At 52.2% G+C, this 54,234-nt stretch carries 66 protein-coding genes, 2 tRNA genes and 1 pseudogene (1 of these 69 cut by a window edge); 20 read left to right on the plus strand and 49 right to left on the minus strand.

Annotated elements, in window-relative coordinates:
- Positions 1-48: the 5' end (the start) of a terminase small subunit gene (locus PGS25_RS00625; RefSeq protein WP_270417335.1), read on the minus strand. It extends 357 nt beyond the left edge of the window; the window shows 48 of its 405 coding nt (coding positions 1-48); its start codon is at positions 46-48; its stop codon lies beyond the left edge, outside the window.
- A gap of 266 nt (positions 49-314) precedes the next feature.
- Between PGS25_RS00625 and PGS25_RS00630 the strand changes: the two genes are divergently transcribed.
- Positions 315-740, plus strand: a complete 426-nt coding sequence (locus PGS25_RS00630) for a TIR domain-containing protein (RefSeq protein WP_118648002.1) — start codon at positions 315-317, stop codon at positions 738-740.
- Between the two features lie 50 nt (positions 741-790).
- Entirely contained in the window at positions 791-1,357 is a 567-nt protein-coding gene (locus PGS25_RS00635; protein ID WP_147358771.1) for a hypothetical protein, read from the plus strand.
- A 175-nt stretch (positions 1,358-1,532) separates the two neighbouring features.
- Here the strand turns inward: PGS25_RS00635 and PGS25_RS00640 are convergent, their stop codons facing one another.
- The 21 genes from PGS25_RS00640 to PGS25_RS00740 form a co-directional block, all read right to left on the minus strand.
- Positions 1,533-1,931 (minus strand): hypothetical protein, encoded by a 399-nt coding sequence (locus tag PGS25_RS00640; RefSeq protein WP_118648006.1) that lies wholly within the window; start codon positions 1,929-1,931, stop codon positions 1,533-1,535.
- 66 nt (positions 1,932-1,997) lie between these two features.
- A complete protein-coding gene (locus PGS25_RS00645) occupies positions 1,998-2,387 on the minus strand; it encodes a beta-sandwich lipoprotein (protein ID WP_270417339.1) in 390 nt (129 codons plus the stop codon).
- Complete coding sequence (locus PGS25_RS00650; RefSeq protein ID WP_158580943.1) at positions 2,384-2,557, minus strand: hypothetical protein; 174 nt, start codon at positions 2,555-2,557, stop codon at positions 2,384-2,386. The genes PGS25_RS00645 and PGS25_RS00650 overlap by 4 nt, the downstream gene beginning before the upstream one ends.
- On the minus strand, positions 2,547-2,852 hold the full coding sequence (locus PGS25_RS00655) for a DUF3846 domain-containing protein (protein WP_118648010.1): 306 nt from the start codon (positions 2,850-2,852) through the stop codon (positions 2,547-2,549). Before PGS25_RS00655 ends, PGS25_RS00650 begins: the two co-directional genes overlap by 11 nt.
- On the minus strand, positions 2,836-3,072 hold the full coding sequence (locus PGS25_RS00660; protein WP_270417340.1) for a hypothetical protein: 237 nt from the start codon (positions 3,070-3,072) through the stop codon (positions 2,836-2,838). Before PGS25_RS00660 ends, PGS25_RS00655 begins: the two co-directional genes overlap by 17 nt.
- Positions 3,059-3,385 carry a hypothetical protein gene (locus tag PGS25_RS00665; protein WP_270417341.1) on the minus strand — a complete coding sequence of 109 codons (327 nt, stop codon included), beginning with the start codon at positions 3,383-3,385 and terminating at the stop codon, positions 3,059-3,061. The genes PGS25_RS00660 and PGS25_RS00665 overlap by 14 nt, the downstream gene beginning before the upstream one ends.
- Positions 3,382-3,555, minus strand: a complete 174-nt coding sequence (locus tag PGS25_RS00670) for a hypothetical protein (RefSeq protein WP_158580944.1) — start codon at positions 3,553-3,555, stop codon at positions 3,382-3,384. Before PGS25_RS00670 ends, PGS25_RS00665 begins: the two co-directional genes overlap by 4 nt.
- Positions 3,548-3,883, minus strand: coding sequence for a hypothetical protein (locus PGS25_RS00675; RefSeq protein WP_270417342.1), 336 nt, complete (start codon positions 3,881-3,883; stop codon positions 3,548-3,550). The genes PGS25_RS00670 and PGS25_RS00675 overlap by 8 nt, the downstream gene beginning before the upstream one ends.
- On the minus strand, positions 3,880-4,095 hold the full coding sequence (locus PGS25_RS00680) for a hypothetical protein (RefSeq protein ID WP_270417343.1): 216 nt from the start codon (positions 4,093-4,095) through the stop codon (positions 3,880-3,882). The genes PGS25_RS00675 and PGS25_RS00680 overlap by 4 nt, the downstream gene beginning before the upstream one ends.
- On the minus strand, positions 4,082-4,300 hold the full coding sequence (locus tag PGS25_RS00685; RefSeq protein WP_118648020.1) for a helix-turn-helix domain-containing protein: 219 nt from the start codon (positions 4,298-4,300) through the stop codon (positions 4,082-4,084). The genes PGS25_RS00680 and PGS25_RS00685 overlap by 14 nt, the downstream gene beginning before the upstream one ends.
- Positions 4,293-5,342 carry a DUF4373 domain-containing protein gene (locus PGS25_RS00690; protein ID WP_330671833.1) on the minus strand — a complete coding sequence of 350 codons (1,050 nt, stop codon included), beginning with the start codon at positions 5,340-5,342 and terminating at the stop codon, positions 4,293-4,295. The genes PGS25_RS00685 and PGS25_RS00690 overlap by 8 nt, the downstream gene beginning before the upstream one ends.
- Positions 5,343-5,381: 39 nt before the next feature.
- The gene (locus tag PGS25_RS00695; RefSeq protein ID WP_270417345.1) at positions 5,382-6,122 is read right to left on the minus strand and encodes a hypothetical protein; all 741 of its coding nucleotides are present in this window, start codon (positions 6,120-6,122) and stop codon (positions 5,382-5,384) included.
- A gap of 21 nt (positions 6,123-6,143) precedes the next feature.
- A complete protein-coding gene (locus PGS25_RS00700; protein ID WP_270417346.1) occupies positions 6,144-6,521 on the minus strand; it encodes a hypothetical protein in 378 nt (125 codons plus the stop codon).
- The gene (locus PGS25_RS00705; RefSeq protein ID WP_270417347.1) at positions 6,514-6,882 is read right to left on the minus strand and encodes a hypothetical protein; all 369 of its coding nucleotides are present in this window, start codon (positions 6,880-6,882) and stop codon (positions 6,514-6,516) included. The genes PGS25_RS00700 and PGS25_RS00705 overlap by 8 nt, the downstream gene beginning before the upstream one ends.
- Positions 6,883-6,958: 76 nt before the next feature.
- Positions 6,959-7,660, minus strand: a complete 702-nt coding sequence (locus tag PGS25_RS00710) for an MBL fold metallo-hydrolase (RefSeq protein WP_270417348.1) — start codon at positions 7,658-7,660, stop codon at positions 6,959-6,961.
- Complete coding sequence (locus PGS25_RS00715) at positions 7,657-8,307, minus strand: phage replication initiation protein, NGO0469 family (protein ID WP_270417349.1); 651 nt, start codon at positions 8,305-8,307, stop codon at positions 7,657-7,659. The genes PGS25_RS00710 and PGS25_RS00715 overlap by 4 nt, the downstream gene beginning before the upstream one ends.
- A complete protein-coding gene (locus PGS25_RS00720; RefSeq protein ID WP_270417350.1) occupies positions 8,304-10,217 on the minus strand; it encodes an AAA family ATPase in 1,914 nt (637 codons plus the stop codon). Before PGS25_RS00720 ends, PGS25_RS00715 begins: the two co-directional genes overlap by 4 nt.
- A gap of 72 nt (positions 10,218-10,289) precedes the next feature.
- Complete coding sequence (locus tag PGS25_RS00725) at positions 10,290-10,433, minus strand: hypothetical protein (protein WP_195386862.1); 144 nt, start codon at positions 10,431-10,433, stop codon at positions 10,290-10,292.
- Positions 10,434-10,613, minus strand: a complete 180-nt coding sequence (locus tag PGS25_RS00730) for a hypothetical protein (RefSeq protein WP_270417352.1) — start codon at positions 10,611-10,613, stop codon at positions 10,434-10,436. It abuts the gene before it with no gap.
- Positions 10,610-10,879, minus strand: a complete 270-nt coding sequence (locus PGS25_RS00735) for a hypothetical protein (protein ID WP_270417353.1) — start codon at positions 10,877-10,879, stop codon at positions 10,610-10,612. Before PGS25_RS00735 ends, PGS25_RS00730 begins: the two co-directional genes overlap by 4 nt.
- Before the next feature lie 38 nt (positions 10,880-10,917).
- Positions 10,918-11,133 carry a helix-turn-helix domain-containing protein gene (locus PGS25_RS00740; protein ID WP_270417354.1) on the minus strand — a complete coding sequence of 72 codons (216 nt, stop codon included), beginning with the start codon at positions 11,131-11,133 and terminating at the stop codon, positions 10,918-10,920.
- Positions 11,134-11,293: 160 nt separating this feature from the next.
- Here PGS25_RS00740 and PGS25_RS00745 point away from each other — a divergent pair, with 160 nt between their 5' ends.
- The 3 genes from PGS25_RS00745 to PGS25_RS00755 all read left to right on the plus strand — a co-directional run bounded on the left by PGS25_RS00745 (position 11,294) and on the right by PGS25_RS00755 (position 14,341).
- Complete coding sequence (locus PGS25_RS00745) at positions 11,294-11,995, plus strand: helix-turn-helix domain-containing protein (protein WP_270417355.1); 702 nt, start codon at positions 11,294-11,296, stop codon at positions 11,993-11,995.
- 24 nt (positions 11,996-12,019) lie between these two features.
- Positions 12,020-13,021 (plus strand): hypothetical protein, encoded by a 1,002-nt coding sequence (locus PGS25_RS00750; RefSeq protein ID WP_270417356.1) that lies wholly within the window; start codon positions 12,020-12,022, stop codon positions 13,019-13,021.
- 201 nt (positions 13,022-13,222) lie between these two features.
- Positions 13,223-14,341, plus strand: a complete 1,119-nt coding sequence (locus PGS25_RS00755) for a tyrosine-type recombinase/integrase (protein ID WP_270417357.1) — start codon at positions 13,223-13,225, stop codon at positions 14,339-14,341.
- A gap of 509 nt (positions 14,342-14,850) precedes the next feature.
- Here the strand turns inward: PGS25_RS00755 and PGS25_RS00760 are convergent.
- From PGS25_RS00760 to PGS25_RS00770, 3 genes are all read right to left on the minus strand, one after another.
- Positions 14,851-15,453: a hypothetical protein gene (locus PGS25_RS00760; RefSeq protein WP_270417358.1), complete on the minus strand. Its 603-nt coding sequence runs from the start codon at positions 15,451-15,453 to the stop codon at positions 14,851-14,853.
- A gap of 189 nt (positions 15,454-15,642) precedes the next feature.
- Positions 15,643-16,947 (minus strand): sensor histidine kinase, encoded by a 1,305-nt coding sequence (locus tag PGS25_RS00765; RefSeq protein WP_270417359.1) that lies wholly within the window; start codon positions 16,945-16,947, stop codon positions 15,643-15,645.
- Positions 16,944-17,651 carry a LytR/AlgR family response regulator transcription factor gene (locus PGS25_RS00770; protein ID WP_270417360.1) on the minus strand — a complete coding sequence of 236 codons (708 nt, stop codon included), beginning with the start codon at positions 17,649-17,651 and terminating at the stop codon, positions 16,944-16,946. Before PGS25_RS00770 ends, PGS25_RS00765 begins: the two co-directional genes overlap by 4 nt.
- 234 nt (positions 17,652-17,885) lie before the next feature.
- Here PGS25_RS00770 and PGS25_RS00775 point away from each other — a divergent pair, with 234 nt between their 5' ends.
- Positions 17,886-18,371, plus strand: a complete 486-nt coding sequence (locus tag PGS25_RS00775; RefSeq protein WP_270417362.1) for an RNA polymerase sigma factor — start codon at positions 17,886-17,888, stop codon at positions 18,369-18,371.
- 126 nt (positions 18,372-18,497) lie between these two features.
- Here PGS25_RS00775 and PGS25_RS00780 read toward each other — a convergent pair whose 3' ends face one another.
- From PGS25_RS00780 to PGS25_RS00810, 7 genes are all read right to left on the minus strand, one after another.
- Positions 18,498-20,663 (minus strand): ATP-binding response regulator, encoded by a 2,166-nt coding sequence (locus PGS25_RS00780; RefSeq protein WP_118479663.1) that lies wholly within the window; start codon positions 20,661-20,663, stop codon positions 18,498-18,500.
- Complete coding sequence (locus PGS25_RS00785; protein WP_270417363.1) at positions 20,650-21,471, minus strand: substrate-binding periplasmic protein; 822 nt, start codon at positions 21,469-21,471, stop codon at positions 20,650-20,652. The genes PGS25_RS00780 and PGS25_RS00785 overlap by 14 nt, the downstream gene beginning before the upstream one ends.
- 106 nt (positions 21,472-21,577) lie before the next feature.
- Positions 21,578-22,513 carry an XdhC family protein gene (locus PGS25_RS00790; RefSeq protein WP_270417364.1) on the minus strand — a complete coding sequence of 312 codons (936 nt, stop codon included), beginning with the start codon at positions 22,511-22,513 and terminating at the stop codon, positions 21,578-21,580.
- The gene (gene moaC, locus PGS25_RS00795; protein WP_270417365.1) at positions 22,510-22,995 is read right to left on the minus strand and encodes a cyclic pyranopterin monophosphate synthase MoaC; all 486 of its coding nucleotides are present in this window, start codon (positions 22,993-22,995) and stop codon (positions 22,510-22,512) included. The genes PGS25_RS00790 and moaC overlap by 4 nt, the downstream gene beginning before the upstream one ends.
- A gap of 79 nt (positions 22,996-23,074) precedes the next feature.
- Positions 23,075-23,150, minus strand: a tRNA-Pro gene (locus PGS25_RS00800).
- Positions 23,151-23,195: 45 nt separating this feature from the next.
- A tRNA-Leu gene (locus tag PGS25_RS00805) sits at positions 23,196-23,282 on the minus strand.
- Positions 23,283-23,653: 371 nt separating this feature from the next.
- Positions 23,654-24,145 (minus strand): COG2426 family protein, encoded by a 492-nt coding sequence (locus PGS25_RS00810; RefSeq protein ID WP_227109541.1) that lies wholly within the window; start codon positions 24,143-24,145, stop codon positions 23,654-23,656.
- Between the two features lie 178 nt (positions 24,146-24,323).
- Here PGS25_RS00810 and PGS25_RS00815 point away from each other — a divergent pair, with 178 nt between their 5' ends.
- Positions 24,324-24,659, plus strand: coding sequence for a PadR family transcriptional regulator (locus tag PGS25_RS00815; protein ID WP_110436934.1), 336 nt, complete (start codon positions 24,324-24,326; stop codon positions 24,657-24,659).
- On the plus strand, positions 24,646-24,966 hold the full coding sequence (locus tag PGS25_RS00820) for a permease prefix domain 1-containing protein (protein ID WP_270417366.1): 321 nt from the start codon (positions 24,646-24,648) through the stop codon (positions 24,964-24,966). The genes PGS25_RS00815 and PGS25_RS00820 overlap by 14 nt, the downstream gene beginning before the upstream one ends.
- 322 nt (positions 24,967-25,288) lie before the next feature.
- Here the strand turns inward: PGS25_RS00820 and PGS25_RS00825 are convergent, their stop codons facing one another.
- The 3 genes from PGS25_RS00825 to cls are packed head-to-tail and all read right to left on the minus strand — an operon-like array spanning position 25,289 to position 28,050.
- Positions 25,289-25,744, minus strand: coding sequence for a threonine/serine exporter family protein (locus PGS25_RS00825; protein WP_270417368.1), 456 nt, complete (start codon positions 25,742-25,744; stop codon positions 25,289-25,291).
- A complete protein-coding gene (locus PGS25_RS00830; RefSeq protein WP_270417369.1) occupies positions 25,741-26,505 on the minus strand; it encodes a threonine/serine exporter family protein in 765 nt (254 codons plus the stop codon). The genes PGS25_RS00825 and PGS25_RS00830 overlap by 4 nt, the downstream gene beginning before the upstream one ends.
- 18 nt (positions 26,506-26,523) lie before the next feature.
- A complete protein-coding gene (cls, locus tag PGS25_RS00835; protein WP_270417370.1) occupies positions 26,524-28,050 on the minus strand; it encodes a cardiolipin synthase in 1,527 nt (508 codons plus the stop codon).
- A gap of 164 nt (positions 28,051-28,214) precedes the next feature.
- Between cls and PGS25_RS00840 the strand changes: the two genes are divergently transcribed.
- Complete coding sequence (locus PGS25_RS00840; protein WP_270417371.1) at positions 28,215-29,414, plus strand: M24 family metallopeptidase; 1,200 nt, start codon at positions 28,215-28,217, stop codon at positions 29,412-29,414.
- A gap of 103 nt (positions 29,415-29,517) precedes the next feature.
- Positions 29,518-29,817, plus strand: a pseudogene (locus PGS25_RS15680) (dipicolinate synthase subunit A N-terminal domain-containing protein); the annotation flags it as partial.
- Between the two features lie 127 nt (positions 29,818-29,944).
- On the opposite strand, the gene PGS25_RS00850 reads toward PGS25_RS15680, so the two are convergent.
- A complete protein-coding gene (locus PGS25_RS00850) occupies positions 29,945-30,688 on the minus strand; it encodes a sporulation initiation factor Spo0A C-terminal domain-containing protein (RefSeq protein ID WP_118648078.1) in 744 nt (247 codons plus the stop codon).
- 588 nt (positions 30,689-31,276) lie between these two features.
- Between PGS25_RS00850 and PGS25_RS00855 the strand changes: the two genes are divergently transcribed.
- From PGS25_RS00855 to PGS25_RS00875, 5 genes are all read left to right on the plus strand, one after another.
- Entirely contained in the window at positions 31,277-31,777 is a 501-nt protein-coding gene (locus tag PGS25_RS00855) for a QueT transporter family protein (protein WP_199677276.1), read from the plus strand.
- A gap of 18 nt (positions 31,778-31,795) precedes the next feature.
- On the plus strand, positions 31,796-32,293 hold the full coding sequence (gene queF, locus PGS25_RS00860; RefSeq protein WP_118285179.1) for a preQ(1) synthase: 498 nt from the start codon (positions 31,796-31,798) through the stop codon (positions 32,291-32,293).
- Positions 32,290-32,976, plus strand: coding sequence for a 7-cyano-7-deazaguanine synthase QueC (gene queC / locus PGS25_RS00865; RefSeq protein ID WP_116704889.1), 687 nt, complete (start codon positions 32,290-32,292; stop codon positions 32,974-32,976). The genes queF and queC overlap by 4 nt, the downstream gene beginning before the upstream one ends.
- Positions 32,977-33,089: 113 nt before the next feature.
- Entirely contained in the window at positions 33,090-34,211 is a 1,122-nt protein-coding gene (locus PGS25_RS00870) for a cysteine desulfurase family protein (protein WP_118760581.1), read from the plus strand.
- Between the two features lie 16 nt (positions 34,212-34,227).
- Positions 34,228-35,088 (plus strand): tRNA 2-thiocytidine biosynthesis TtcA family protein, encoded by an 861-nt coding sequence (locus PGS25_RS00875; RefSeq protein ID WP_118358741.1) that lies wholly within the window; start codon positions 34,228-34,230, stop codon positions 35,086-35,088.
- Between the two features lie 3 nt (positions 35,089-35,091).
- Here the strand turns inward: PGS25_RS00875 and PGS25_RS00880 are convergent, their stop codons facing one another.
- Both PGS25_RS00880 and PGS25_RS00885 read right to left on the minus strand, forming a co-directional pair.
- A complete protein-coding gene (locus tag PGS25_RS00880; RefSeq protein WP_270417374.1) occupies positions 35,092-36,417 on the minus strand; it encodes a recombinase family protein in 1,326 nt (441 codons plus the stop codon).
- Between the two features lies 1 nt (position 36,418).
- The gene (locus PGS25_RS00885) at positions 36,419-36,556 is read right to left on the minus strand and encodes a hypothetical protein (protein WP_270417375.1); all 138 of its coding nucleotides are present in this window, start codon (positions 36,554-36,556) and stop codon (positions 36,419-36,421) included.
- A gap of 46 nt (positions 36,557-36,602) precedes the next feature.
- Here PGS25_RS00885 and PGS25_RS00890 point away from each other — a divergent pair, with 46 nt between their 5' ends.
- Positions 36,603-37,109 carry an NAD(P)-dependent oxidoreductase gene (locus PGS25_RS00890; protein WP_270417376.1) on the plus strand — a complete coding sequence of 169 codons (507 nt, stop codon included), beginning with the start codon at positions 36,603-36,605 and terminating at the stop codon, positions 37,107-37,109.
- The gene (locus tag PGS25_RS00895; RefSeq protein WP_118285185.1) at positions 37,106-37,690 is read left to right on the plus strand and encodes a dipicolinate synthase subunit B; all 585 of its coding nucleotides are present in this window, start codon (positions 37,106-37,108) and stop codon (positions 37,688-37,690) included. The genes PGS25_RS00890 and PGS25_RS00895 overlap by 4 nt, the downstream gene beginning before the upstream one ends.
- Positions 37,691-37,996: 306 nt before the next feature.
- Here PGS25_RS00895 and PGS25_RS00900 read toward each other — a convergent pair whose 3' ends face one another.
- The 4 genes from PGS25_RS00900 to PGS25_RS00915 all read right to left on the minus strand — a co-directional run bounded on the left by PGS25_RS00900 (position 37,997) and on the right by PGS25_RS00915 (position 42,765).
- On the minus strand, positions 37,997-38,905 hold the full coding sequence (locus tag PGS25_RS00900) for a diacylglycerol/lipid kinase family protein (protein ID WP_118760576.1): 909 nt from the start codon (positions 38,903-38,905) through the stop codon (positions 37,997-37,999).
- A 140-nt stretch (positions 38,906-39,045) separates the two neighbouring features.
- Entirely contained in the window at positions 39,046-40,956 is a 1,911-nt protein-coding gene (htpG, locus tag PGS25_RS00905) for a molecular chaperone HtpG (protein WP_270417379.1), read from the minus strand.
- Positions 40,957-41,305: 349 nt separating this feature from the next.
- Positions 41,306-42,490, minus strand: a complete 1,185-nt coding sequence (locus PGS25_RS00910) for a tyrosine-type recombinase/integrase (protein ID WP_117492469.1) — start codon at positions 42,488-42,490, stop codon at positions 41,306-41,308.
- 89 nt (positions 42,491-42,579) lie between these two features.
- A complete protein-coding gene (locus tag PGS25_RS00915) occupies positions 42,580-42,765 on the minus strand; it encodes a helix-turn-helix domain-containing protein (protein WP_110436195.1) in 186 nt (61 codons plus the stop codon).
- Between the two features lie 180 nt (positions 42,766-42,945).
- Between PGS25_RS00915 and PGS25_RS00920 the strand changes: the two genes are divergently transcribed.
- Positions 42,946-44,145 (plus strand): S-layer homology domain-containing protein, encoded by a 1,200-nt coding sequence (locus PGS25_RS00920; protein WP_117492470.1) that lies wholly within the window; start codon positions 42,946-42,948, stop codon positions 44,143-44,145.
- A gap of 53 nt (positions 44,146-44,198) precedes the next feature.
- On the opposite strand, the gene PGS25_RS00925 is transcribed toward PGS25_RS00920, so the two are convergent.
- The 4 genes from PGS25_RS00925 to PGS25_RS00940 form a co-directional block, all read right to left on the minus strand.
- The gene (locus tag PGS25_RS00925; RefSeq protein WP_158557315.1) at positions 44,199-48,629 is read right to left on the minus strand and encodes an S-layer homology domain-containing protein; all 4,431 of its coding nucleotides are present in this window, start codon (positions 48,627-48,629) and stop codon (positions 44,199-44,201) included.
- A gap of 147 nt (positions 48,630-48,776) precedes the next feature.
- Positions 48,777-49,658: a phosphoadenosine phosphosulfate reductase family protein gene (locus PGS25_RS00930; protein WP_118285583.1), complete on the minus strand. Its 882-nt coding sequence runs from the start codon at positions 49,656-49,658 to the stop codon at positions 48,777-48,779.
- Positions 49,642-49,995 (minus strand): type II toxin-antitoxin system PemK/MazF family toxin, encoded by a 354-nt coding sequence (locus PGS25_RS00935; protein WP_117492473.1) that lies wholly within the window; start codon positions 49,993-49,995, stop codon positions 49,642-49,644. Before PGS25_RS00935 ends, PGS25_RS00930 begins: the two co-directional genes overlap by 17 nt.
- Before the next feature lie 712 nt (positions 49,996-50,707).
- Complete coding sequence (locus PGS25_RS00940) at positions 50,708-50,947, minus strand: helix-turn-helix domain-containing protein (RefSeq protein WP_117492475.1); 240 nt, start codon at positions 50,945-50,947, stop codon at positions 50,708-50,710.
- Between the two features lie 180 nt (positions 50,948-51,127).
- Between PGS25_RS00940 and PGS25_RS00945 the strand changes: the two genes are divergently transcribed.
- A complete protein-coding gene (locus tag PGS25_RS00945; RefSeq protein WP_117492477.1) occupies positions 51,128-51,553 on the plus strand; it encodes a helix-turn-helix domain-containing protein in 426 nt (141 codons plus the stop codon).
- Between the two features lie 41 nt (positions 51,554-51,594).
- A complete protein-coding gene (locus PGS25_RS15685) occupies positions 51,595-52,029 on the plus strand; it encodes an ImmA/IrrE family metallo-endopeptidase (protein WP_110437197.1) in 435 nt (144 codons plus the stop codon).
- 30 nt (positions 52,030-52,059) lie between these two features.
- On the opposite strand, the gene PGS25_RS00950 is transcribed toward PGS25_RS15685, so the two are convergent.
- The 3 genes from PGS25_RS00950 to PGS25_RS00960 are packed head-to-tail and all read right to left on the minus strand — an operon-like array spanning position 52,060 to position 54,201.
- Positions 52,060-52,689 (minus strand): ABC transporter ATP-binding protein, encoded by a 630-nt coding sequence (locus tag PGS25_RS00950; protein ID WP_117555250.1) that lies wholly within the window; start codon positions 52,687-52,689, stop codon positions 52,060-52,062.
- A 28-nt stretch (positions 52,690-52,717) separates the two neighbouring features.
- Complete coding sequence (locus PGS25_RS00955; RefSeq protein WP_118285584.1) at positions 52,718-53,380, minus strand: hypothetical protein; 663 nt, start codon at positions 53,378-53,380, stop codon at positions 52,718-52,720.
- Positions 53,377-54,201: a hypothetical protein gene (locus tag PGS25_RS00960; protein WP_110436185.1), complete on the minus strand. Its 825-nt coding sequence runs from the start codon at positions 54,199-54,201 to the stop codon at positions 53,377-53,379. Before PGS25_RS00960 ends, PGS25_RS00955 begins: the two co-directional genes overlap by 4 nt.
- Between the last annotated feature and the right edge of the window lie 33 nt (positions 54,202-54,234).

The raw sequence follows: 54,234 nt of genomic DNA on the forward strand, positions 1-54,234 counted from the left end.
CTTGTAATAATCTACCCAAGCCTGCTGCTTGGCTGTCAGTTTGCTCACGCGCTCACCGTCCTTTCTGAAAATGGGTAAAAGAAAACCGCCTACACAGTAGGTGGCCAAACTATTTTTCTACCAGAATTTTCTCTTTTTAGTTCTTCCGCATTTGCTACAAGAAAAGTAAATTACAATCACCTTATATCCCCAATAATCGAAATAATGTGTTCGATTTATTTCTTCCCAAATATGACCACACATACGCTTCTCCTTGCCTTTGCCCTAATGTAATGTTATAATATTGTTTAATCATCATAGAAAGAGGTGTATTTATGGCAAAGAAACATGTGTTTGTGTCTTTCGACTACACTAATGACAAGTTGTACAAATTCCTCTTGAACGCTTGGGATGCAAACAAAAATATGGATTTTGTGTTTAACGATTTTTCATCTGACGAAATCCAGACAAATTCTGTATCGGTTGTAAAGACAAATCTTACAAAAAAGATTAACGCAGCCACTTATACCTTAGTTATTGTGGGAGCGGAATCTACTAAACAGCATCCTGATCACGAACTTATTGGTTTTAATAATTGGCAAAGTTTCGAAGTTCAACGAAGTGTCGACGCAGGAAACAAAATTGTTGTGGTAAAGATAGATTCGTCGTACGATGCTCCTATTGAATGCTATGACATTGGAGCACAATGGGTTAACGGTTTTACTCAGGACGGCATCATTAATGCTCTAAACAACGCTTAATGGAACACCTTGATATTCTTTACGATCATTACAAAGACACCGTTGTACTTATGAAGGACGCTCAGCGCGACCGAGATCGTTTTTTTGTGATAATGTGTATTTTGCTAGCTCTTTTGTTCGTGTTCAACCTTGATCCATTGAGCACATTATCAACCATCCAGCAGATTGCAAAGAACCAATGGGGCGTTGTATCAATTCCGGAAACAAATGTAATACGTTCTTTACTATGGGGATTACTTTTGTACTACACAATCCGGTATATTCAGCGCAATATTTATTCTGAACGATTAACCAACTATATCCATACCATAGAAGAAAACTTTCAGCTAAACGGTGACTTGCCAATTTGCAGAGAAGGTGGAAATTATCTGCAAGAATATCCACAAGTTCTTGATTTAATTCATTATATTTACACAATCATATTTCCAGTTTTATATTTATGCTTAATTATAATTGTGTTTATTAACGAATTTCAAAATGGTAATCCCCCTATCAATGGGATTATTGCGGCATTAGACTTTATCCTTGTTGTTTTTTACATGGTCTTTTTATATCGCCAAAAACTTTCTGCAATCCTTCAGCGTATAAAATCCGTCTTCCATAGAAGAGCCGAGTAATATCGGCTCTTTTTATTTGCCATGAAAAAGCACCCTCGAATGAGAGTGCCTTTCCACGGAGGTCAATGCCGTAACATGAAGCAAGAGGAGCAGGGTCTGGGTTTCACCCCTGTCAACTTCACGATATAAGAATATCACGGCTTCTATGTCACGAAGTGCAAATTTCCAAAAAAATTTACGGTAGATCCAGATATTTCTCAACCGTGCGCACAAACTCCGCATTCCACATCTTGGCCGTCCTCTCGCTCACCGGCACGCACATCGCCGCGCCGTACAATGTGTGGCTTCGCTTCCAGTACACACGGTCAATCAGCTCCATACGCTGGCGGCCGTGCTTCATGCACTCGGTTTCGCCGATGGCCTGCCGTACCGCATCATACCGCCGCTGCTCCTTGTCTGTCAGGCGGTCAACGACCGCACGCTCAACCGGACTGCCGCCGCCGCTATGACCGCCGGATGCGCCGTAGGCCGGTGTGCAAGGCGTGTCGCCCACGCTTTCCGCCTTGCGGCACAGTGCCGGGTATGACCGGATGATGCGCTTTGTGTACTCCCACCAGTCCTCACGCTTGTTCAATGTCTTCCCTCCCTGTCCGTAATACCGTAGCGCCACACGAGGTAGCGCCGAACTTTATCGCTGTATTTAGTCATGCGACGTCACCGTAACCGGAATGATCATCTCCGGCAGGAAATTCACCTCGTAGTGGAACTTGTCCACGTAAGCGCCGCTGACGTCCTCCACAACGTAGATCGTCCAGTCGTTGAGGTACACAAGGTGTTTCTTGTAAACGCCCTGCCCGGTCTCGACAGTCACCTCCAGCTCGTTCTCGCTGTTGTTCGAGATGGCGAAGTTGCCGATCAGCTCAAACACCGGCTTGTCCGTACGCGCGTTGATGACTTCCAGACGGCGCGTGACGTTGAAATTGTCCGCCTTCTTCGAGATGTTGTACGCAACGCGCTCGCTCTCCCTGCAGGCCGACAGACTACACATCATAGCACCGCAGAGCAGTGCCGCCATGATTTTCTTTTTCATTTTTGTTCCTCCATGTATTTTCTCATAATTTGAACCGCCACGCGGCACGCCTCGTCACACGCAGCCATCATCTTCTCGTGGCCGTGCAGACCGCCATAGTATTCGATCGTTGCCAGCTCCTCGGCTGTCGTTGCCGGGTCGAGGATGCGGATTGCCTGGTTAATCGTCATGGGTGTTGTCCTCATCCCGCAGATGATGCATCAGGAAGTCGGCCTCCGGCACGTCACAGAACTCGTCCTTGTTACGGCCGACCACGAGAATCGGACCGACGAAATCCACGTCGACGAACCGGCAGTTGTACGGCATTCCGAGCCGCACTCCTTCCTCGTTGCAGATAACGACGACATCCGATGCAATCGTTACGGTTTCGATATAGCCGCCGACTTCCTGCTGCAAGGCTTTCAGCGTATTCTCCACTTCGATGATCTCCGGCTCGCAGCCGGGCTTTTTACGGATTGCTTTCATGGTTGTTCTCTCCCTTCGTTGTCGGCAGCGCCTTTCCGAACGTCAGCCGCTTGACGCGCCGTGCAAGAATGCTTGGCAGGCAGATATTGCCGTCGAACTCTCCTGCCATCCAGGGCGGACAAGCGGGCGTGCAGTGCGAGCGGTCTTTGTAGCACGCGCCCTCGTCCCGTTCGAGCGTTTCGAGCAGCTCGCGCAGAAGATTCAGCTCACGGTCGGTCATGTGATGCGCCTCCGTTCCATTGCCACGCGCAGAACGTCTCGTCGCAGTCGGTGCAGAGCCGCGCCTCCGGGTTCATATGCCCGGTGCAGTCCATGCAGCCGCCGAGCCGCTTGAGCTGCGCAAGCAGCGTGTCGCGTTCCTTTGCGACCTGCTCCAGCGCGTGTTCGTACAGGCTCAGCCGCACCGCGGCCTCTCGCGCGATCGCGCAGCCATGCACACCGCAGTTGTGCTCATGCCCGCAGCCGAGGCAGACCAGAGAGCCGGTCTGCACTTTCAGCCGTCTGAGGGCTTCGATAAGTTCATCGGTTTTCATTGCGGCAGGTCCTCCTTTTCTTCCGGTCGGCGCGGAATATCGTGCCAGTGCCGCTTCCAGAGCTCCCGCTGGGCGGCGTTCGCCGCGCCGGTGTGACACTTTCCGCGCCGCTTTTTCATCAGCTCGCGCAGTTCCTCGTCCGTCATTTCCGAGATTTTGCGGTCACGCATCGCGCAGCAGCTCCTTCCGCAGCTCCTTGAGCTTGTCCGTCAGCAGGCTCTCGGCCTTGCTCCCGGCTTTCAACTTGCCGCCCTTGTCGCAGAGATTGAAACGCGGACGGTTGACGTTATGCGTACCGCCGCCCGGAAAGAAGTCGTCGCCCTCGTACCAGCTGGCGGTGAAAAAGCTGCCGTCCGGCAGATCGAGCCGGTACACGCTAAGCCCGATCTCGGGCGCCCTGTGCCAGATGCCCCAGTTCTGCCAATCAGCCAAGACGGCCTTGCGCTTGCTCTCGTTGGTCAGGGCGAGAATGTCCTTACCTGTCAGTTCCAGCATCATACCTCGTTCCCTCCCAGCCGCAGCAGCTCCGCGACCACGCACTCCGAGCAGTGCAGCTCGATGAGGTCGCGCTGATCCTTGACTTCGTTCGGCCAGCGGCAGTATTCGTCGCAGAACGCCTCCGCGACCTTATGCGCCCGCTGCTCCCAGCAGCCGGTATGGAACACGGGTGCAGTCCGCACGCCCTGTCCGCAGAATTTACATTTTGCCATGGTTCTCCTCCTCGATTACAAACAAATCGCCAATCGTGCAATTCAGATACCTGCACAGCAGCTCAACCACCCGAAACGACACCGCCTTGCTGCGGTCATAATACAATCCAATCAACGTTGTACGAGAAATACCAGTCGCACGAGATACTTCGCTGATTTTCTTGCGTTGAGCACCCATCAGCGTAGACAGTCTGCACTCAATCATTGGTGTTCTCCTTACTGCGATTCATAACTCGATCTCTCCACGCTCGCTCCCAGTCGGAGAGCTGCGAATCGTCCTGCTGCTCCTCAACCTGCCGCCGCTGCTCACGGATGGCGTCCTTCTGGGCTTTCCAGTCCTGCTCCCAATCCGAACCGCTAATATTCGTCGGGCTGAGATAGCCGCTCGAGTCCTCCTGCTTTGGTCTGCTCTGCTCTTTCGGCCTGGACAGGTTCGCTGCCGTCAGCACGCCGTTTTTCAGCCGCTCACGCAGTACGGTCATAAAGTACGGCACATAACCGCGGCTGTCGCTCTTGGCGTGGCCGACTGCATAATGCGCAGTGGCGGTTATCACCTCATCGGTCATTCCTAATGACCTCATCTTGGCGATAGCAGAGCGGTTGGCCTTGTTCAGCCGTTCACCTAAAATTCCCTCCACGTCACTGTGTAGTAGAGTAGAATTACTATCTATATTCCTATCTTTTTCTTTTACTTTACTATGTGTACTTTCGTCAGAGGGAAACTGGGGTTTCTCACTTGTGAAACCGGGGTTTTCCTCGCGGGAAACGAATTTTTGCAGCAAAACACTGCGAGAGCTGATCTCCCGCATTTCCTGCTCGGTCAGAAGCCACAGTTCCCACTTCACCTCCGGATTGGTTCGTCCGGCAGTCGCAAAGTAGTAGTGCTCCTGGATTCTGTGCGAGGTGATAATGCCCTGTTGGAACAGGTCGCCGTCGAAAAGCCCGTGCGCCGCCAGACAGTCTATCATCTCTGCAATTTTTTCTGCGTCCGGCTCATAGCGTCCGGACAATACTTCGCTTTTAATGGACCAGATCACGCCGTCACGGTCACTATCGCCGTAGGCTAAATAATAGCCTTTGTCACGGTACGCCATCACCAGCAGTTGTAAGTACACCACGATCGCCGCTGCGCCGTACTTGCGCCGTGCGGTAATCAGCTTCGGGTCGCTCATCAGTCCAATGTCGTGACGGAAATAATCCAGTCCGTCCTTGGTCGGTCTGCCCGTAGTATCACCTCCGGTTTTCAGGGCAGGAAGGGCGGAGTTACCGCCCTGTGCCTTGCCTGCTTACGCCAGAATGATAACGTCTTCGCGGAGCTCCTGCGGAATGTGCTGCTCGAACCAGTCGCGGATATTTGCGATAGCCTCACGCTTCCATGCATCCGCGTCAGCCGCAAAGAGCGCCGCCTGCACCTCATCGCCGGTCTGGCGAATACGGAACACGAACGGACTTTTCGGCTGCTCAACCTCGGTAAAGGTGCGGTACGGCGCCAGTACAACCGGGTTCGGCACGCTCACCTGCTTCACAAGAGAAATACCGCTACGGGCCGTCACGCGCTGCGTCATGCCGTCATCCGCCAGCGATACGCCGTTCTCGGTCGTTACCGTGCTAATGAGCTGCACCAACGTGTCGCGGACTTCGGTCGGCACGAAATGCGTCTGCATATTGATGATGAACTCCTCCACGCCCAGCCAGCGGCCAAACGGGAACGTTGGTGCGGACAGCTCGGCTTCCAGCAAGCACTCACGCGCCTTGTCGCTGTTCAGCTCGCGGTACAGGTACACGCTGTCGTAATCCGCAACGTGGATAACAAAGCGGCGGCTGAGGCTGTCCTCGTCCTCAGCGCACTCATCCGTGCCGCTCTCGATGTAGTCGCGCACCGCCGACAGCGTATGTACCGCCAGCGGCGATGCCGTCAGCTCGTTCGGAATGCGGTGCAGCACGCGGTCTGCATAGTGGCTGCCATTGCGGAACTCCAGATGCGGAGCCGAAAGGTTTACGATATATTCCAGTGCTTCCTTGATCATTTTGAATATCCTCCTATTGATTTACGCCAGCTTGACGACCTTGGGTTCGGTGTCAACGGACGGGTCGAACGACTGCTGACCGGGCACCTGCGGCGTGTACTCCATAACGATGGGTTCTGCGTCCGTGCCGCCGAGCAGCAGTGCGCCGTCGATCGGCTTGACCGGAACCAGCTTGCTGCTCACCTCTGCGCGAACCGCCACGCTGTCGCGGTTCTCGGTCGGCACGATGGACAGCTTGATGGTCAGCGTGCGTGCCTTCTTTGCCTCGGTATTCAGGTCGCGGCAGTTCTTCATAATGCGCGACAGCTCATACGCCGCGCGTTCGCCAATCGCACCGTTCATCATGTCCAGAATACCGATTTCCTTGATTTCTCCGGTGGCGTTGTAATTCTCACTCATGGTTATACCTCTTTCTCATTTCGCGCTTGTAGAAGCACATCAGGCTGTCCACGACCTCGCCGTTTGTCAGCTGCCAGCGTTCGGCGTAACGCGCGATCGCGGCAGCGGTACGGCTGTCAACCGTCAGGCTGATCGTCCACTTTTCGCCCGAACCGCCGGACGCTTTGGGCTGCTCCGGCTCGGTTTCCGGCAACGTTTTGGGCTCAGGCTGCGGCACGCTGTCCGGTACGATGTACTCCGTCACCAGCATTTTGCTGTGGCAGCCGCCGCAGATACCGACCTGTGTGCGCTTGCCGGTGTAGCGAATGTCTGCGCGTTTCTGTATTGCCTGTGCGCAACCCAGGCATAATTTCTTTCGCATGGTTTTGCTCCTCATCTATCATGTGAATCGCCCGAAAAAATTGACCTCAAACGGTCAACTCCGGGAAAAAATTTTTTCATTCCGGGCAAATCCGAATGGTGATACCCGGAAACTCCCTTTCAAACCGCCGCTGCCATGCCTCTGCCCTGCTGTTGCCGGCGGACAGGTGCAGTAGCCAGATGGTGAGTACACCACTGAGATCCTGCTTGTGCAGCCATTTGATAACGTCATTCACCTCGAAATGACTGTGCCGAATGCGCTCCTTGAGCAACGAGGGAATGCGGTCGCTGCGGTCCAGCAGGCTTTCCTCGTAGTTGCACTCTACGGCGATATAAGTCAGCCGGTCAGCGGTGACACCCAGATTGGCGGTATCGACCGCCCAGAGCAGCCGCTCCTTCGTGCGGCCGTCCTCAATGAGAAAGCCGAGTGGCTCCTCTACATTGTGATAGGTGCGGAACGGAACGACGGTCAGGTGTCCGAACCGCAGCACCTCTCCTGCCCGGATGAGGTGCGCCGCATCCATTGCATCCTTGTGGGCGGCGGCTGTGCCCTCGCTCATGTATACCGGCACGCCAGCTTTCAGCATTTGTGCTGCCGCCTTGGCGTGATCCTGATGCTCATGGCTGACAAGGCAGGCGGTAATGTCCGCCACGCCATAGCCGAGCCGCTTTTGCAGCTCCCTGAACGACAGGCCGCACTCCAGCAGCAGAGTCGTTTCACCGTCCGACACAACGTAGGCGTTGCCGCGAGAGCTGCTCGCCAGTGATGTAAACGTCAAATCGGGCACGCTCCTTTGCTGTCAGGCGGCGTTTCCGGTTCTTCGGGCGGAATATCGACCTTTTCCTCGGGTGCGTTGTCCGCGAACTGTGTGGACTTGCGGATGATGTCCTGCACCCACTCGGGCAGTTTGCCGAACACTTCCATGTCCGGCTCATCCGCATCAAATACAAGGATTTCACTCTCCGGCTGCGGTGCCGGAAGGCCTTTAGGGAAACCAGTGACCGCCTCGATGCGGTTGTACTTGCTGCCGTCATCCTTTTCAACGACCGTGACACTGAGCATGGCCGGTACACCTGCCATCTGCATCAGGTCAAAACCGTCACCGGACGGATCCAGTTCTGCATCAGTCAGCGCCTTGCCGCGCCATGCGGTCAGCATCTGGAACAGCGCCGCACGCTCATGCAGCGACACCGTAAACCGGCGGGACGACAGCCAGCGCGGCTTGTCCTCGCCGTCCACCTCGACACGCTCATCCGGTATCTCGAAGATGAACATACATTCCTCGGCGTACTTGCCCTGCTTCTGCTTCTCGAACTGCTTGTACTGCCGACCGAGGTCAACCACAGCAACGCAAACACCCATATAAGTGCCGCCGTCCATCGGCGGAATGCTGCTCACGACCTTGCGTTTTGCTTTCAGGCTCATTCGATTCTCAACTCCTTATCCTGCTCCGAAACCACCAGCCGCACGACCTGCGAGCCGATAGGCTGCAAATGTGTAACACTCTCGGCGTTGTCCACGAAAAGCGGTACACGGCGGCCGAAATGTGCGGAAAGCGTGTCAATAATGTCCATGCCGATGTTGATTTGCATGGCGTTGTTCGTGCCCTCGAACGTCGAGCCGTTCCTGTCCATCGGCTCACAGCAGTCTGCCAGACCGCCGTTGACCTGCTCAGTGAACAGCCGCCAGCGTGTCAGACGGAACTTGCTGTTGACGCTCTCGGTGATAGCCTGCACGCGGTAGCGCGTGAACTCCTCACACATGGCGATGAGCCTGTCCATCTGCTCGACCTCGGCGGCGACTTTGCGCTGCTCGGCCTGCAACTCGGCAATGCGCTTTTTCGTGTCCGCGAGTGTCTGCTCCTTGGCAAGAACGGCATCGCTTTCCAGCTTGCGGCGCGTCAGCTCGGCGTGCTCGGCTTCCAGGCGGCTCTTTTCCGCCGCGGTGTCGCCGGACAAGCGGTAGAGCCGCTTGTCTACATCCGCGATAAGCGTCCGAATGGCATTCCCACGGCGATTATAGTCCGGCAGGTTCTCCGCTTCTGTGATGACCGGCGGCGTATAGCTGTCAAAGGCAATCTGCGCTTTCTGCATCTCGTCCTGTGCGGATTTCAGTGCCGTTTCTGCGCTCGCAAGACGTTCCTGCGCGGCGGCAATGCCCTGCTTGACCAGCTTGCTGTCCTCAAGGAGTGTGTCCTTGCGCTGCTGCTGATAGGCGGCAAAGGCTTCGCGCGCCTCTGCAACTTGCTCTGCCGGCAGCGGCTGATGGCAGGTCGGGCAGACGGTTTCCGTGAACTCTTCCGTGTCAATCGCACGCCAGCGGGCACGGTAATCGTTTAGGCGGGTTTCGCCGTCCGCGATGTACCGCTTTTCATGGTCAATGGTTCTCTGCAAGCGATCAACGTCCTGCTTGCGTTCGGAAAGCGCACGGCGCAGCTCGTCGGTCTTGTCCTCGACCGGCACGCGCTGACTGGCAAGATGGGCGTTGTTTTCGGTTTCCAGCTCACGGAGCTGATTTTGCAGTGCGCCCAGCTCGTTGCGTGCCTGTGCGGCAAGGGTGTTGTTCGTGAGCTTCACCAGCTCACCCTGCACCCGTTCGCGCTCGGCCTGCAAACGGTCGCTTTCGCTGTGCGCCGCCGCGAAGTCAAGGCTTTCCAGCTCCGTCACCATGCGGCTGCACTCGTCCACGCGAACCGGCAAGGTGTTGAGGTTTGCGTTCATGTCCTTGCGCTGCTTCATCAACACGGACTTGTATTCATCCACTGTCCGGCGGCCGACTTTCTCGGTCAGCTCGGCAAACTGCGGTGCAGTCGCAAGCAGCTGCTTGTCCTCCGGCAGACCGCAGATCTCAGCGAGCAGCGTGCGGCGGTCTTTCCAGTGCATTCCTTTCGTTACCGCCCAGACATCGGTGAGCAACTTAAACTGTCTCTCGTCGATCAGCTCTGCAATGCGGCGCTTGTATGCGTTTTCGGCAAGCGGCACATCGTCGATGTAATAGTCACGGGTGTCACCGGCGTAGCGCTCGATGGACGAACCGCGCGGCTTCTCCCACTTCTCGCGGAGCACCTTGCGCAGCTTGATTGGTTCGCCGTCCACCTCCAGAATGGCGGTGACCTCGGGCATCGTGCCTGCCGGTGCACCGTTCGGCTTGATGTTCGGCCGCGCGTTTCCGGCGCTGTCCTTGTTGAACAGCAGCCAAGTCAAGCTGTCATAAACACTGGTCTTGCCTGCGGCGTTCTCGCCGTAGATGTTGTTCACGCCCTCGTGAAAGTCGAGGTGCAACTTTGGAAAGCACTTAAAGTGCACTAAGTCCAAAGATTTCAGTTCAATTTTCATTGACTTCCCGCCTCCTTGCGGGTATTATGTAAGTGTAATGTTTTACTTTGCCGCTGTTGGAATTGCCGTTCCTCAGCGGCGTTTTTCTGTTTTCACACCGATTTTTCTCGCTTGCGGCTGTAAAACCGGCTTGATTTCGCATTTTGCTGCATCTGACACGCGAGCATCCGATGCCATCTGCGACAGAATATCGGATTCTTTCTTCTTCGTCCACATTCAGTTTCCCTCGTAGTAATGCTTAACGAGACTGCGCACGCTGATAAGCATAACGCCCAACAACAGTGCTGCCAGAACTGTATAACCGCCCATCGGCAGCTTGTCCATTTCAGCGTAGCCGCTGGCAGACAGCAGACCGAGGAATGACAGGCCGGCAATGATTCCGTTGATGTGATTCATGGTGTCACCTCCTCTCGAAACCCTGCCGCCTGCGTTACCCACAGGTAAAACGTCAGCGTAGGGATAAAGAACGCACGGTTATGTGCGTTTTTCTTGAGCCAGCCCAGTCCGAACGGACAGGAACCGTGCTCCAGACACGCACGCAGGCTTTCGCCCGCCATGCCGAGGAACGCGGCGCACTCCTCAATCGGAATTTTGCTGGGGTACCTCTCGCAAAGCTGTTCCAGCTCGTCCAGCTTTGTGATGATGGTGGTGGGTACTGCCATAGATGTTCACCTCCATTTTGTTATCGTATACGCAACATTCAGGGCAAAAAAATTTTGATGTCCGCATGGTATTCCCGCATAATCAACTCTGCCTCACTGACAGTGAAATCCGACTGACCGTTTACCTTCTGTGAAACAGTCGTCGGTGTGACACCGAGTAGTTCGGCAATATGCGAATAAATGATACCGTTTTCCCGCATAAATCCCTTGAATTTGTTATACGGTTCGTGAATGAGTTTCTTCTTCTCGACCATCGGCTTCTCCTCCCTTCGTTGCGTTTTCGATAACAAGACTATAACACCCTGCCGTTGCGTTGTCAATAACTATTTTTAATTTTGTTATCGAAAACGCAAATTTCCATATTGATTTTCTTAATTGTATGTGATACGATAAATTCAAAAGGAGGAAGCTATTATGGCTGACTTTGGTAAAATATTAAAAGATTTGCGCACCGAAAGCGGATATTCTCTCGAAAGCCTTGCTAAAACCTACAATGATCGTTTTGGCGGCCGCCTGAACAAGAGCACGATCAGCAGATATGAAAACGGTCTGCAGGAGCCGATCATCACCGTGGTTTCTAATTTCGCAAGACTGTTTGATGTCAGCAGTGACTATCTGCTCGGCAATGTATCGGAACCGTTTTTTCATCTGGATAATGCCCGCACACTTCGTGAGGTCAATGCACGTGAACCTGAGGACAATCCGCTTGTTACAGTTCACTACGCAGGCCCGGTGGCCGCACACTTCGATGCGACACCCGATGATGCCTATGAACTGCGAACCATTCCTGCTGAATGGATAGGCCGCCGACGACCGGAAGACTTTTTCCTGGCGACCATCAGCGGCGACAGTATGTACCCGCAGTTTCAGGACGGCGACGACATTCTCTGTTTGAGATGCAGCGACATGGAGGTTCCCGGCCGGATCGGCATTATGCTGCTGGGCGGCGATGAGGCCACTGTCAAGCGTATCGAATATAAGCCTGGTGAGGATTGGATTGATCTCATTCCCATCAACCCAGAGTTCAAGCCGAGGCGTATCGAAGGTGTAGACCTGGAACAGTGCCGTGTTGTTGGCCGTGTCATCAAAGTCATTCGTACAGTCGATCAGATTTGATACGCAGATGCAGGAGTTACAACGATGCAAAAACTAAAAACGCCTCGCGCAGCTGAACCAAACAAGTCCGGCTGCTTGAAATATGGTGCAACGGTATTCTGTGCCTTAGGTGCTTCTATCTATCTCATCATTGCTTTGACGGGGTATGGTTTGACCAATACAAGCGTCCGCCCTCTTCTTTTTGTCCTGTCCGGAATTATGATAGCCGTTATCATAATCATATGGCGTCCATGGTCAAAGAAAGCAGCCGAACATCAGATTTCGAGCGAAATATCGCCATCTGATAAAATGTCCGAAGATCTGATCCCAATCCAAGTACCTGAGGATGACCGTGACGAATCACCCGTCTCATACATTTCCAACGGCCGAACGACTTGGCGTGCAGACGGAAAAGAGCTTACCGATGATGATGTTGCGTATCTGCGCCAAGCCAGTTACGAAAAAGCACACCAATACTACGAAAACAGTCCTAATCCGAAATTCCATCGCAGTTTTGAGGAAAATATGGCTATGGGACGATTTTACGCAGCCAACGAAGAATATATTCGCAAATTAGAGAACGACATATGGCTACCGCATTTATATGACTTCAACAGTCTTGATGAGGCAATTCTCCACGCTCAAAAAGCCTTGATTTCTGCACAGCAGCTTGCAGAGTATTGCTCAAAAACCTCTATCGGGCAACAATACTTTGAAGATATGTGGCTGCATGCACACAATAGTCGATACCCTGATTTCAGCATCATAGATAAAATCAAGGAGCGCTATAAAGATCTAACTCTGAACTACGAGGAACGCAAACATGACTTCACTGTTCATCAAAAGCGACAGGCATTCTTGCAGATCGCTGACGACGAGGTGCTGAAGGTTATTCAGGACAATCCTGCTATCCTGCAGAAGGATCTGCACAAGCAGTTCGATCCCAACCTAAAGCCGACGATCGGTACTGCTGTCAGTCATTTAGTCAAGGCAGATAAGATCACTCGCATAAAGCACGGCAGCACATACGAGCTATATCCCAAGTAAAAAGCTTATTACATCATCTATTGTTAAACTGGTCGATTTCGACCATGTTAAATGCCTCGATTCCGAGGTAATTAAACGCATAAAAAATCCCGCCCCGGTGCTACCAACACCAGAGCGGGACGGGGTACTGACAAATTACCACATCCATCAGTACCTCTATTTTACCATACTTTTTTACGGTAAGAAAGGGGTTTTATTGTTATGCCAAGAAAAAAGCCAACACGCAAGGACAAACGGTTCGAGTACAAGATCACCGTCGGCCGAAATATCCACGGAAAGCCGCTGCGCAAGTCCTTTTACAGCACGGTGAGTTTGTCCGATGCGAAGAAGAAAGCCGAGGAGTACCGCGTAGCCTCCGAGGTGTCGGCGCGTACCGGAGAGGCCTTTGTGCCCTCCACCGGCCGCTTTGCTCCCTGGGCGCGGAAGTGGCTGCTGTCCTATAAGCAACCATTCGTCGAGGAAGATACATACAAGCTGACCTACGTCAGCCTTGTCGAAGGGCACCTGATCCCCTACTTCGGCAATGCCCTCCTCTCTGATATTCGTCCGGTAGACATACAGGCGTATTTCGCAACCAAGACGGCTTGCTCGGAGAGCCGATTGAAGAAAATGCGGTCGATTCTCAATGCAATCTTTGAATGTGCGATAGAGAACGACCTCTGCTATAAGAACCCTGCCAAGCACTGCACCTACCGCAGCACCGCTCAGAAGCATATCAAGCACGTTCTCAGCGATGAGCAGATGGATACGGTCAAAGCCTATACCGCAGATCGTATGCCCGAGGTCGTGCTCCTGCTGGAAACCGGCCTGCGCCGTGGTGAACTGGTTGGCCTTATGTGGTCGGATATTGATTTGAACGAAAAGACACTCCGCGTGCAGCGCTCTATGATCGTGCGGAACGGAACGGTCGTTGCCAATCCGCCAAAGTGGAAAAGCTACCGTACCCTGCCGTTGAGCGAGGAGGCTGTCCAGCTGATTCGCTCGCTGCCGAAGGAATCTCTGTATCTGTTTCCGAACGAGGACGGCAAGCCCTATTGCCCGAACACATGGTCGCAGAAGCTCAAACGCCTTATGCGCAAGCTGCACAGCGAGCATAATGAAGTGCCTGTCGTGACCGCACACGAGCTGCGGCACACCTATGGTACATACCTTCGTCGGCATGGCGCAGACATCTACACCATCCAAAAATTACTTGGTCATAAGGACATCAACGTCACCGCTGAAATCTACGTTCACAACGAAATCGACACGCTACGCAACGTGCTGACTTCGATCAATCCGACAGGCGAAAATCAAGCCAAAACCGCCGAATCTTCCTGACGACAAATTGACGACACCAAGGTGTAACGGATTGAAAGAAATCGCAGATTTCCCGCCCTCAACACTCCGAACTATTTTCTGCATTTCATCTCAAATATTACGAAAAGCACAGATAAATCATCACTTTTGCATATCCGAACTACGCACTACGGTTGACAGATTTGAAAACAAATATATAAGCTTCAGGTGCTAGTGTTCGCAAGGACATGGGGGTTCAAGTCCCCCCATCCGCACCAAGTGAAAGAGCTGAAATCTTTTGATTTCAGCTCTTTTTCTATACTTTTTATGGTGTTCAGTTTTGCGATGTGATTTGTGAAAAACTGCTGTCTACCACAAGTGTCTACCAAAATCGCGGCGCTTCATTTAAGTGCAGGTTCAGCACCTTTTTAACGAGTTTTAGGATGACAGTATATCGTTTCAGGACATATGCTACCGATCAGCAGCAAAAGCACAATTTCCGCATCACCAAAAGAGCTGAAACCCAAAAGTTTCGGCTCTTTCTCACATTTTCAATTACACCCTGCCTCCTCTACCTTCATGCGCGAATACCCAATCGGCATATTCAACGGTACGCTTGCACGAATCGAGTAATATACACCATTTGCGGTCTGCAGCAGCACGCGATCGCCCTTAGAGAGATTCGGCAGCCAGCCAGCGTCCTGCTGCGCTGTCTCGTTATAAATGCCCAGATTATATTTGCTGCCGGGTATCGTCACCGCAAACGCGCTGACCGTCTCACTGTTTCCCAGAAAACTATAAAACGGCTTATACTTCACATCTTGCGTCAAATACACATTCCGATAATAGCCGCTGATCGAATGCGAACCGACATTAGCCACCTCATCCAGTGCCGTACTCGATACCGAAGCCGCTTGCTTCGGCACTGTCCACCCGGGATACAGCGTCGAGAACTCCATTACCGGCTCTACTGTGCCGTCGCTGTGCTGAATGGCTGCCGCACCATTCACCGTCCACGCCTGACTGCCGTAAATGACCTTCTCGCATGCGGCTGCCGTGCCGGTATTCGCCGCACCGGCGCTCATCATCAGCGCAGAGACCGTCATGCAGCCTGCCAGCGCGGTGCTCAGTATTTTCCGAAATCTGTTCATCATTCAACCCTCCCTGTTTGTTCTCTAACCACTATCCATACCTTACCGATTCTACAATTTCAATGAATCGTCTAAATCACCTCCAAAAGCAGTTATCTCAGCAGATAACCCATGCACATTGCATCTGTCATGGTCTATCTGTAAGATAACTGCTTTTCATCGAAATTGCAACCGGCTGTTCCTGCTTAGTCGTTATTCGTTCCTGCTTTGCACGTTAAGGAGCAAAACATCGCAGATGAACCGGTCGTTCTGCTCGTAAAACCGAATCAGTCCCTGATTGCGTTCCACCGCCTGCCGCATATTCTGAATGCCGAAGCCGTGGCGATACCGGATATTTTTCGTGGTACGCAGTGCCGGATTATCCGACAGCACCGGATGTGCGATATCATTGGCAATCACAATCGAGCTGTATGCTCCCTGCGGCTGAATATGAATATCCACCACCTTGCGCTCACTGCCTTTCGCAGCACGAATCGCATTGTCCAGCGCATTACCGAGGATGATGGTAATATCCTCCGGCGAAATACCCGACAGCGGTGTCGTGATAATGGCGCTCAGCCGAACACCTGCCCGTTCCGCGGCTGCGCTTTTGCTGTTGATGATCGCGTCAAGCACCTTGTTGCCCGAAAACATGATCAGCTTGTTGACGGTATTCTGCTGCTGCAGAAGCTGCCCTGTGTACTGCTCGATGCCCGTAAGATCCCGTTCTTCCGCCATGGATAAAATGCAGAGCAGGTGATTTTTGAGGTCATGCCGCAGCGCACGAACCGTGTCATACATATTCTCAATGTCCTTGGCGTTTTCCTGCAGACATTCGTTCTGCAGCGCGAGCAGCGCCATTTCGGTTTGGATTTTGCTGACCTGCCCCAATCGAACAAACAGGAAATAAATCAGGATATTCAACGACAACACGATACACACCGCATAAAATACGATATTTTGAATATGCGGTTCCTGTATCGCCGCGTACATCATCAGCGTAATCGTGATAATGGATAACGTTGGAATCGCTGCCAACGGGATAAAATCCAGCCATTTGATTCGACCGTTTTCCTTCACCCGCAGGATAATCCGCGTGATTACAAAAAACAGCAGTTTGGTTATCAAAATCGAAATAATGCGAACCGAATTAAACCGACTGAGCAGCAAGGCAACATTATTTCCGGACAATTTTGCGACAAGCAGTGCCGTAAAAGTTGCAATAATAGCCACAAGGCCCATCGTAAATGCAGAAACAAATATCTTCTGCAGGATTGGTCCGCGCAGCAAAATACAGCAAAACGCAATGTTGATCAGTATCTGTATCGAGCTTGCATAGCCTTCATACAGCTGCCCCCAGGAGAAAAAGGCTACACTGCCGAAGGACAGCACACCGAAGAGTGCTGTCCATATATATTTCGCCGGGCAGGCCATGCGGTATCCGAAATACTGCACTAAGAAGCTCAAAATAAGGGTTACCTCTACGGCGTTAATTGCCATTTCAAACCAGAAATTCATGGGCGCAGACTCCTCATATACGCCATGAAGGCGGTCTGTGTTTCCTCAGTTTTGGCGCGGCTGACCGGCAGGACCGTTCCGTCCGTCAAGGTGACGCTTGTCCGGCTGCAGATTTGAACAAACCGGCAGTTCAGCAGATAGCCAACGTGGCAGCGCACGAAAAAGTATTTGCTAAGTGCCGTTTCGATATCGCTCATACGTGCCTTGAACCGCAGGGATTTCTCATTGTAATGTACAACGATATAATGTCCCTGGCTCTCAAAATACGCAATCTCCGTGATTGGAATGCGGGTGCTGCTGCCGTTCATCGTAACCGTGTAGTGAATCTGACGGCTGTTGAGAATCTGCAGCATTTTCTCGATTACCTGCGGCAGCTCCTCCAAATGCGTTTTGCGGAGAAACCAGAACGGCTGAAACGCAAACGACTGATACACCAGATCTTCCATGCCGGACAGGAAAATGATAAGAGGCTTCGACGGCATGGCTGACAGCTCTTCCGCGACCGAAAAGCCGTCTTTTTCAGGCATATCAATGTCTAAAAACAGCACATCCGTCGGCCTGCGTGTAATCTCGCGCAAGGCTTCCACGCCCGTGTGCGCGGACACGATCTCCGGTGTGATTCCGTATTTTTTGAAAACGGTCAGCAGGCGTTTTTCAAAGACCTGCGTGAATGCGGTATCGTCATCGCACAGTATAATGCGCATGAGTGCTCCTCCCTGTTGTGTTCTGAACTAACTATACCATAAAGCAGCACGGCATACAATATTTCACAAAGCGGTCTGTCTCCTGCTGCCCCGCTTCTATTATACCGCAGATTGATGGACATTCGGCTGCAGAGCAGGAACGCAAAGTGTCCAATCAGGAACGCGCTATTGATTTTGCTCTCGAAAACGGGTATCGTGCGTAACATAACCCGATAGAAATCAGGTGAACGATCTATGACGGCACAGGACAAGGAGCTGTTTTCCCAATTATACGACCGGAATTACAAGCGGCTGCTGTATGCGGCCATCCGCATTGCACACAACCCGTTTACAGCAGAGGAGCTGACGAACGAGGCGTTTACCATCCTGCTGACGCATTTTGACCAGGTGCGCCAGCACCCGAATCTGCCCGGTTGGCTGCACACCGTGCTGACCAATCTCGCGCTTGATGAGTACAAACGGCGGAGCCGGTATGTGCAGGTGCCGCTGGACAGCGTTCAGGATCTTGGCTGTGAACCGATTTTCCTTTCCATGCTCGACCTGCTGCCGAACGAATTATCCCGCACGGATAAGGAGATTCTGTATCTGCGGTATCAGCTGAATCTGAACTGTGTGGACATTGCCGAATATCTGCATATCAGTCACGAGGCCAGCCGTGCGCGCTTAAGCCGCGCCAGACAGCATTACGCTCACCTGCTTGCGAAGGAAAGGCTGATGTGAACTTCCCATCCTGCCGAATAGTTCCGCTGTGTGTATGCTGCGGGCAGCAGGACTGCACTATACAGGAAAAGTCAGCCGTTTTTGGCTGACTTTCCTTTATATAGTATCCTTTCTGCGCTTCTGCTCCTATTTTCGCGAGGATTTGACAAACCGCTCCAGCGTTTCCACCATCTCCGAGCCTTCCAGCGGCTTTGCAATATGCATATCCATGCCCGCAGCAAAGGCAAGCTGACGGTCCTCTGCGAAAGCGTTTGCTGTCATGGCGATGATCGGAATGGTTCTCGCATCCGGACGCTTCATCGCGCGAATACGCCGCGTCGCTTCCAGACCGTCCATCACCGGCATCATCACATCCATTAAAATCGCATCAATTTCTCCGGGCCTGGAATCGGCAAAAATGCGTACCGCCTCCTCGCCATTCACTGCCTTGATGATGGAGGCTTCTTCCACATTGAGTACAAACTCAGCAATCTCCATATTCATCCTGTTATCTTCCGCAACCAGCACATGCAGTCCGGCAATAGAACTGGTCTGCAGCAGACGTTTCGGCTTGTTTCGCTTCTCCGGTGCATGGCAGATGCGGAATGACAGCGACAGCGTAAACGTCGTGCCTACGCCCTGCCTGCTGACAAAGGACAGCGTGCCGCCCATTTTCTCCGCCAGACTTTTCGCAATCGGCATACCCAGACCGGTACCGCCATATTCCGATCGAGCGAAATTCCGTTCCTGTGCAAATGGCTCAAATACGTGCTTCTGAAACTCCTCGCTCATGCCGATACCGGTATCCGCACAGGTGAATTCAATCTGTGCAGTCTCCGGATCCGCACTCGGCTTTTCGCGGCATCCCAGCCTGACTTCGCCCCCCGCGTGGTTGTACTTGACCGCATTGCTGATGATATTCATCAGCAGCCGACGCAGGTGCAGCGGACTGCCGAGCAGGCAGCGGTGCTCAACCGGATAGCCATCCGTTATTATCGTAATGCCCCGCTCCCGCGCCTGCTTATCCACCACCACGCCAACACTGTCCAGCAGTTCCTTGAGGTCAAACTCGCGTTCCTCCAGCATGATCTCGCCGGATTCCAGCTTGCCCATGTCCAGCACCTCGTTTACCAACTCAAGCAGCAGACCGGAGGCATCCCATATTTTCTTCCGGCACTCGGTCTGCTTGTCCGGATCGTCCTTGTAGTAATTCGCAATCTCGATCATACCGCGAATGCCGTTAATCGGCGTGCGGATATCATGGCTCATGCGCTGCAGGAACTCAGTCTTAGCGCGGTTGGCCTGCTCGGCCTTTTTAGCGGATTCCATCAGCTGCCCGCGGAATTCCCGCTCGCGCCGATCCTGCTCGGCCAGATATTCCCGCGCGGAACGCCTGCGGAACATTTGAATCACGGTCAGCATGACCAGATAGATGATCAGCGCCGCCATCATATTTTTGACCATATCAGTCGCTACCATACGGTCGGATACATAGGCGTAGATATAGTAGTCGCGGCTGCGGTCCAGACCACCGAAATAGGCATTGCCATCGCACTTGAAATGTCCGACCGCGGCGGACGACAGTTTTGACTTGATCTGCTGCAGAATCCGGCTGTCCTCCACCTTGGTATCAGCCAGTTCTTCGTCGTTGGACGCGATAATGCGGTCGCCGTTTGTCACCACAATCACACCGTCGTCCCTGGTATTATAGCCCGCAAGCAAGCCCTGTATGGTCAGCGTATAATTGCGTGCATACTCCGCAGTGGTGTGATAGTATACAACGATCACACCGGGCACATCTGTACGGCCATATGCCGAAATATCCACATAGGAGCCGTCCGGCAGGTCAATACGCGAAGCATAGGTCTTCTGCGGATACCTGACCACATCGAGCACTGTATTCCGCTCTATATACTCCTGCAGTGTTAGAAAATTCAGCAGATCACCGTTATACTCGCACTGCACTCTTCCATCTGTGTCCAGCAGAATAATGCCGGTCAGCCGCTGTTTCTGCGCATAGAACCGAAGCCGGTCTTCATCTACAGCCGAGCCCTCATAGCCGATATTGCGGTTTACCTGCTGTGCGTTGTCCATGATACGCATCAGACTTTTGGTAACAGCCGCAGCATTGTAGCGTGTATAGGTCGTGCACTGCTCCTTCACATAGTCTATCGTATTGCCGAGCTGTTCCCGTGTCTGCGCGCTCTCCGCACGCACCGTGCGAAAGCCGACCAATATGACCAGCACGGCGCCGATTGCAGCCGCAATCCGTTCGTACCGGCGCGTGGCTTTGCCCTTTTTAACCTGCAGCACAGTCCACCTCCAAATATTTGTCCGGATCGGACAGATACCTGCCTATGATCGTTCGAGTCGTACCGTCTGCACGCATTTCCTCGAAAACCCGGGAAAGCTGTTCGTTCAGTCCACGCGCATCGTTTTTTGCAAACGCCACACCAATTCCTGTCGTGAGAATACTTTCGTCCAGAATACGGTAATCCACATCATAATCCTTCATATACTGCCGAATAGCGGTTTCGTGCGCCGCGATCGCATCCACATAGCCCTTGCCGAGAGAGGTGTAGAGCAGTTCGCGATCCTCCAGACTGTATACTTCACGCACAAGCGGAATGCGGCTGTCCGTTCGCTCGAGGAAAATACTTTCCGGCTTGGTGGTGGACTGCACGGCAATGGTCCTGCCCTCCAGATCGCTCAGCCGGTAAATATCGCTGCTGCGGTTGACCGCAACCACCTGGCGGCTGATCATATATGGTTCGGTCCAGTTGTATTCATCCTCGCGTCCATCAACGGAAAAGCATCCCCAGATACAGTCAATATCACCATGTTCAACCAGTTTCTTCTTTTCTTCCCAGTCAATACCGACGAAGGATACCGCATACCCCAGCCGTCCGAAGGATTCCTTAGCCAGATCCACATCTATGCCCGCCGGATTGCCGTTTTCATCGGTATAATTAAACGGCGGATAGTTGTCGCTGCCCACCTTGATCGTTATCGGTGTTTCCGTCCGGTGCTCCTGCATACCCTCGGCAGCCGTACATCCGCACAGCAGCACACCCGCCAGTGCTGCTGCAAATACACCAAAAATCCGTCTTTTGAGTCTCATGGCTTCCCCTGCTTTACTTTTTATCCTTATTATACCATTTTAAATCTATGAATGCCAGAGAGAATATGACATTTTATCCCAGTATTTTTCGACAACTTTTTTCACTTCATGTCGATTTTTTCGTACCCAAATCCGCCAGCAGTACCTTCATCTGCCCGCCGCAAACCATACCTTCCTGGGCAGCAATGTCGTTGCTCATGTCGATGGTGACGCACTTGTGCTCGCCGGTCCCAATCAAGTAGTACGCCTGCCGCATAACGGCGCTCTCACTGCAGCCGCCGCCGATGGTGCCTGCGGTAGCCGTATTGGCATCGACCACCATGTACGAGCCGGATTTTACCGGCGTGGAACCGCTGGTCTCGTACACGAGCATGAGCGTTTTGGGAATATCACCGCGTGCAGCGGTTTCCAGCAGCGGCAGGTCGATGTCCTCTGCGGTGAGAATGCTGCTCTTGGAACGGCGATCGGTCGTGCGGCGGCGTTCCGCGATCAGCTCTGCCACGATAGAAATCGCAATTTCCTTGACGGTCAGCGCACCAATGTCCAGACCGATGGGCGTATGAATACGGTTGAGGTCTGCCCGAGAGAAGCCTTCTTCCTCAAGCATGTTCAGCAGACCGACCGTGCGCCGCTTCGACCCGATCATACCGAGATAGCGCGGCATGGTGCCGCGCAGAAGCTCCCGCAGGCAGTCCGCGTCATAACGATGCCCGCGCGTGATAACGGCAACGTAATCGCTCTCTCGAATGCCGATTTTCTCAATTGCTGCCGGAAACAGATCACATACGATCTGCTTTGCTTCCGGAAAGCGCGGATGATTGGCAAAAGACGGCCGGTCGTCCGCCACGACAAGCTCAAAACCGAGATCGGCCGCATAGCGGCAAAGCGGCTGCGCGATCGTGCCGCCGCCGAGCAGAATCAGGCGTTCCTGCGGCATGAAATTGCGCGTATACTGTACGCCGTCCGCGTCGATGGTCAGCGCCGCCGGAAGTCCCTTGCGAGCATTTTCCGCGGCAGCCTGCAGCTGTTCCAGCAAAGTCATCGTGCCATCGCTCCTTCCGCGTGATAATCGCCGCTTTTGCCGCCGGTCTTGTGCAGCAGCAGCGTCTCATCAATACGCATCCCGCGGTCCACCGCCTTGCACATGTCGTAGATGGTCAGCGCGGCAACAGTGGCCGCCGTAAGTGCTTCCATCTCAATACCGGTCTTTTGCGAGCAGCGCAGCGTGCTGACAACGCGCACCTGCGTCTCCGAGACAGCCTCAATGGCAATGTCCACGCTCTCGATCGGGATCGGATGACACATCGGGATCAGCTCTGCCGTCCGCTTGGCCGCCATAATGCCCGCGATACGCGCGCACGCGAACACATCGCCCTTAGGCACTGTTCCGTCAAGGATCATGCGCAGCGTCTCCGGCTGCATGGTCAGCACGGACTGCGCCACCGCTTCGCGCTGCGTGACCGGCTTCGCGCCGATGTTGACCATGTGCGCTGCACCGTTTTCATCCAAATGGGTCAGTTTCATGTTGTTCCTCCCGAAAATTTATTTTGTTCCGCAAACACAAAAAACACCGCTCAAAACGACGTTTAAGCGGTGTTTCATCTGGTCCGAGTGACAGGATTCGAACCTGCGGCATCCTGCTCCCAAAGCAGGCGCGCTACCAACTGCGCTACACCCGGATAGTATTGTGAGCGCCCCGTATTCCGAGGAACCGAGGCGCTTGATGGTGCCGGTGACCGGACTCGAACCGGTACGCTGTCGCCAGCGGTGGATTTTGAGTCCACTACGTCTACCAATTCCATCACACCGGCATAACATAGTTATTATATCGTAAATCGCACCGGTTGGCAAGAGGAATTTTTTGAAAATGGTATTTTTCTTTCACTGCCGCAAATGATAAAAGCCATTCCCGTAGGAATGGCTTTCCAACTTGTCGAAAAAGTCAGATTTCTATTTTGCGCTTCGTGCGGCAGCACGCATAAAATTGAATTTGCGGAGCAAATTCATAAATTCCGAGAGCATGTATCTCGGAATTTATACAAGGGAAGAAAAAATGTGCCTGCAAGGCGCGTTTTTTCTTCGGAATTCGATTGAAAGCGTGGTTTCGATCGAGAGGCTGCTCGGAAAACGTTAGTTTTTCGACAGCCTCAAAAGCCATTCCCGCAGGAATGGCTTTCGTCTGTTAAAACAAATGTGCAACGCCAATTACGCCCTGAGAACCGAGCAGCATAATGAAACCTGCAACAATTACGCCGCACAGAATCGAAGTCAGCGCCTTGGTTTTCGGCATTTTGAGCAGCGTTGCGATCAATGCACCCGACCATGCTCCGGTGCCCGGCAGCGGGATCGCCACAAAAAGGAACAGACCCAGCCGTTCATACCGGGTGACCTGACCGGTCTTTCCGAGCAGCTTTTCGCGGTACTTGGTGGCAAAGCCGGAAAGCGGGCCGAGCGAGCACACCCAGTCCAGCAGCTTTTCGCCGAAGAACAGCAAAAACGGGATCGGGATCATATTGCCGATCACAGCCAGCGGGATCAGCTCGATCGCCGGCACGCCTGCGACTGCGCCCAGCGGGACCGCACCGCGCAATTCCACCAGCGGAACCATGGAGATGAGCACAACCGCCAGTTCACGGCCTGCGCCCATCAGCCAGTTGAATAACGATGAAAACACGATTTTTTCCTCCTGACAAGTGTTCTATGGTAAACAGCGAATATTCACACAGATATACTTGTTAATGATACCCTATTCCGCATACAAACGCAAGCGCTGCAACCGTAAAATCTGTGTAAAATAATTTGACGCACCCCTCGCGAGCGGTTATACTGAATATATAAAGGAGGGGATCTCCATGCCGCGAGGACAAAAAGACGCTGCCTTTTATGACAGCGCGGCTCTGCTTGTGCTTTCTCTGCTTGAGGAGGCGGACAAGACCGGTTTCCAGCTGCTGCATGAGGTGGAATGTCGCTCAGACTGCGCGTTTGCCATCCGCGAAAGCCGCCTGTATCCCCTGCTGCACGGACTTGAGGCACGCGGCGATGTCCGCTCCTGTGAACGGCAGACCGAGGACGGCACGCACCGGTTTTACCGGCTGACCCGTCAAGGCGTGAAAACGCTCACCTGCTGCCGGGAACAGTGGAAAACCTGCCGCAAGCCAATCGGAGGTGGCGCCTGTGTCACCAAATAAGCTGATTGCGCCGTACCTGCACCGCGTGTGCCGGCATCTCCTGTGGCCGCCTTACCGTGCCCGCGTTCGGCGGGAACTGACCGACCATATTCTCAGCCGCGCGGAGGAGCTGCGCTGCCGCGGCAGTCTCACGCAGGAGCAGGCTGTGCGTCAGGTGCTGCGCGCACTCGGTGACCCGGATGTACTGGGAAAGGCTCTGCGGCAGGCACGTCTGCCGCTTGCGCGGGTAGTGTACAATGTGATTTTCGCCACTGTGTGGATCGCGATTCTGCTCTGTGCGTTATATCTGACAATTCACCTGCTGTAAGCAGCACAAAAGCGTTCTGTATGAGATCTACAGAACGCTTTCTTTAGGCAATACCGCATAGCGGTGTTGCCTGAGGCTGTCGAAAAACTAACGTTTTCCGAGCATCCTCTCGCTCGAAACCACGCTTTCGAGCGAATACCGAAGAAAAACCGCGCCCTGCGGGCACATTTTTTCTTCCCTTGTATAAATTCCGAGATACATGCTCCCGGAATTTATGAATTTGCTCCGCAAATTCTATTTTATGCGTGCTGCCGCACGAAGCGTAAAAATTAAAATAATATTTTTTGACAGACTGAGGCAATACCGCATAGCGGTGTTGCCTTTATTTTCTTGCGCGGTACAGCAGCCACAGCTTGCCGAGAGTCTGCACCAAGCACGCCACAAGGATGACGCCAAACGCCATCGCGCCCGCCTCCTCGATGAACAGCGTACCGTATCGAGCAAAGCCTGCCGTGTCGCCCTGCACGAGCGCAAGCGTCGTGTAATACAGGTCGCCGCCCGGAATCAGCGGCACCAGCATAGGCACGAGCAGCGTGATGACAGGCGCTTTGAGCAACCGTGCGAGCACCTCGGCCAGTGCGGCCGTTGCCAGCGTAGAGACAAAAAACGCGGTCACGCGGTTATCATACCACTGCATCGCCAACAGATACACACCCCAGTTTACCGCAGCACCAAGCATGATCGTGATCAGGCGGCTGCCGGAAATATGAAACAGCAGTCCGAAGCCGAGCGCACCGATCATCGCCATGACAATCTGCAGGAGGATTTCACCTGTCATACGGCACCGCCCCCAGTCTGCATAAGCACGAGCGCGCAGCCTGCCGCGATAGCAAGCGCTCTCAAAACCGCTTCAAACGCGCTGAGCAGTCCGGTGATGGTGTCACCCACGAAAATATCGCGCATGGAGTTAACGAACGGAATGCCCGGAATCAGCAGCATAATGTTGCCGATAATGATATAGTCCAGATTCTGTCCCATGCCGGTTTTTACCGTGAGAGTCGCTGCCGCGCACATCGCCGCCGAGCTGACCATGGTCAGCACGAGCGGCTGCAGCGAAATCCGATCGCCGAGCACGCCGATGACATACAACAGCACGCTGCATAGCATGGCGGCAGCGCCGTCTCTCCAGGTGCCGCCGAAGAACACAGCGAACGAGCCTGACGTGATCAGATACGCCAGCGGCAGCCGGCAGCGCAGCTTATCCGGTGCGGTGCGTATCGCCTCCAGACGTGCGTGCAATTCCTCCGGCGGAACAGGATTCACACATACCTCGCGCGACAGCTCGTTGACCGCCTCAATGCAGCGCATATCGGTTCCGCGCCGCAGAATGCGGCGCGTCTGCGTGATTACCTGATCGTCCGCCGTTCGTACCGTTACTGCCATGCTGGCCGTGATGGTCAGCACATCCGCTCGTACAAAACCGTAGGCGCGTGCCAGACGGCGCATGGTGTCCTCTACGCGGGCTGCCTCAGCACCCGAGGTCAGCAGCAGCTCTCCCGCATCCAGCACAGCGGAAAGTGTCTGCTCCGGTCGGTCCATTCAACCACGCTCCTCTCATTATAGCAGCGGCGCGAACAGACGCAGCACGCTTGCCGTGATCGACCGAATCCACGGCACACGGCGCAGCCATTCGTCATCAATCCGGCGGCTGACATTGATGGTCTCCATAATGTCCTGCTTAACGGCAGCAACGACCGAGCTGTTGTAGAAGCAGGTCGCACACTCAAAGTGCAGGAAGAACGAGCGGAAATCCATGTTGATCGTACCGACCACCGCCGTATCATCGTCGGACACGATGGTTTTCGCGTGCAGAAAGCCCGGTCGGTACTCATAAATCTTCACACCCGCTCGGTGCAGCTGCTGATAGTACGAACGTGTGATCATGTACACCAGCTTTTTATCCGGGATGCCCGGCGTCAGGATACGCACGTCCACGCCGGACTGCGCCGCAATGGTCAGCGCCGTAATCATCTCGTTGTCCAGTACAAGATACGGCGTGGTGATATAGACGTACTTTCGCGCGTTATGGATGATCTGCAGGTAGGTGGATTCACCGATATTGATGTCGTCGAGCGGTGAATCCGCAAACGGCTGCACATAGCCGTCTGCCGGCAGCTTGGCGGTCGGCAGATAGTTTTCGAGCGGCGGCATGTCCTCGCCGGTGACATACTCCCACATCTGCAGGAACAGGGCGGTCATATTGGCTGTTCCCTCACCTCGCAGCATGATACCGGTGTCCTTCCAGTAGCCGAAGCGTACCTTTTTGTTGATATACTCATCCGCCAGATTGATACCGCCCATATAACCAACATTGCCGTCAATAATCGTCATCTTGCGATGGTTGCGGTAGTTGAGATAGGTGTTCAGCGTCGGGATAAAGCGGTTAAAGCGCACCGCATGAATGCCGAGGCTCATCAGATAGCGGTCGTAGTCTTTCGGCAGCGTGCAGATCGAACCAACGTCGTCGTACAGCACGCGCACATCCAGTCCGGCGGCCGCCTTCTCCCGCAGGATATCAAGGATAGTATCCCACATGATGCCTTCTTCGATGATGAAATACTCCAGAAAGATGAACTTTTGTGCGCGGCGCAGCTCCTTGCACATGGAGTCGAACATTTCCTCACCGATACGAAAATATTTCGTCTCCGTGTTGGTCCACACCGGCATACCGTCCAGCGTCTCGATATAGCGGGCGCGTGCTGCATGACGCGGATGCTGCTCGATCAGCTCCTTTGTAGCAGGCGTGCGCATATAATCAGTGAAATCCGGCGGTTTCGGCTCGTACTGATGTTGGGTACGCGCCCGATTGAGCGGCGTATTGCCCCAGAACAGATAAAACAAGCCGCCGAACAGCGGCAGCAGCACAATAACCAGTATCCATGTGATCTTGTACATCGGGTTGTCGTACTTACGCACCAGCCAGATGACAATGATAACGCTCAGCACGGTCAGTGCCGGTGTCAGCCAGTGATATTCCGTACTTGCCCAGCTTACGCCGAACATAACGATTGCCAGCTGCATCAGCAGCAGGAATCCGCCGACAACACGTCGGTCGCCAAGCAGCTTGCCTACTTTTCTGCGCATCATAATCTCTCCCTTCCCTGCAAAACGCAGTCCTTCCACAGACTATAATCATATCGCACAAGGTATAAAAAGTCAACGCGTCTGCGTTGCTCTCCGGTTAAATATGTGCTACACTAAAAGTAACATTTTTGTAAACCACCGTTAATCATACAGGAGGATCATCCATGCCCCATATTTCCGTGCCCGCCGCCGAACTGAACGCGCGGCTCGACCGTCTGCGCTGTGCCATGACCGAGAAGGACCCTGCGTGGTCCATGCTTCTTCTCGACAACACGCTCGACATGTACTACTTCACCGGCACAATGCAGGATGGCGCACTTGTCGTGACACCCGATCAGGCTACGCTGTTCGTCCGCCGCTCGTTTGATGTTGCAAAGGACGAATCCGCCTTTGCAGACATCCGTCCGATGGGCAGCTTCCGCGGCATCAAGGAGGTCTATCCGGATATTCCGGAGACCGTCTATGTTGCCGCAAAGACCATGACGCTGCAAAAGCTCTCCATGCTGAACAAGCATCTGCCGTTTTCACCCAAGCCGGTGGATGGCATACTGAGCGGTCTGCGCTCGGTCAAAAGTACGTATGAACTGGACTGCATGCGCGAATCCGGCAGACTGCACCGTTATGTCATCGAGGAACTCGCTCCGGCGTTCCTGCGCGAAGGCGTCAGCGAAGCACGTCTATGCAGTGAGATCTGCACTGCCATCGTGGACCGCGGCGGCATGGGTATCTCGCGCTACAATCAGCCGGCAGCCGAGGACGTGCTCGGCATTACCAGCTTCAGCGAAAACAGCCTGTGTCCCACCGCGCTGGACAGTCCCTCCGGCTGTATCGGCACCTCGACCGCAATGAAGTCCATCGGCTCGTCCGAGCGCAAGCTGCACGAAGGCGACACCGTCCTGTTGGACATTCCGTGCGGCTTGCGCGGCTACCATACCGATAAGAGCATCACGTTCTACTACGGCGAGCTGGACAAGCATCCGCAGAGCGGCGTGATCCGTGCAGCACGCGAGCAGTGCATTGCACTGGAGAACGAAACCGCATCTCTCCTGCGTGCCGGTGCCGTTCCGGCTGAAATTTACGAGAAGATCCTCTCTCTCGTCGATCCTGCGTTCCGCGAAGGCTTCATGAACGGCTGCAAGTTCCTCGGCCACTCCATCGGTCTGACAATGGACGAAACACCGGTTCTCGCCAAAGGCTTCTCGGCTCCGCTCAAGTCCGGCATGACGCTTGCCGTTGAGCCGAAGATCGCGATTCCGGGTGTCGGCCTCATCGGCTGCGAAAACACCTATGAGATCACCGCAGACGGTCCTGCGCAGTCGCTCACCGGCGCATGCGACACGCTGTTCGAGGTACTCAATCAGTAATCTATACAAAAACATCCGCTCTCTGTTTGTACAAAGAGCGGATGTTCTCTTTTCACTCCTCTTTTGCATCCGGCATAGAATGGCGCAAAGGAGGTTTTTGCTTATGAATCAATCGACGACTCTCGCCGTCGTCGGCGGCGACGTGCGTCAGGCATATTTAGCCGAGCTGCTGCATGAAGCAGGCCACACCGTTCGCACATTTGCACTCGAGCGCCGACCCGCCGCAGGCTGCACGGCTGTAAGTGACCTGCAGGCGTGCCTTGCCGACGCACGCGCGGTCATTCTGCCTATGCCGGTGCAGACGGGGGACGGCAGCCTGAACGCGCCGCTTGCCAATGCACAGCACACGATCGGCGATGTACTCGATGCCATTCCCGCCGGAACGCTGACACTGGCCGGTGCCGTGCCCTTTTCCGTGCACGCCCGCGCGGTGCAGAACGGACTGGCACTCATCGACTACTTATCCCGCGAGGAGCTGGCGATCCGCAACGCGGTACCTGCCGCATTTGCAAAAAGCACAGGCTGTCCGGTTACAGGCGACAGGCTTCCTGCCGGAGATACTCCACGAGAGCCGCACAGAATTCGCGGTTGCTCGGCGGCTCCTTATCCTGTGCACGCGCTTCACCGAAATACCTGGCAAGCACGGCTTTATCACACTTATCCCATGCGCGGTGAACGGCGTAGCGCATGTTGCGCTCCACATTACTGCCTTCGCTGTTCATCTGCTGCGCGACACTATGATAAATGATCTTGGTGATGCTGGCACCGTCGGTCTCCCGATACAGGCACACGGTCAGCAATGCACACTGATAGCCGATCGTCTGCTCGCGCATGCCCAGCTCCCGCAGGATCTGGGCCAGCCGCTGCTCCACCGTATCTCCCCGACTGGTACAGTTGACCGCCAGCTTGATACGCTCATACAATGCATCCGCACAGATTGGCTTGCGCAGCAGCACGTTAATGTGCAGCAGACTGCATTCCACATAGGTCTGACCGCCGATGAACGAGCTGAGCAGGATAATGCTTGTATCCCACATCGCCTTCTGTCTCATCCACGACGCAACGGCAAAGCCGTCTGCATACGGCAGGTCGGTATCCAACACGACCATATCCGGCGTTTTTTGTCGAATCATTTCCCACGCCTTCGTGCCGTTCGACGTACTGCCGACAAGCTCCAGCTCATTGCTCGCCTGCATAAGCTGTTTTGTCTGTTTCAGCAGAGACTCGTCCGCACACGCCAGTAAAATACGCATTTTGCCTTGTTTGATCTTCATTTACTGCTTTCCCCGGCTTTCTCTATCTTATGCCGATTTACGGATTACATCTTATTTTTACATATTCAGCGCGTCCGCGCAAGCGGATATCCCTGCTTTTCCCCGCATATTTATCGACAATTTTCGACAAAACCGCGTTTTATCTGTCGAATGTCCGGTTTTCTCTCTGTCGGGCAGGGATTCCGCGCTTCTTGGTGAAACCGCATAATCTCTCTATCAAAACCATGTTTTGCTGCTTTTACACTTGCATAAACGGCAAAAATACGCTATACTATCGTTTGTGCCGTTCGGCACTTTGCTTCCGGATATGGAATGACAGTTCGAAACCATCCTGTCGTAAAACAAAACTAGGGACAACGAAACAGAAAAATTTTAAGGCAATACCGCATAATTGAACAAGAGTGATTTGCGAGTAAATTTTGCGTACTGACGCGGCACAGTTTTGCGGTAATACTTGATGTATTACCGTGAAACTGCAACAAAGTCAGGACACAAAATTTCCGCAAAGCACCGCAGTCTTAATTGTGCGGTGTTGCCTTAGGTTTCCAATCAACGTTGTTGTGTGCATTATTTGGAGGTGAACGAAATATGGTAAAAGAAAACATGAGCAAGGTTCAAAAACTGACCGTTTCTGCTATGGTGATGGCACTTTACGTTGTTGTGCTGTACTTTACGCAGAGCTTCTCTTTCGGCGCGTACCAGATCCGCATTGCGACGGCTCTGTATGCGCTCGCTTACCTGTTTCCGTTCCTGGTTTTGCCGCTTGGTTTCGCTAATTTCATTGCCAACTTTCTGTTTGGCGGACTCGGTCTGCTGGACTGGTTCGGAGGCTGCTTCGTCGGTATCATCGTTACCGCGATCATCGTGCTCATCCGCCGCAAGGGATGGAGCCGCTGGCTGATGATCCTTCCGATCATCCTTGTGCCCGGTCTCGGCGTATCGAGCTATCTGAGCTATCTGCTGCACGTTCCGTATTCTGTACTTGCCACCAGCCTGTGCATCGGTCAGTCCGTACCTGCGGTCTGCGGTGTCGTTCTGGTGAACGTACTGCAGCGCGCACTGTATCCCAAGGCAACTAAGGCTAGTTAATGTAAGGAGAATGCAACCATGACCGGAAGAAATAAAGAAGAACTGAACGGTGTCACGCTGCTCGGCAGCCAGAAGAACAAGTATCCCTCGGACTACGCGCCCGAAATGCTGGAGACTTTCCCGAACAAGCATCCGGACAACGACTATTTTGTCAAGTTCAACTGCCCGGAGTTCACCAGCCTGTGCCCGATGACCGGCCAGCCGGACTTTGCTACCATTTATATCTCCTATGTGCCCGGCGAGCGCATGGTAGAGAGCAAGTCGCTCAAGCTGTATCTGTTCAGCTTCCGCAACCACGGCGATTTCCATGAGGACTGCGTAAACATCATTATGAAGGACCTCATCCGCCTGATGGATCCGAAGTACATTGAGGTCTGGGGCAAATTTACGCCGCGCGGCGGCATCTCGATCGACCCGTACTGCAACTACGGCAAGCCCGGCACCCGCTGGGAGGAGGTTGCATTCGAGCGTCTCACCCACCACGATCTGTACCCGGAGAAGGTGGACAACCGATGAGCGAGAAGGCAATGGTCCTGTGCAGCGGCGGCGTGGACAGCACGACCTGTCTTGCGCTTGCCATCGAGAAGCACGGCAAGGAGAATGTGTGCGCGCTGTCCATTTACTACGGTCAGAAGCACGTTAAGGAGATCCAGGCTGCAAAGGCGGTTCTCGAATACTACGGCATCGAGGGCACGTCTCTCGACCTGACGCCGGTGTTCGCGTACAGCGACTGCTCGCTGCTTTCCCACTCGACCGAGGACATCCCCGAGGAATCCTACGCCGAGCAGCTGGCACAGCGCGGCGGCAAGCCGGTTACGACCTATGTGCCGTTCCGCAACGGTCTGTTCCTGTCGGCAGCGGCCAGCGTTGCGCTGTCCAAGAACTGCAGCGTGATTTACTACGGTGCGCATCACGACGATGCCGCCGGCAATGCCTATCCCGACTGCAGTGAGGATTTCGTAAATGCAATGAACCACTCCATTGTACTCGGCTCAGGCGGTGATGTCCGCATCGAGGCTCCGTTCGTGCGTTGGAACAAGGCGCAGATCGTTGCCGAAGGTCTGCGGCTGCAGGTTCCCTATCAGCTGACGTGGAGCTGCTACGAGGGCGGCGACAAGCCGTGCGGCAAGTGCGGCACCTGCCTGGACCGCATCCGCGCGTTCGAGGCCAACGGCGTGACCGACCCCGCAATGAGGTAAAACAAAAGACTGCTGTTTCATCGGAGACAGCAGTCTTTTTCTGTCCATCTTGACTTTTTCCTATAAGAATGCTATGATTATAGTCGTTAACCTTATTTTGAGGAGTCCATGCTATGATTTATCTCGATTATGCCGCCCATGCACCCGCGGACCCTGCGGTGCTGGAGCGATTCTGCGATATGGAACGCCGGTTCCCGGCCAACCCGAACTCGGTACACATGGCAGGCAAAGCCGCCCGCGAGGAAATGGCGCGTGTCACTGAGCAGATTGCAGCGCTGACCGGCGCGTCCCCTGCCGAGGTCATCTTTACCTCGGGTGCGACCGAGGCGAACAACCTCGCCATCAAGGGCATCGCACAGGCGTCACGGCATATCGGCAAGCACATCATCTCCACACCGCTCGAGCATTCCTCGGTCAGCGGCAGCCTGACCGCCCTGCAGGAGCGCGGCTGGGAGATCGACCTGCTCTCCATCGGTCGGGACGGCACGGTGGATCCGGAGGAAGTGCGCGAGCTTCTGCGTCCGGATACCGTTCTCGTTGCCATCTGCGCGGTGGACAGCGAACTTGGCACCATCCAGCCGGTAAACGAAATCGCGGCGCTGCTGGCTGACCATCCGAACTGCCGTCTGCACGTTGACGCAACGCAGGCTATCGGGCGCATCCCGGTGGACTTCGCCGGTATTGATACACTGAGTTTTGCGCCGCACAAGTTCGGCGGCATCTGCGGCAGCGGTGTGCTGCTCAAGCGCAGCCGTATGCCGCTCGAGCCGCAGATAAACGGCGGCGCCAGCACAACGCTGTACCGCAGCGGCACGCCCGCACTCGGTCTGGCGGCTTCGTCCGCACTGGCACTGCAGCTGGCATGCGATAAGCGTGAGATCCGCTGTGCTGTCGTTCAGCGCCACAGCGAGAAGCTGCGCCGCGCACTTGCGGCGTATCCGGCGGTGCATATCAACAGTCCGGAGCACGCCGTGCCGCATATCCTCAATCTGAGCGTGAAGAATGTGAAAGGCACCGTATTTCAGCGCGCGCTGTCCGAAAAAGGCGTGTGCGTATCGGTCAAATCCGCCTGCTCGGCGGATGGTCTGCCGTCCCGTGCGGTGTTTGCTGTCAGCCGTGATCGCAGAAATGCACTGTCCTCATGGCGCATCAGCCTGAGCCACCTCACCACAGATGCGGAAATCCACGAATTTCTGGCCGTTTTCGACGCGTGCTATCACGAGTTAGTCAAGTAATACAGGGAGCATCATTATGAAACGAGATTTACAGCCGCACGAGCTGATCGAGCGTAGTATCATCAAAAAATTTCGCAAGACCATCTGGAACCCGTTTACACTGGCGGTCCGTCAGTATCAGCTGATTCAGCCGGGCGACAAAATTGCCGTGTGCATTTCGGGCGGCAAGGATTCCATGCTGATGGCCAAGCTGATGCAGCTGCTCCAGCGGTACAGCGAGGTGCCGTTCGAGGTGGTTTTCCTCGTCATGGACCCCGGCTACAACGAAATCAACCGCAACAAAATTGAGAGCAACGCTGCACTGCTGCATATCCCGGTCACCGTGTTCGAGACCGACGTTTTCGCGGTTGCCAACAACAGCGAGAAAAACCCGTGCTACCTGTGTGCGCGCATGCGCCGCGGCTATCTGTACAGCAAGGCGCAGGAGCTTGGCTGCAACAAGATCGCGCTCGGCCACCACTTCAACGATGTCATTGAAACGACCGTGATGAGCATGTTTTATGGCTCGCAGATGCAGGCCATGCTGCCCAAGCTGCACAGCACAAACTTTGCGGGCATGGAGCTGATTCGTCCGCTGTACTGCATTCACGAGGAGGATATCCTCGCGTGGAAGCAGTATAACGACCTCGAATTTATCCAGTGCGCGTGCCGCTTCACCGAAAACTGCACGATGTGCGACAACGGCGGCGGCGGTTCCAAGCGACAGGAGGTCAAGATTCTGCTGCGCCGTCTGCGCCGCGATAACCCGAATATCGAGCGCAGCATTTTCAACAGTATTCACTCGGTAAATCTGGACATGATGCCCGGTTACAAGTCCGGCGGCGTGCTCCACTCGTTCCTCGATGATTATGACGCACGCGGAAAGAAAAGCGAATAGCGTTCAGCCGTCCGTGCGCTGCACGGACGGCTTTTCTCTGCCCGAAAGGTCGAAATACAGCGGTTCGGACACGCCGTGCAGATATACAGTCAAGCCCTCCCCCGTTACAGTGATATGATCGAGCAGTGCGCTGTAAACCGTTTCACTGTACATCTTTTTTCGTAAAATTGTACAGAATTGCTGTCTTTCGGTGCGTGTGAGATCAGGTATCGCGCGTAAGGTCTGCCGCAATACCACCTCTATATCGATTGGCAAATCCTGTGTGATTTGCTTCATGCAGTCCAGCAAAATTCGATTCCCAACTGCCGGAGCCGCACACGCTGCCACGCCGTGCTGCACCCGTTTCCCGCACACCCATCGCAGACCACCGTCCGCCTGTGCGCCCCTGCGCGGCACAAGCCGACTGCCGCACAGTCCGCAGACCACTCTTCCGGAGCACCAATACCGTGCAGAGGGTCGGCTGCCGGCTTTGCGGGTTGCCTGCCGACGATCGAGTTCCCGTCGGACAGCTTCGAACATCGAGCGCGGCACAATCGCCTCGTGATGATCCCGCAGATAGACCTGCGGTGACTGCCCCTCATTTTTCACCTTGCGATGATCGAGAAAATCCGGCGTGCAGCTTTTGCGCTGCAGAAGATCGCCGCAGTATTTCTCGCCCCGGAGCAGCCGCAGCACCATCGTAGACGACCACGATTTTCCTTTTCCGCTTGGTGGCGGGATGCCCTCGGCGGTCAGCTCCCGTGCGATGATGTAAGTACCTTTGCCGTCCATCAAGAAACGGCGGTACACCTCGCGGACGACTGCCGCCTGTTCGGGTTTTACCGTCAGTTCCCCACCCTGCAGGGAAAACCCGTAGATATTATCACATCCGAACACCACACCGCGCTCCATCGAGCGCTGCTGCCCCCACTTGACGCGCTCGGAGATTTTGCGACTCTCCTCCTGCGCTACGCTTGCCATTATGGTAAGCCGGAATTCACCGTCATTCTGGCGGGTGTCGATATGATCTCCAATGAATATAATACCGACTCCCTGACGGCGCAGCAGCCGCGTGTACGCGAGCGTGTCAACCGTATTTCGGGCAAAGCGTGAGACCTCTTTAGTTAAAATCAGGTCAATTTCCCCTTCTGCTGCCGCTGCCAGCATGCGCCGAAAGGCGGGCCGGTCGGATGAGGTACCGGACAGACCCTCGTCCGCATAAACCTCCACAAGCTCCCAGTCCGGCTGGCGGCTGATGTACTCCGAAAAATATCGCCGCTGATTCTCCAGCGAGTTTCTCTGGTCCTCCTGTGAGGTGGAAACGCGGCAATAGGCGGCCACGCGCAGCACGTCAGCGGCCTGCGCACAACAGCTCGAGCACCAGCTCCAGCCGCTCGGGCGGCAGCATACCTTCCGCGCGCAAAGCGCGGAGCAGACCCTCGATCATGCCGCGCGAAACAGCAGTCTGCTCCTGTTCGGTCAGTTTCATGGCTATCCCTCCTTCGCTTGCAGTCTATGCGAAGGCAAACCCGCTTATGCGCCAAACCGCTAACGCCTTCCCTACCTGCGAGGGAGCACTTCAGCTCGCGATGGAGCAAACTGCGTTCACGCTGCAAAATGCACGCTGTCTGGTGATTGGTGCCGGACGGATTGGCATGCTTCTTGCACGCAAGCTGTACGCTCTCGATGCACAGGTTACGGTCTCCGCACGCTGTACGCGTGATTTTGCACGCATCGCTGCCGCAGGACTGCACGCACTGGATACACGCAGGCTCGCCGGTCATCTTGCCGGTTTTGACCTGATTTTCAACACTGTACCCGCTCCGATCCTGACAACCGAGGTACTGTCCGACATGAAACCGCCCTGCTTCATCATTGATCTTGCATCTCTGCCGGGCGGTGTTGCCGCCGATACCCTGCTCCCGGATGGCTGCCGCGTGCTGCACGCGCTGTCTCTGCCGGGCAAGGTAGCACCGCTCAGCGCTGCACGCGCAGTATTCGATACCGTGGACACGATTCTGCACGAGGAGGGTATTTTATGAGCAAACTCCGCATTGGCTTTGTACTGACCGGTTCGTTCTGTACCTTTGCCAAGGTCATACCGGTTATACAAGCACTCATCGAGCGCGGCGATTCCGTTACGCCGATTCTGTCCGACAGCGCCGGCACACTCGACACCCGCTTTGGCACAGCCGCGCACTGGCGTCAGGAGCTGACCGCACTCACCGGCGTCTCCCCTATCGACAGCATTGTTTCCGCCGAGCCGATTGGGCCGAAGGCGCTGTTTGATATACTGATCGTTGCGCCGTGCACGGGCAATACACTCGCCAGACTGGCGCACGGTTTGACGGACACCCCTGCGACCATGGCGGTCAAAAGCCATCTGCGCGGAGAACGTCCGGTCGTGCTGGCGGTCTCCACCAACGACGGTCTGTCCGGCAGCGCCGCCAATCTCGGCACGCTGCTGAATCGCCGGCATTACTATTTCGTGCCGCTCCGGCAGGATGCGCCGCACAGCAAGCCGCGCTCGCTTGTCGCAGATATGACGCTGATTCCCGCTGCCATTGACGCAGCCATGAACGGCAGACAGCTTCAGCCCATCCTGCTTGCACCCAACGTATAAAAATCCCGCAGAGCTGACACTGAATCGTGACAAGTAATTATTGTGTCGCAAAGAACGGTGTGACCGTGAAAGTCACGCCGTTTTTTCTATGATCCCGGGCTCTGCCGATACGGAGATTGCCACTTCGTCCATGAAATTGAATCAGTTTACTTTTGATAAACAGCAAAAATCAACCGCCCCTTCCTTTCGGAAATGGGCGGTTGTCTTTGCGTTTGTGCTCCTTGCACACCTGAATCCGCCGACTATCCGTAATACGGCTGCATTCGTTCCTTATCACGGTTAAGCCAGCATTCTGCAGGACTTTTCTTATGATTCTTTGCCTTCCGGCTCCTTGCCGGTGGCAAATGTAATCGCACGGCTGCAGTTGGTAATCTGCACATTGTGCAATGCTCCGCCGAACTCGCCGTCCAGTGTCCACGTCACCTCGTCATCGGACGAAAAACTGATTTTTGACGTGCGGAAGTACGCGAAGCGGTTAGATTCGACATTATGCGTCAGCAGGTCATTCGCCAGCCACTGCAGCTCCATCGGATTCTCGACCGGGTAAATGAGCAGCACCTCGTACAGTCCGTCATCCAGCGCCACGCCATCCGGCCGGATGGTCTTGAAGCCGCCGACCGACACCGTGTTTGTCACCATACCGTAGATGAAATCGTCCTCTATCTGCGTTTCCGCGCTGTTCACGCGGATGTGGTAGGTTTTGATGTTGGTCAGCGCCTTAATGCCCTCGATGATATACGCAGCACGCCCGAAAATGTTCTTGGTCTGCTGCGGTGTCTCGTAAGAGACCTCGGTAAACGCGCCGAACGCCGCAACATAGTTAAAATAGCGATCGTTGAAGCGACCGATGTCCAGCGCCTGCAGCGTATCGCCTGCCGCAATAACCGCCGCCTCAGCGGGCACCTTGGAAATGCCCAGACTGAACGCGAAGTCGTTTGTCGTACCGGCAGGCACATAACCGAGAACCGGACGGGTCTCCGCCTGCATAAGACCGGTAATCACCTCGTTCAGCGTACCGTCACCGCCTGCACACACAATGCGGTCGAATTCGCCCGCACGCTCCCGTGCAACACGCGTTGCATCCTGCGCACCCTGCGTGATATAAATCGTCACATCATATCCTGCCTGTTGAAATGCGGTCACACAGTCGATGATCTTTCCGCTCATTGCACCGCGTCCCGCATGCGGATTGAGTATCCACAGCATTCTCTTCATGTTTCATCACCTTCCGGTTTTGTTCATAAATAAAATGTAGTATCGACGCAGCCGCGCCGCATCGCTATTCTCAATCCATCAATCATTCACTCTTTTATCCCAAGTATACTATCTATATACTAACTATATTATTATATATCTCAGGAGAGCAAATTGCAAACAGCATTTGCATAAGCCACCGGATCATCCACCGGCATACCCTCGATAAGCAGCGCCTGCGTATACAGGATATCCGCATAGGTGCTTACCTTATCCGAGCCTTCCGCCTGCAGCGCACACAGCTTCTTAAAGATCGGGTGCTCGGCATTCAGCTCCAGAACACGCTCGGCGTGTACGCTCTGACCGCCGTTGACAGCAGCCTGCTGGTTGAGCACCTTCTCCATCTCGAGCGTTACCGGGCCTTCGGCACGCAGGCAGCACGGATGGCTCTTGAGGCGGCTGGTCAGCTCGACCTTCTTAACCTTGCCCTCGAGCGCCTTGCCGAGTGCTTCGAGGACATTCTTGTTGTCCTCACTCAGCTTTTTGATCTCTTCCTTCTCGTCCTCACTGTCCAGACCGAGGTCTGCATCCGCGATGGACTTGAATTCCTTATCGTTGTACTTAGCGAGCATCTTGACGCAGAACTCATCAATGCTGTCATCCATACACAGCACCTCGTAGCCCTTGTCGGACAGCGTTTCCATAACCGGCAGCAGCTTGATCTTGTCAATGGTCTCGCCGCAAGCATAGTAGATATACTTCTGGTCTTCCTTCATGCGGGAAGCGTACTCCGCAAGCGATACCAGCTTGTCCTCCGTGGAGGAATGGTACATCAGCAGATCCTGCAGCAGCTCCTTGTGCGCGCCGTACTCAACATAAGCACCGTACTTAATCTGACGGCCGAATGCTGCCCAGAACTTCTCATAATCCTCGCGCTTATCCTTCTGCATCTTGAGCAGCTCGCTCTTGATCTTCTTCTCAAGGCTCTGCGCAATGGCCTTCAAATGGCGGTCGTGCTGCAGCATCTCACGGGAGATGTTGAGCGACAGATCTGCCGTATCGACCATGCCGTGTACAAAGCTGAAATGATCGGGCAGCAGATCCGCGCATTTGTCCATGATGAGCACGCCGTTGGAGTACAGCTGCAGACCCTTCTCATAGTCCTTGGTGTAGTAGTCCATCGGCGCGTGAGACGGGATGAACAGCATTGCTGTGTACGTTACCGCGCCTTCCACACTGGAATGGATGTGGCACAGCGGCGGCTGATAATCGTAGAACTTCTGCGTATAGAAGCTGTTGTAATCCTCGTCCTTCAGTTCCTTCTTGGACTTCTTCCAGATCGGGACCATGGAATTGAGGGTCTCATTCTCGGTGTACTCCTCCCACTCCGGCTTGTAGTCATCGCCTGCATCTGCCGGCTTCTCCTTCATGCGGGAGCGCGTCATATCCATCTTGATCGGATAGCGAATATAATCGGAATACTTCTTTACCAAACCCTGAATGCGGTACGGCTCGAGAAATTCATCGTAATTCTCGTTCTCCGTATTGTCCTTGATGGTCAGCACGATCTTCGTGCCGTTTTCTGCCTTTTCGCACGGTGCAACCGTGTAGCCGTCCGCACCGTCGGACTCCCAGCGGTTGGCCTCGTCGCTGCCTGCCGCACGGGATACGACCTCAACATGCTTTGCGACCATAAATGCCGCATAGAAGCCAACGCCGAACTGACCGATGATATCGATGTCGTCCTGCTTTTCGTTTTCGTTCTTGAACGCCAGCGAACCGGAATGCGCGATCGTACCGAGGTTGTTCTCCATTTCCTCGGCAGTCATGCCGCAGCCGTGGTCCTCGATGATAAAGCGGCGGTTTGCCTTGTCGAGCGTCAGCTCGATCGGCAGACTGTCGCGGGTGATACCGGTCTTGCCTTCCTTCATTGCATTATAGTAGAGCTTATCCGTTGCGTCGGATGCGTTGGAGATCAGCTCACGCAGAAAGATTTCCTTGTGCGTATAAATGGAGTTGATCATCAAATCGAGCAGGCGCTTGGATTCTGCCTTAAACTGCTTGGTTGCCATGATTACATACACCTCTGTGTTTGTTGTTTGGTATTAGCACTCTCAATCATCGAGTGCCAACATTGATATAATAAGCCTATTGCGCCAAAAAATCAAGTAGGGTTTGTAAAATTCATGGTTTGTTCAAAATCGAAATTGAGAATTGGATATACCCGAACCGTGCAGGCGGTTCACCCTATTCGGGCGGAGAATTTTTCCGTGAACCACAGCGGGGAGGGCCGCTGCGCGCGGCAGGCGCACAAGAGGGTAGACAACCTGCGGTTTTCCCCCTCTTGCACCCTTAAACGCCTATATTACTGGGCTTTAAGTCGTTTTTTCGAGAGGCGTACACCAATGTTACACCTTTTCGCTACATAGCTTCAAGAACGTCTAACGCTGTCAGCCGTTCCTGTTCCATAGCGTGAATGTAGATATTATATGTGGTGGAAATACTGGCATGCCCCATCCATTTGCTTACTACGCTGATGCTTACGCCAGCATTTAACGCACGGCTTGCAAAAGTGTGACGTAGCTGATGGATCGTGAGCGGCTTGTCTATCCCCGTGTGCTTCAACATACGCTCAAGTAAATTGTGCATACGGTTATTAGTGAGGAAGCCGCCTTTTTGCGAACAGGCAACATATTTGCTTTTGATGCCGCATTGCCTGTAAATCATCTGCAATTCCCTAAGTGCGTTGATTGCTTTACTATTTAGTGGGATAATCCGGTTGCTGCTGGATGTCTTAGTGCCTTTTACCTGTAAGGTGCTTTTGGACGTATCTTTTCCGGTATCCCTGTTCTTGATCTTTGCCAGATTTTTATTTATGGATACCGTCTTGCTTTCAAAGTCAATATCAGACCATTCCAGCGCAAGCAGTTCACCACACCGCAGGCCGGTATGCAGCATAAATACGATCAGGTTTCCGTGAACAAAAAGCGGACGGCCTGTACCATACTTCTCTCTGGCTGCTTCCTCCAACCGTTTAACCTCTGCATCCTCTAATATCAGCATTTTCCGCTCTGGCTTAAACTTGCTCCGTTTTGCCATGATAACATTTGCCATTGGGTTTTTAAGAATGTCACCCTCAGTATAGGCATGTTGGAAAACCTCAGAAAGTATCTGCCGGATCATCTTGACGATAGTATAAGAATATTCAGTGCTTTTCTGGTTTAACAGTGTTTGAATATCAACCGCTTTGATATTCCCAAGTTGGAAGCCGCCAAGCGTCGGCTTGATATGCGTGTAATAGACAGACTCCAACCGATCAAAGCTGGTATTCTCCACGGCTGCGGCCTTGAAAGTATATAACCATCGCTCAATATAAGTGCTAAGCAATACTTTTCTACAATCCGTAATGCCATGCACTATTGTTTTCTTAAATTCACGCAATTTCCGTCTTGCTTCCGCTTCTGTCTTACCATAGACATAACGCGGTTTCAACATCTTTTCGTCCTTATATTTGCCGACCCAGCGGCCATCTTTCCGCTGATATACACTACCCTCCCCATATCCGCGGATTCTCTTAACTTTATTGATATTTTCTACTGTATTCATGCGTATCGCTCCTATCAAATAAACAGGGGCGGCAGCATAAACAGCTAACGCATATATTATAACGCCGTCCCTCTGTAAAGGCAATTCAATCAGTAAAATATCTCTTTCCCTTTATTTGCTTCAAACCACCGGTCAAGTTCACGTTCATTCGTCAAATAATCCCGTCCCACTTTCACCACAGGCAATACGCCTGCTTCCAGCAGGCATTTTAGCTTGGTTTTGCCAAAAGGGAACAACTCAAGCAAATCGTCCTGCGTCAAAATTTTATAATCCATAAACCACAGCCCTCCTGCGTATTGGTTATCATCTATGCAGCAACAATTTACTGCATCTCGTTTGCAATTCAAAATCCCCACATGGTTTTTGTGCGCCATGCCCGCTACCGGAACGGACAGCAACATGATATAATGAAACCATGATAAACTTTTCTGTTCTTTATTGTGGGGTATGACTTTATGAAAAAAGAAATCACATCTATCTTGTGTGCGGCAGCTATTACCTGTTCGGCAGGCGCCGCCAATGTTTCAAACTTTTCGGACGTCCGTCCGTCGGACTGGTATCACGATGCGGTCAACTATGTTTGCGAAAACGGGCTGATGAATGGTACATCGGATACGGCGTTCAGCCCGAACGCAACTACCAGCCGCGGCATGATCGTGACCATCCTGTACCGACTGGCAGGTTCACCTGATATGCCCGAAAGCAACTGGGGATACCCCTATGCAGACGTAGATACAAACGCCTATTACAGCGCGCCTGTCTACTGGGCGCGCATGAATGACCTCGTTACCGGGTACAGCGATACGCAGTTCGGCCCGAATGATGCGATCACCCGCGAGCAGCTTACGGCCATCCTGTACCGCTACGCGGACCACCTTGGCCTTGATACAGATACCGGCTTTATACCAGATAAATACTATGATTTCTCGGACTATCAATCAGTTTCCCGTTACGCAACAAACGCCATGAGCTGGTGCGTCAACAAGGGCATTGTCAGCGGCTCGGACGGAAAGTTAAATCCGCACGGGACAGCTACTCGTGCCGAAGTCGCAACAATGCTGATGAACGCGGAAAACATCTTGGACGCAAATGAACCGACGGAGCCGGAAACACCGGTTTCACCAGACGGACAGCCTGTGCCGGATGATACCGACAACGAAACCGCAGACGATAACCAGACCGTAACAGATGAAATCAGTCTACGCCCTATCGGCAAATCTGCGGTAGACGAGTACGGCGGCTATTGGGATTATGACCTGTCCAATGCCACCTTTGACGCCATCAACGACCTGCGCGAAGAAAACGGTTTGCCACGTCTGACTTACTCGTTGAAAGTACAGGAATGGGCGGACACTCGTTCCCGCGAAATCTGGATTGTTGACGAACGAGACGGGGATATTTCTCATACAAGACCGGATGGCTCGGTGTTCGCATCTGTTGGTTATGGATGCAATGCTGAAAATGCACTCATAGGTTTAATTACAACCAATGCGCAGGAAAACTTAAACAAATGGTATGGCTCACAAGGTCATCGAGAAAATATGCTCAACACCCGTTCAAAAACTACTGCTGTCTCTGCCTATGTCCAAGGTGAGAAAGTGTACGCTTTGCAGCTTTTTGATAAACTAACAATAACAGAATTAAATAATCGGTAAGCAAATCCCTCGTTTCACAACGAAACGAGGGATTGCCTTTTCCTATAAAATTGTTAAATCCAATACTCATTCCCGTCTGTGTCAAGCACATAATCGTGTTCGTGCGAGACTTCAGTAATCAGGTCCTCAGAAGAACCACTATCCGTGAAATATTGGATATGGCCGCTGTAAGCCGAGGTATCCGGGTCGGTATCCCGTCCGGTAAGCTGGCAAATCAGCTTGGCAAAATTCAGGCGGGACACATCACCGCTGAGCCCTGCATTCGTGCCAGTGATATACTTCACAAGCGTATTAAGCTGTTCCGAGGTAGCCCAGATTCGCAGATAGCCTTTTTCCGAAACCTCATAATTGATTTCGTAATCAACATCTTCGGTCATTTTCGTTGTGTCGAATACGCTTGCGGGCAGCACACCGATAGAGACAAAATATTTTGCTTCTTCGGGGATGCTGAACTCGTAGTCCGGCACCGTCACCGTGCCACGGTCCAGCCACGTGTTCCCGCCGTTGGAAATCAGACGATATGCTACGATGCACGCTTCTTGCAGTGAAATACGGTCTGCGGGTCGCCACATATTTTCGTCATAACCATTATAAAGCTGATAATGAATATCAGTTATCAAATCAGCAACTGAGCTGATAATTTCAACTTCCGGCGACTTTCCGATAGCATTGCCGTTATCGCCCTCTCCGGTCGCATAGTTGACGTAGGTCTTGCCGCCTGCATCGTTCTTAAAGCGGACGGTAAGCAAAATTTTATGCGATTGGCCGGGTGCAATGTCACCCAATTCCAGAGTGAATGCCTTGCCTGAAAAACTCCATTTATTACTTAGGACTCCGTTCACATAAACATTGTTTTGCAAAACAGGCGTTACCACAGAGGTATCCAGCGTATCTTTCAGCACGACGTTTTCCCACATTATATCACTGTGATTTCCAACAATAACCGTAAATGTTGCCGTTCTGGATACTTCGTCGGCATCCTTACTTACATCAACCACCGTCTTATCCACATCTTTTGTGACATAGAAGCCGGTGGCATCATTAGGGTTTTGCGGCTCAACCTCCGGTACGGTTACGCCGTCATCTGTTGCCGTGCCGATGCCGTTATCGCCGGTCACATCCACGCTGTTTTGAAGGGTCGTACCGGCCGCTGTGTCAAGTACCTGCACATCAAAGGAGATTACTACGCTTTCGCCTGCAGCCAAATCACCCACCAGCACGGACAGCGCGTTACCGTTCAGCTTATGCAGCGCCACCTTACCATCCAGATACACGTTGCCGATCAACTTCACGCCAGCCGGAAGCGTGTCGTATGCCACGACGTTTTTCCACGGCGCAGTAGCCTTATCGCCATTTTTGACCGTGATCTCATAGGTGAACATATCGCCAATATCAGCTTTGGTCACGCTCGCGGACTTAGTTACAATCGGGTCGGCTTCGCCCTTGTTGATCTGCACGCCTGCATCCGGAAGCGGCGTTTGCTCGTTGCCATCCGTCAGAATAGCCGTATTGACGATAAATTCGCCCTGCATACCCTCGTCTACCGTCACATCAAAGGTGTACACCACCTGCGTATCCGGTGCGATTGCGTAAGGCGTGAGCGTCAGCGTGCGTGAAGATGAATCGTAGGAATATTCCGTCGTTGCCTGACCGTCTTTCTGGACGTTGCCTGTGAAAGTCACACCATCCGGCAGAGCATCGGTCACGGTAACGCCGGTCCAGTCCGCCGTTGCCATTGCGCTATTTTCCAGCGTGATCGTGTAGGTGATTGTATCACCCACGCGCGCGGTCATTTTATTGGCTGACTTTGCACCCGCACGGCCGTCCGGCGTGCCGTTCTCGATGGTGACGCCGTCATCCGTGTCCTCCGTATCCGGCGCATTGCTGCCGGAAGCGACCGCCGTGTTCTCAATCATCATGCCGTAGGCATCACTGTTCACCAGCACATCAAACGAAATAGTTTTCGTCTGGCCGGGGGCGATCGCATCCAGCGGAACAGAAAGGGTTCGGTTTTCATTGTCATACTGATATACCGTTGAGTAGCCGTCCACTGTGACGTTGCCGCGGAAGGTCAGGCCATCCGGGATAGCATCCCGCATCACCGTGTCGCGGATATTTACCTCTGCACCCGCACCATTGGAGACTTGTACCGTGTAGGTCAGAGTATCACCGACACGAGCAGAAGATTTATCAACACTCTTGTTGATGGACAGGTCGGTCATACCGTCTGCAACGACAACGCCGTCGTCCTTGTCCTGTACCGGCTCGGTGTTGTCCGAAGTCAGGGTGGCAAGGTTCTGAATCGTCGTATTGTAGGCATCTTCGTTGACGGTCGCCACAAAGGAAACCGTGCGGCTGGTATCCGGCTCAATGCTGCCGACGTTTACCGTCAGCAGGCGGGTATTTTCATCATAGGTGAAATCACTCGTGCCGCTGCCGTCCAGCATGACCGAGCCGTACTCGAACGTCAGGCCAGCAGGGATAACATCAGTAACGGCCGCATTTTCTACGGGTACAGTCGCGGTCTCGCTGTTAGAGAGCGTCAGAATATAGGTGATCTTGTCGCCGACCTTGGCAGAGGACTTGTCCGCCGACTTCTCAATGCTGGGGCGGGCTTTACCGTCACCGATGGCAACACCGTCGTCTGTGCCCTCGGTGTCCGAAATATTGTCACCGGACATGACCGCAGTGTTGTAAACTGTTTTGCCGTAGGCCGATTCATTGACGGTCGCTGCAAAAGTAACCGTCGTTTTTGTATTCGGTGCAATTCTGTCCAGCGGCACGGTCAGGGTACGGGTCTCGTTATCGAATGAATAACCTGTACTTACACCGTCTACCTGCACGCTGCCGTCCACAAAATCCAGTTCCGCCGGGATAATGTCGGTCATGGAAGCGTTTTCGATTTCATAAACGGCACCCTCTGCGTTGCCGAGCGTGACGGTATAGGTGATCTTATCGCCGACCTCGGCGGAAGGCTTGTCCGCACGTTTTTCCACATAGGGCGCGGTGTCGCCCTTGTTGATATAAACACCGTCGTCTGTGTCCTCATACTTGCCGGTTTCGCTACCGCTTTCATCCTTAACGATACCGTTTGCGCCCTCGGCGACTGCGGTGTTGTAGATCGTCTGGTTGTACATATCGCTGTTCACGGTTGCTTTGAAAGTGACTGAAACCGTCTGACCTGCGGCAATGTCGCCCAGAGGGACAGAAAGCAATCCGTTTTCAAACGAGTGCTTTGCCGCCTTGCTTTCTACGTACACGCTGCCATCCGCGAAAGTCAAGCCGTCCGGAATTTCGTCGGTGAGGACGACTTCTTTCCACGCGGAAGAAGCTGCTTCATCATTCGTCAGCTTCACCGTATAGGTCAGGGTATCGCCTACATTGGCGGTTTTGGCGTTCGCCGTCTTTTCAATGGACGGGATCGCATCACCGTTCGTGTACTGATAAACGATCGTGCGGATATAGCCGCGGTACTCGTATGCCGGGATGACCTTGGGTGAACTTTCTTCCTTGCCCGCTGTGGTGACAGTTTCAGCAAGTTCCTTGCCGTTCTGGTCTATGAATTTTTCAACGATGATGTTGTAAATACCGTCATTGTAGCTGAGGCCGTGCCATTCTTCCGCGCTGTGCGGAATGCTGGCTTCTATCAGATCGCAGTAACCCCAGTGATTCTCAACCAGATCATTGTACGGACATTCGATGCCCAGCTCTTTCAGCTTGTCCAGCGTGACGTTACGGTTAATCATACCGTTTACCAGCCGCACGACCTCGGCACGGCTGATCGGCTCATCCGGCCGGAAACTGCCGTCCGGGTAGCCCTCTACCCAGCCAGCGTTTGCGGCTGCATTGATATAGCTGTACGCCCAATGGCCGTTGGGAACGTCGTCAAAGAGATTGCCGCCCTCGTAGTCCAAATTGGCGAACCGCGCCGCCATGACGGCAAACTCCGCGCGGGTGACGGGCGCATCCGGCGAGAATTTGTGTTCATCCGTGCCGTCTACAATTCCAATGTTATACAGCGTTTCGACTTCTTTGTAGAACCAGTAATCCGTCTTGACGTCCTCGAACGTGCCGTTTGACATGCGGCGCTCAAACTCTGGATACTCGCCGTCATAGAGACGGTAAAAGACCGTAGTTGCTTCTGCACGGGTCATGGAAGCATCCGGCCGCACGCTTTCGTCCGGGTAGCCGACAATATAAGTCAGATCCTTATGGGAGTAGACGTACTCGACGTTTTCCGTGTAATCGACGTAGGTGTAGTTCTCGATTTCCTGCGGCTGCCGTTCCTCATGTGTTACGCTATATATCTCTTGCTCGGCAATCTCCTTGCCGTTTTCCGCGTCGATATACTTTGCCGTTACTTCGGCAAGCGTGCTGGTGCTGTCCGACGCGGCAAAGGCCGTGGCCGGAAACGCCGACGCAGACAAGAGCAATGCCAGCCCCATCGACGTAAGCCGCTTGAGCCGTTTCTTCAAAAAATCCATTTCCTCATCCCTCCATCTCAAACTTATTTCCAAACCGATACTGCATGGATTAACCATGCACCGAGTAGCACACTGGAACCACCCCCTTGAAATTTGGCGTGTATATAATAAAACCGCGCGGGAATCCGCACGGTACATACCTGGGCTCTATCCGTCAAAGCCCTCAATCTTCATTTGTCCCTCGATATTCCGGTCCTGCATCCACCAGCGGAATATATCCTCGCCAGTTGTCCCAGCACGCCATGTGCTGTCGAGCTTGCCGCGTGCAACACGTTCTTCGAGCATTCGCTCAAAGGCACGGATGTAGGCGCGCTGATACGTGGGATACCGGCCGAACTCAAACAGACGCATTCGACGTCCTGCCATCGGGCAACCCACACAACCGACCCTATGGAAGCCGCACGAATACAGCGGATTTATCGGTATTCTCTCAGCATGGATATACGACCACACATCATAGTCCGACCAATCCACAATGGGATTGCAGACCCGCTTCGCCTGCAATTTGCAGCTCTCGAACAAAAGGCGGGTATCTGCATTATCGTTGTTGATAATGACCTTTTTGCTGAGATCGTGCGGCATACTCTCGTAAATGCCGCGTTTGGTACGGCGGCTGGCGCTTTCCGCCCAGCGGACACCCGTCGTAATCATGCGGCCAGCGCCGCCGCTTTCTTTCAGCACCGAACAGCAGTATCTTACTGTTCTTGTGGGCGGCATCAGCTTTTGCGGTATAAGCATCCACATATTGACCGGTACGCCCTTGTAAGTCGGGTAATTGACAGTACATTTCACACCGGCGAGCTCCAAACGCCGGAACTGCTCGCGCACGTGGTATACAGTCTCCGGTGCATCCACGCTGGTATGGTTGTGCATGACCTCATAGCGGATACCGGAAGCGGCGGCAAGGTACAGGCATATATCGCTGTCTTTCCCGCCACTCACTGTAATAATCAATGGCTTACCGTAATAGGCTTCGCTCATTTCCGCTGCCAACCGCAGACGGGCGATTGCTCTATGTTCTAAATCCATCCGTCAGCCCCAAACTGCACATCACACTTTCATCAATCTTATTCAATGTCTCTTTATCCATTACACCGACAAAATTCCCCAGTCGTGCTTTATCTACTGTCCGTATCTGTTCTAACAACACAACCGAATATTGCGGCAAGCCCTGCATACAGACGGGCACATGAGTAACAAGATGCTTGTCCCGATGCAAATTGCTTGTAAGCGGCGCTACAATCACCGTAGGCGAGTATTTGTTTCCAATATCATTTTGCAAAATTACAACAGGACGCACGCCGTCCTGTTCTGAACCAATAACAGGACTGAGATCAGCCCAAAACACATCACCACGTTTATACATTTATTTCACTCCCACTCCAAACACTGAACTTTTGGAATTAAAAAACTTTCCCGTATCGTAGATACCGTCCTGCCAAAGAACGAAGCACATACCTGATATTCTGCTACAATGAACCGGTCGTCCGGATGGACAAAGATAACAGTAGCAGGTACGGTCTTACGGCAACTGGTTTTTGCCCAGATACAATCTATGATTGCGGGCCGCACTAATACACGTTCGCCAACCTCGTATTTATGTTTCTTTGGTTGGATTTCCCAATCTGGCATTTCATTCACATCCTGTCTGCTTGTTGTGATGTACGCGCGACAGACAGTAATCTCCCGTCTGCCGCAAAACCTTAAAACACTTTAGACACATCCTTTCCTGCTGCCAAGCCTATTTGTTCTCAACGCCCCGGCTTGTGGGGAAGCAGACAGATGATCGCTGGCGAACGATTCCATAGGCCGTTTTACCTCTGCGTGGTTCTCACATCAGCCGCCCCCATTGCTTGTGTCTGTGGCTGGGCGGAAGTCTCATTATCTGTCTGCGTGTCGTCGCTTTACGGGTGCCGCCCCGTATTTCGTACCGTCATGGTTTACCGCTCTGCCGGACTTGTCCGGCGTCCCCGCGCATGGGTACCGCAGCTCGGCGCAAACAGTTTTGTATCTGCTGCCTGTATATTCAATTTTCAAGGTGCATATGTAATCCGCTTTCCTTTTTCAAAAAGTACATTTTATTGGTCTTTCCTTTTGGTATAATCACCCTGAACAGCGATGCCAAGTATTTCGCATATCGCATCCACGATTTTCGGCGTCGCAAGCTGTCCGGTTTCGATTTTGCGAAGATAGGAGCGGTCAAAATATAACCCTGTGTGCCGCTTGACTTCTTCGATCAGCCAGCCTTTGCTTTGCTCAAGAGCAATAAGCCGATGGTTAATTTTTTTACCAAACGAGCAAAGTTCCCTTTTTTTCATGGTCAACTACTTCCTTTCTATTGACATTTACATAAAAGTGTAATATTATATATTTGTTCTATAAATTACGTTTTAGCGAAATCTATGAGTGAATTATATTATTCTGTCGCGTAAGTGTCAACGTGTAAAATTTCGTTTTTACGTAATTTTGGCATATACTACAAATGGACGGGTGATTTTATGTCAGAGTTGTACAACAAAATAGCTGCATTGTGCGCGGAAAAAGGAATTACAGTTACAGAGCTATGCAGGCAATGTAAAATAAGCCGTGCATCGCTGTCCGATCTCAAAGTGGGACGAAAGAAAAACCTTTCTACTAAAAACCTTTCAAAAATTGCCGATTACCTAAATGTGCCGATTGAATTTTTACTTAACATGGAGCAAAAAGAAACGCCCGTCCTGACAAGGCGGGACGAGCGTGACATAGCAAAAAGACTGGATATGATTTTAGGTGATCTTGGCGACGCCGAAGCAAGCCTGATGTTTGATGGTGAGCCAATCGACGATGAAACGCGGGAACTCCTGCGCATTAGCCTGCAAAACCAGCTTGAAATTTCCAAACGGATTGCCAAGCAAAAGTTTACTCCAAAAAAGTACCGGAAATGAAATAGAGGTGCTGCATATTGTCAATAAAGCATAAGGTCGATATGTTATGCCGAAAATGTGATACCAGAGACCCGTTCACAATCGCTGCAAAACTCGGTATTCGAGTTCTCCACGAACCCCTTGGAAGTATCAGAGGATATTACAGCCGCACACACAGAATCAAGTTCATACATATCAATCAAGACCTTTCAAAAGAGCGACAGCGGCAAGTATGCGCGCACGAATTAGGACATGCAATCTTACACCCGAAAAGCAATACACCATTTCTGAGAGCAAACACGCTCTATTCTGTAAACAAGCTGGAAACAGAAGCGAACCGTTTTATGGCGCTGCTGTTGCATCCAGCAACTGAGATTCAGGACTATGCTCAATGCGGCTATACTCTTTATCAAATAGCCGATATATGCGGACTAACGCCGGAATTAGTAGAATACATTATAACCACTTATAACAGAAATGATGCCGCCTCATCTTGAAGCGGCATTATCTTTATGATATTTTTGCTATCAGTTTAATATGCATCCATCCTGTAAATGGATAACTTGATTACAGACTGACATTATATCTTCTTGATGATGGGAAGTTAAAATGATTAATTTTCCCTGTTCTTTGTATTGAAGTAATATACTTCGCAAAATATCTACCGACTCTGCATCAAGCGCATTGAATGGTTCGTCAAGAAGAAGTAAGGAAGGATCCTCCATAATTGCTTGAATAATTCCTAATTTTTGTTTCATTCCCAAAGAATATTTTTTTACAATCTGCTTGGAGTTGAAATTTAATCCGAATTTATCCATATAATGCTTAATATCATCATAAGATATTATGTTTCTTATCTCTGCAAGTAATTTTAAATTCTCTAACCCGCTAAGATATGGTAATAGTTCAGGCTTTTCAATAATGATTCCTATATCAGGCGGGAAAGATATATCTTTATTCAAAACTTTGCCATCTACAGTAATAGTACCACGATTTAAACAGATTAGCCCTGCTATAGCTCGTAGAAGCATTGTCTTTCCACTACCATTTTGTCCAACAATCCCATAAATATTTCCACTTTTAAACTCAAAATTTATATTATTAATTACAAATCTGTGATCAAGTATTTTTGTAGCATCTTGTAATTTAATAAGCATAATATCCTCTTTCCAACACTATTATCATTTAAAGGACATCCATATTTTTGGACGATTTTCTTCCAAGATAATATGTAACACTTATCCAGCCGGCGATAACTAAATAACTTATTATAGTATCTCTAAATAACCAGCTAAAGATCAAATATATATTAATTGGGAAAAACTTATTTAATAGTGGAACAATCGAAAAAATTTCTGCAGTAAAAAAAATATAGACTACAATATATGATGCTGCCATATATTTTTTCTTGCATTTTACTTTTATAATTAAAGATATATTTATAAATATAATAAATCCACAAATACATCTTGCAAATTCTCTAATTAACCCCCAAAAGGATATTGCATAAATTTTTCCGAAAATAATCTGAGTAATGAAAATGATAGAAAGCATCCAAATAATGGTATAAATTATTGCAAACCAATACTGCTGATCACGCAACAAAGTAAATGAATGTAACTTATTTTTTGTACGTACCATAATAACTGGACTGATAGAAGAATCTATTATGACAGCACCAAGCACAAATGCAGGCATAATAAGCATAACAAATGTTTTGTCTGAGAAAATGTTTTTGAACCACAAATCTTGCGTATCAGCAAAAAAAGAAATACATAATAACGGGAATATAAAGTAAAGGAATCCCACCCAAATAAAATATTTACTTTTGTGACTAAATAGAATCATATTATATCCCTATTTCTTCTATAAGCAATCGTAAATAATAATATTTCGAGAATAAAATATCCACTTAAAACCAATAGTATGTCCTTAAGCTGCGCAGCTCCTTCGTAACACGAATTCAACGGCTGCAAAAAATTTCGTAAGACAAAACGTTTAGGTAGTAAAAAGTCACTTCCATAAGTTATTAATAGGCATAAAATAGAGGGAACGAAAAAAGCCACATATATGTTTGGAAATCTAAATATCATATGTATAATAACAGTTAAAGCCGCCAATACAGACAGTGCCAGGGAATTTAAAAATGCGAAAAAAACTGCTGATAAAACAGGTGAAATTTCGTAAAAAAAATTTGCTGCAGAATGTTCAATAGGAATAAACATCCGATAGACATCTGTCATGATCGAATTTTGTGGAAATATGGAAAATGTTATTAAAATATTTATAGAAAAAGAGACAATTGAGTTTACCATTGTAACAAGAAACACAGATATAACCTTGGAAGTCAAATATATTGCTCTACCTTGTTTAACAATGTTATATATTTTGAAAGAGGTTTTCTGATCATAAAATAGAATAAAACCAGTCGATAATACAGGAAGAAGTAAAAACAGTGCATGATAAACTTTAAATCCAATGCCACCGGGAAAGTTGAAAAGCCAATACTGGTAAGCGTTGATTCCATAGTATGAAGCAAACATAGAATCAAGCGTTAAAAAACGAGAATATAAGGGATCTACAATTGCTAAAAAAAACAGCACACCCAAAACTATCCTTACAGTAATTGAATTATATAACCTTTTGATATCTATTCTTAAGCAACTCATATTAACCTCATAAATAACCTTGGGAAGTCGCCA

This window comes from Butyricicoccus sp. AM78-15b2TA, assembly GCF_027665985.1.
Classification (GTDB): Bacteria; Bacillota; Clostridia; order Oscillospirales; family Butyricicoccaceae; genus Agathobaculum; species Agathobaculum butyriciproducens.

Coding starts and splice junctions, on each gene's coding strand:
- PGS25_RS00645 (WP_270417339.1), bottom strand. CDS start 2,387: ATGAAAAAGAAAATCATGGCGGCACTGCTCTGCGGTGCTATGATGTGT.
- PGS25_RS00755 (WP_270417357.1), top strand. CDS start 13,223: ATGCCAAGAAAAAAGCCAACACGCAAGGACAAACGGTTCGAGTACAAG.
- PGS25_RS00770 (WP_270417360.1), bottom strand. CDS start 17,651: ATGCGCATTATACTGTGCGATGACGATACCGCATTCACGCAGGTCTTT.
- PGS25_RS00945 (WP_117492477.1), top strand. CDS start 51,128: ATGTCAGAGTTGTACAACAAAATAGCTGCATTGTGCGCGGAAAAAGGA.
- PGS25_RS00745 (WP_270417355.1), top strand. CDS start 11,294: ATGGCTGACTTTGGTAAAATATTAAAAGATTTGCGCACCGAAAGCGGA.
- PGS25_RS00840 (WP_270417371.1), top strand. CDS start 28,215: ATGCCCCATATTTCCGTGCCCGCCGCCGAACTGAACGCGCGGCTCGAC.
- PGS25_RS00655 (WP_118648010.1), bottom strand. CDS start 2,852: ATGAAAGCAATCCGTAAAAAGCCCGGCTGCGAGCCGGAGATCATCGAA.
- queC (WP_116704889.1), top strand. CDS start 32,290: ATGAGCGAGAAGGCAATGGTCCTGTGCAGCGGCGGCGTGGACAGCACG.
- moaC (WP_270417365.1), bottom strand. CDS start 22,995: ATGAAACTGACCCATTTGGATGAAAACGGTGCAGCGCACATGGTCAAC.
- PGS25_RS00930 (WP_118285583.1), bottom strand. CDS start 49,658: ATGGATTTAGAACATAGAGCAATCGCCCGTCTGCGGTTGGCAGCGGAA.
- PGS25_RS00725 (WP_195386862.1), bottom strand. CDS start 10,433: ATGTGGACGAAGAAGAAAGAATCCGATATTCTGTCGCAGATGGCATCG.
- PGS25_RS00935 (WP_117492473.1), bottom strand. CDS start 49,995: ATGTATAAACGTGGTGATGTGTTTTGGGCTGATCTCAGTCCTGTTATT.
- PGS25_RS00735 (WP_270417353.1), bottom strand. CDS start 10,879: ATGGCAGTACCCACCACCATCATCACAAAGCTGGACGAGCTGGAACAG.
- PGS25_RS00715 (WP_270417349.1), bottom strand. CDS start 8,307: ATGAGCCTGAAAGCAAAACGCAAGGTCGTGAGCAGCATTCCGCCGATG.
- PGS25_RS00650 (WP_158580943.1), bottom strand. CDS start 2,557: ATGACGATTAACCAGGCAATCCGCATCCTCGACCCGGCAACGACAGCC.
- PGS25_RS00775 (WP_270417362.1), top strand. CDS start 17,886: ATGACGGCACAGGACAAGGAGCTGTTTTCCCAATTATACGACCGGAAT.
- queF (WP_118285179.1), top strand. CDS start 31,796: ATGACCGGAAGAAATAAAGAAGAACTGAACGGTGTCACGCTGCTCGGC.
- PGS25_RS00665 (WP_270417341.1), bottom strand. CDS start 3,385: ATGAAAACCGATGAACTTATCGAAGCCCTCAGACGGCTGAAAGTGCAG.
- PGS25_RS00885 (WP_270417375.1), bottom strand. CDS start 36,556: ATGAAACTGACCGAACAGGAGCAGACTGCTGTTTCGCGCGGCATGATC.
- PGS25_RS00915 (WP_110436195.1), bottom strand. CDS start 42,765: ATGGATTATAAAATTTTGACGCAGGACGATTTGCTTGAGTTGTTCCCT.
- PGS25_RS00660 (WP_270417340.1), bottom strand. CDS start 3,072: ATGACCGACCGTGAGCTGAATCTTCTGCGCGAGCTGCTCGAAACGCTC.
- PGS25_RS00925 (WP_158557315.1), bottom strand. CDS start 48,629: ATGGATTTTTTGAAGAAACGGCTCAAGCGGCTTACGTCGATGGGGCTG.
- PGS25_RS00955 (WP_118285584.1), bottom strand. CDS start 53,380: ATGATTCTATTTAGTCACAAAAGTAAATATTTTATTTGGGTGGGATTC.
- PGS25_RS00890 (WP_270417376.1), top strand. CDS start 36,603: ATGCGCCAAACCGCTAACGCCTTCCCTACCTGCGAGGGAGCACTTCAG.
- PGS25_RS00695 (WP_270417345.1), bottom strand. CDS start 6,122: ATGATCAAGGAAGCACTGGAATATATCGTAAACCTTTCGGCTCCGCAT.
- PGS25_RS00900 (WP_118760576.1), bottom strand. CDS start 38,905: ATGAAGAGAATGCTGTGGATACTCAATCCGCATGCGGGACGCGGTGCA.
- PGS25_RS00705 (WP_270417347.1), bottom strand. CDS start 6,882: ATGCGAAAGAAATTATGCCTGGGTTGCGCACAGGCAATACAGAAACGC.
- PGS25_RS00875 (WP_118358741.1), top strand. CDS start 34,228: ATGAAACGAGATTTACAGCCGCACGAGCTGATCGAGCGTAGTATCATC.
- PGS25_RS00740 (WP_270417354.1), bottom strand. CDS start 11,133: ATGGTCGAGAAGAAGAAACTCATTCACGAACCGTATAACAAATTCAAG.
- cls (WP_270417370.1), bottom strand. CDS start 28,050: ATGCGCAGAAAAGTAGGCAAGCTGCTTGGCGACCGACGTGTTGTCGGC.
- PGS25_RS00870 (WP_118760581.1), top strand. CDS start 33,090: ATGATTTATCTCGATTATGCCGCCCATGCACCCGCGGACCCTGCGGTG.
- PGS25_RS00680 (WP_270417343.1), bottom strand. CDS start 4,095: ATGGCAAAATGTAAATTCTGCGGACAGGGCGTGCGGACTGCACCCGTG.
- PGS25_RS00815 (WP_110436934.1), top strand. CDS start 24,324: ATGCCGCGAGGACAAAAAGACGCTGCCTTTTATGACAGCGCGGCTCTG.
- PGS25_RS00830 (WP_270417369.1), bottom strand. CDS start 26,505: ATGGACCGACCGGAGCAGACACTTTCCGCTGTGCTGGATGCGGGAGAG.
- PGS25_RS00790 (WP_270417364.1), bottom strand. CDS start 22,513: ATGACTTTGCTGGAACAGCTGCAGGCTGCCGCGGAAAATGCTCGCAAG.
- PGS25_RS00960 (WP_110436185.1), bottom strand. CDS start 54,201: ATGAGTTGCTTAAGAATAGATATCAAAAGGTTATATAATTCAATTACT.
- PGS25_RS00895 (WP_118285185.1), top strand. CDS start 37,106: ATGAGCAAACTCCGCATTGGCTTTGTACTGACCGGTTCGTTCTGTACC.
- htpG (WP_270417379.1), bottom strand. CDS start 40,956: ATGGCAACCAAGCAGTTTAAGGCAGAATCCAAGCGCCTGCTCGATTTG.
- PGS25_RS00785 (WP_270417363.1), bottom strand. CDS start 21,471: ATGAGACTCAAAAGACGGATTTTTGGTGTATTTGCAGCAGCACTGGCG.
- PGS25_RS00685 (WP_118648020.1), bottom strand. CDS start 4,300: ATGATTGAGTGCAGACTGTCTACGCTGATGGGTGCTCAACGCAAGAAA.
- PGS25_RS00700 (WP_270417346.1), bottom strand. CDS start 6,521: ATGAGTGAGAATTACAACGCCACCGGAGAAATCAAGGAAATCGGTATT.
- PGS25_RS00765 (WP_270417359.1), bottom strand. CDS start 16,947: ATGAATTTCTGGTTTGAAATGGCAATTAACGCCGTAGAGGTAACCCTT.
- PGS25_RS00675 (WP_270417342.1), bottom strand. CDS start 3,883: ATGATGCTGGAACTGACAGGTAAGGACATTCTCGCCCTGACCAACGAG.
- PGS25_RS00760 (WP_270417358.1), bottom strand. CDS start 15,453: ATGATGAACAGATTTCGGAAAATACTGAGCACCGCGCTGGCAGGCTGC.
- PGS25_RS00825 (WP_270417368.1), bottom strand. CDS start 25,744: ATGACAGGTGAAATCCTCCTGCAGATTGTCATGGCGATGATCGGTGCG.
- PGS25_RS00910 (WP_117492469.1), bottom strand. CDS start 42,490: ATGAATACAGTAGAAAATATCAATAAAGTTAAGAGAATCCGCGGATAT.
- PGS25_RS00635 (WP_147358771.1), top strand. CDS start 791: ATGAAGGACGCTCAGCGCGACCGAGATCGTTTTTTTGTGATAATGTGT.
- PGS25_RS00750 (WP_270417356.1), top strand. CDS start 12,020: ATGCAAAAACTAAAAACGCCTCGCGCAGCTGAACCAAACAAGTCCGGC.
- PGS25_RS00940 (WP_117492475.1), bottom strand. CDS start 50,947: ATGAAAAAAAGGGAACTTTGCTCGTTTGGTAAAAAAATTAACCATCGG.
- PGS25_RS00720 (WP_270417350.1), bottom strand. CDS start 10,217: ATGAAAATTGAACTGAAATCTTTGGACTTAGTGCACTTTAAGTGCTTT.
- PGS25_RS00630 (WP_118648002.1), top strand. CDS start 315: ATGGCAAAGAAACATGTGTTTGTGTCTTTCGACTACACTAATGACAAG.
- PGS25_RS00730 (WP_270417352.1), bottom strand. CDS start 10,613: ATGAATCACATCAACGGAATCATTGCCGGCCTGTCATTCCTCGGTCTG.
- PGS25_RS00670 (WP_158580944.1), bottom strand. CDS start 3,555: ATGCGTGACCGCAAAATCTCGGAAATGACGGACGAGGAACTGCGCGAG.
- PGS25_RS15685 (WP_110437197.1), top strand. CDS start 51,595: ATGTTATGCCGAAAATGTGATACCAGAGACCCGTTCACAATCGCTGCA.
- PGS25_RS00920 (WP_117492470.1), top strand. CDS start 42,946: ATGAAAAAAGAAATCACATCTATCTTGTGTGCGGCAGCTATTACCTGT.
- PGS25_RS00850 (WP_118648078.1), bottom strand. CDS start 30,688: ATGAAGATCAAACAAGGCAAAATGCGTATTTTACTGGCGTGTGCGGAC.
- PGS25_RS00855 (WP_199677276.1), top strand. CDS start 31,277: ATGGTAAAAGAAAACATGAGCAAGGTTCAAAAACTGACCGTTTCTGCT.
- PGS25_RS00950 (WP_117555250.1), bottom strand. CDS start 52,689: ATGCTTATTAAATTACAAGATGCTACAAAAATACTTGATCACAGATTT.